The organism is Myxococcus eversor (assembly GCF_010894455.1).
Classification (GTDB): domain Bacteria; phylum Myxococcota; class Myxococcia; order Myxococcales; family Myxococcaceae; genus Myxococcus; species Myxococcus eversor.
Map to the genome: position 1 here is coordinate 1 of NZ_JAAIXY010000020.1, position 57,035 is coordinate 57,035.

At 67.2% G+C, this 57,035-nt stretch carries 42 protein-coding genes and 1 pseudogene; 17 read left to right on the forward strand and 26 right to left on the reverse strand.

Translation table 11 applies throughout. From position 1 onward, the window contains the following. A pseudogene (locus G4D83_RS33375) lies at positions 1-993 on the forward strand (hypothetical protein); the annotation flags it as partial. A 55-nt stretch (positions 994-1,048) separates the two neighbouring features. Here the strand turns inward: G4D83_RS33375 and G4D83_RS33380 are convergent. After that, on the reverse strand, positions 1,049-2,383 hold the full coding sequence (locus G4D83_RS33380; RefSeq protein WP_163868928.1) for a hypothetical protein: 1,335 nt from the start codon (positions 2,381-2,383) through the stop codon (positions 1,049-1,051). 246 nt (positions 2,384-2,629) lie between these two features. Between G4D83_RS33380 and G4D83_RS33385 the strand changes: the two genes are divergently transcribed. After that, the gene (locus tag G4D83_RS33385) at positions 2,630-3,688 is read left to right on the forward strand and encodes a hypothetical protein (protein ID WP_163868929.1); all 1,059 of its coding nucleotides are present in this window, start codon (positions 2,630-2,632) and stop codon (positions 3,686-3,688) included. Positions 3,689-3,697: 9 nt separating this feature from the next. Here the strand turns inward: G4D83_RS33385 and G4D83_RS33390 are convergent, their stop codons facing one another. Both G4D83_RS33390 and G4D83_RS33395 read right to left on the reverse strand, forming a co-directional pair. After that, positions 3,698-8,398 (reverse strand): translocation/assembly module TamB, encoded by a 4,701-nt coding sequence (locus G4D83_RS33390; RefSeq protein WP_163868930.1) that lies wholly within the window; start codon positions 8,396-8,398, stop codon positions 3,698-3,700. Further along, positions 8,395-10,524 carry a BamA/OMP85 family outer membrane protein gene (locus G4D83_RS33395; protein ID WP_240356886.1) on the reverse strand — a complete coding sequence of 710 codons (2,130 nt, stop codon included), beginning with the start codon at positions 10,522-10,524 and terminating at the stop codon, positions 8,395-8,397. The genes G4D83_RS33390 and G4D83_RS33395 overlap by 4 nt, the downstream gene beginning before the upstream one ends. Before the next feature lie 163 nt (positions 10,525-10,687). On the opposite strand from G4D83_RS33395, the gene G4D83_RS33400 reads away from it, so the two are divergent. Beyond that, positions 10,688-10,999: a hypothetical protein gene (locus G4D83_RS33400; protein ID WP_163868932.1), complete on the forward strand. Its 312-nt coding sequence runs from the start codon at positions 10,688-10,690 to the stop codon at positions 10,997-10,999. Positions 11,000-11,067: 68 nt separating this feature from the next. Here G4D83_RS33400 and G4D83_RS33405 read toward each other — a convergent pair whose 3' ends face one another. Continuing rightward, positions 11,068-12,618, reverse strand: coding sequence for a 4-alpha-glucanotransferase (locus tag G4D83_RS33405; protein WP_163868933.1), 1,551 nt, complete (start codon positions 12,616-12,618; stop codon positions 11,068-11,070). Positions 12,619-12,757: 139 nt separating this feature from the next. Here G4D83_RS33405 and G4D83_RS33410 point away from each other — a divergent pair, with 139 nt between their 5' ends. From G4D83_RS33410 to mscL, 5 genes are all read left to right on the forward strand, one after another. Further along, positions 12,758-13,345 (forward strand): DNA-3-methyladenine glycosylase, encoded by a 588-nt coding sequence (locus G4D83_RS33410; protein WP_163868934.1) that lies wholly within the window; start codon positions 12,758-12,760, stop codon positions 13,343-13,345. Positions 13,346-13,380: 35 nt separating this feature from the next. Then, positions 13,381-13,995, forward strand: coding sequence for an RNA polymerase sigma factor (locus G4D83_RS33415; protein WP_163868935.1), 615 nt, complete (start codon positions 13,381-13,383; stop codon positions 13,993-13,995). A 69-nt stretch (positions 13,996-14,064) separates the two neighbouring features. Further along, positions 14,065-14,304: an anti-sigma factor family protein gene (locus G4D83_RS33420; RefSeq protein WP_141640579.1), complete on the forward strand. Its 240-nt coding sequence runs from the start codon at positions 14,065-14,067 to the stop codon at positions 14,302-14,304. Next, positions 14,301-15,368 carry a radical SAM protein gene (locus G4D83_RS33425; protein ID WP_163868936.1) on the forward strand — a complete coding sequence of 356 codons (1,068 nt, stop codon included), beginning with the start codon at positions 14,301-14,303 and terminating at the stop codon, positions 15,366-15,368. The genes G4D83_RS33420 and G4D83_RS33425 overlap by 4 nt, the downstream gene beginning before the upstream one ends. A 128-nt stretch (positions 15,369-15,496) precedes the next feature. After that, positions 15,497-15,904 (forward strand): large conductance mechanosensitive channel protein MscL, encoded by a 408-nt coding sequence (mscL, locus tag G4D83_RS33430; protein WP_205522778.1) that lies wholly within the window; start codon positions 15,497-15,499, stop codon positions 15,902-15,904. Between the two features lie 64 nt (positions 15,905-15,968). Here mscL and G4D83_RS33435 read toward each other — a convergent pair whose 3' ends face one another. From G4D83_RS33435 to G4D83_RS33485, 9 genes are all read right to left on the reverse strand, one after another. Further along, positions 15,969-16,412: a hypothetical protein gene (locus tag G4D83_RS33435; RefSeq protein WP_163868937.1), complete on the reverse strand. Its 444-nt coding sequence runs from the start codon at positions 16,410-16,412 to the stop codon at positions 15,969-15,971. A gap of 517 nt (positions 16,413-16,929) precedes the next feature. Further along, positions 16,930-17,121, reverse strand: a complete 192-nt coding sequence (locus tag G4D83_RS45675; protein WP_205522779.1) for a hypothetical protein — start codon at positions 17,119-17,121, stop codon at positions 16,930-16,932. A gap of 7 nt (positions 17,122-17,128) precedes the next feature. After that, positions 17,129-23,950, reverse strand: a complete 6,822-nt coding sequence (locus tag G4D83_RS33440) for an RHS repeat-associated core domain-containing protein (protein ID WP_163868938.1) — start codon at positions 23,948-23,950, stop codon at positions 17,129-17,131. A 244-nt stretch (positions 23,951-24,194) separates the two neighbouring features. Beyond that, on the reverse strand, positions 24,195-25,640 hold the full coding sequence (locus G4D83_RS46490; RefSeq protein WP_240356909.1) for a putative metal-binding motif-containing protein: 1,446 nt from the start codon (positions 25,638-25,640) through the stop codon (positions 24,195-24,197). 1,969 nt (positions 25,641-27,609) lie between these two features. Further along, a complete protein-coding gene (locus G4D83_RS33465) occupies positions 27,610-27,999 on the reverse strand; it encodes an SMI1/KNR4 family protein (protein ID WP_163868939.1) in 390 nt (129 codons plus the stop codon). 275 nt (positions 28,000-28,274) lie between these two features. Next, entirely contained in the window at positions 28,275-28,466 is a 192-nt protein-coding gene (locus G4D83_RS33470; protein WP_163868940.1) for a hypothetical protein, read from the reverse strand. A 285-nt stretch (positions 28,467-28,751) separates the two neighbouring features. Then, on the reverse strand, positions 28,752-29,483 hold the full coding sequence (locus G4D83_RS33475) for a class I SAM-dependent methyltransferase (protein WP_163868941.1): 732 nt from the start codon (positions 29,481-29,483) through the stop codon (positions 28,752-28,754). A 237-nt stretch (positions 29,484-29,720) separates the two neighbouring features. Continuing rightward, the gene (locus tag G4D83_RS33480; RefSeq protein WP_163868942.1) at positions 29,721-30,527 is read right to left on the reverse strand and encodes a barstar family protein; all 807 of its coding nucleotides are present in this window, start codon (positions 30,525-30,527) and stop codon (positions 29,721-29,723) included. Between the two features lie 209 nt (positions 30,528-30,736). Then, the gene (locus G4D83_RS33485) at positions 30,737-32,098 is read right to left on the reverse strand and encodes an amino acid permease (protein ID WP_163868943.1); all 1,362 of its coding nucleotides are present in this window, start codon (positions 32,096-32,098) and stop codon (positions 30,737-30,739) included. A 252-nt stretch (positions 32,099-32,350) separates the two neighbouring features. Here G4D83_RS33485 and G4D83_RS33490 point away from each other — a divergent pair, with 252 nt between their 5' ends. Next, positions 32,351-33,538 (forward strand): DUF6183 family protein, encoded by a 1,188-nt coding sequence (locus tag G4D83_RS33490; protein ID WP_163868944.1) that lies wholly within the window; start codon positions 32,351-32,353, stop codon positions 33,536-33,538. Positions 33,539-33,569: 31 nt separating this feature from the next. Here G4D83_RS33490 and G4D83_RS33495 read toward each other — a convergent pair whose 3' ends face one another. Genes G4D83_RS33495 through G4D83_RS33530 form a run of 8 tightly spaced genes read right to left on the reverse strand, consistent with a single transcriptional unit; the run spans position 33,570 to position 39,611 of the window. Continuing rightward, positions 33,570-34,334, reverse strand: coding sequence for an Imm49 family immunity protein (locus G4D83_RS33495; RefSeq protein WP_163868945.1), 765 nt, complete (start codon positions 34,332-34,334; stop codon positions 33,570-33,572). Continuing rightward, complete coding sequence (locus G4D83_RS33500) at positions 34,331-35,452, reverse strand: hypothetical protein (RefSeq protein WP_163868946.1); 1,122 nt, start codon at positions 35,450-35,452, stop codon at positions 34,331-34,333. Before G4D83_RS33500 ends, G4D83_RS33495 begins: the two co-directional genes overlap by 4 nt. Further along, on the reverse strand, positions 35,428-36,762 hold the full coding sequence (locus tag G4D83_RS33505) for a hypothetical protein (RefSeq protein WP_163868947.1): 1,335 nt from the start codon (positions 36,760-36,762) through the stop codon (positions 35,428-35,430). The genes G4D83_RS33500 and G4D83_RS33505 overlap by 25 nt, the downstream gene beginning before the upstream one ends. Positions 36,763-36,796: 34 nt before the next feature. Then, complete coding sequence (locus tag G4D83_RS33510) at positions 36,797-37,429, reverse strand: imm11 family protein (RefSeq protein ID WP_163868948.1); 633 nt, start codon at positions 37,427-37,429, stop codon at positions 36,797-36,799. Beyond that, positions 37,422-38,249, reverse strand: coding sequence for an AHH domain-containing protein (locus tag G4D83_RS33515; protein ID WP_163868949.1), 828 nt, complete (start codon positions 38,247-38,249; stop codon positions 37,422-37,424). The genes G4D83_RS33510 and G4D83_RS33515 overlap by 8 nt, the downstream gene beginning before the upstream one ends. A gap of 9 nt (positions 38,250-38,258) precedes the next feature. Continuing rightward, positions 38,259-38,774, reverse strand: coding sequence for a DUF6484 domain-containing protein (locus G4D83_RS33520; protein ID WP_163868950.1), 516 nt, complete (start codon positions 38,772-38,774; stop codon positions 38,259-38,261). A gap of 15 nt (positions 38,775-38,789) precedes the next feature. After that, positions 38,790-39,254: a DUF4150 domain-containing protein gene (locus G4D83_RS33525; protein WP_163868951.1), complete on the reverse strand. Its 465-nt coding sequence runs from the start codon at positions 39,252-39,254 to the stop codon at positions 38,790-38,792. Between the two features lie 39 nt (positions 39,255-39,293). Next, entirely contained in the window at positions 39,294-39,611 is a 318-nt protein-coding gene (locus G4D83_RS33530; protein WP_163868952.1) for a hypothetical protein, read from the reverse strand. A 140-nt stretch (positions 39,612-39,751) separates the two neighbouring features. Between G4D83_RS33530 and G4D83_RS33535 the strand changes: the two genes are divergently transcribed. Next, complete coding sequence (locus G4D83_RS33535) at positions 39,752-40,372, forward strand: DedA family protein (protein ID WP_163868953.1); 621 nt, start codon at positions 39,752-39,754, stop codon at positions 40,370-40,372. 68 nt (positions 40,373-40,440) lie between these two features. Continuing rightward, positions 40,441-42,606 carry a hypothetical protein gene (locus G4D83_RS33540; protein WP_163868954.1) on the forward strand — a complete coding sequence of 722 codons (2,166 nt, stop codon included), beginning with the start codon at positions 40,441-40,443 and terminating at the stop codon, positions 42,604-42,606. Position 42,607: 1 nt separating this feature from the next. Here the strand turns inward: G4D83_RS33540 and G4D83_RS33545 are convergent, their stop codons facing one another. Beyond that, positions 42,608-45,751 carry an ABC transporter substrate-binding protein gene (locus G4D83_RS33545; protein ID WP_163868955.1) on the reverse strand — a complete coding sequence of 1,048 codons (3,144 nt, stop codon included), beginning with the start codon at positions 45,749-45,751 and terminating at the stop codon, positions 42,608-42,610. A 65-nt stretch (positions 45,752-45,816) separates the two neighbouring features. Between G4D83_RS33545 and G4D83_RS33550 the strand changes: the two genes are divergently transcribed. Continuing rightward, positions 45,817-46,842, forward strand: a complete 1,026-nt coding sequence (locus G4D83_RS33550) for a lasso peptide biosynthesis protein (protein WP_163868956.1) — start codon at positions 45,817-45,819, stop codon at positions 46,840-46,842. A gap of 16 nt (positions 46,843-46,858) precedes the next feature. Here the strand turns inward: G4D83_RS33550 and G4D83_RS33555 are convergent, their stop codons facing one another. After that, on the reverse strand, positions 46,859-47,884 hold the full coding sequence (locus G4D83_RS33555) for an arginine N-succinyltransferase (RefSeq protein WP_163868957.1): 1,026 nt from the start codon (positions 47,882-47,884) through the stop codon (positions 46,859-46,861). A gap of 354 nt (positions 47,885-48,238) precedes the next feature. Here G4D83_RS33555 and G4D83_RS33560 point away from each other — a divergent pair, with 354 nt between their 5' ends. After that, a complete protein-coding gene (locus G4D83_RS33560) occupies positions 48,239-49,225 on the forward strand; it encodes a polysaccharide lyase family 20 protein (protein ID WP_205522780.1) in 987 nt (328 codons plus the stop codon). A gap of 72 nt (positions 49,226-49,297) precedes the next feature. Here G4D83_RS33560 and G4D83_RS33565 read toward each other — a convergent pair whose 3' ends face one another. Next, a complete protein-coding gene (locus tag G4D83_RS33565) occupies positions 49,298-50,107 on the reverse strand; it encodes a hypothetical protein (protein WP_163868959.1) in 810 nt (269 codons plus the stop codon). Positions 50,108-50,260: 153 nt separating this feature from the next. Between G4D83_RS33565 and G4D83_RS33570 the strand changes: the two genes are divergently transcribed. Next, positions 50,261-50,731 (forward strand): MarR family winged helix-turn-helix transcriptional regulator, encoded by a 471-nt coding sequence (locus tag G4D83_RS33570; protein ID WP_163868960.1) that lies wholly within the window; start codon positions 50,261-50,263, stop codon positions 50,729-50,731. 31 nt (positions 50,732-50,762) lie between these two features. Then, entirely contained in the window at positions 50,763-51,989 is a 1,227-nt protein-coding gene (locus G4D83_RS33575) for a hypothetical protein (protein ID WP_163868961.1), read from the forward strand. A 38-nt stretch (positions 51,990-52,027) separates the two neighbouring features. Here the strand turns inward: G4D83_RS33575 and G4D83_RS33580 are convergent, their stop codons facing one another. Then, positions 52,028-52,972 (reverse strand): haloalkane dehalogenase, encoded by a 945-nt coding sequence (locus tag G4D83_RS33580; RefSeq protein WP_163868962.1) that lies wholly within the window; start codon positions 52,970-52,972, stop codon positions 52,028-52,030. Between the two features lie 67 nt (positions 52,973-53,039). Between G4D83_RS33580 and G4D83_RS33585 the strand changes: the two genes are divergently transcribed. Continuing rightward, the gene (locus G4D83_RS33585) at positions 53,040-53,951 is read left to right on the forward strand and encodes a LysR family transcriptional regulator (protein WP_163868963.1); all 912 of its coding nucleotides are present in this window, start codon (positions 53,040-53,042) and stop codon (positions 53,949-53,951) included. Between the two features lie 113 nt (positions 53,952-54,064). Here the strand turns inward: G4D83_RS33585 and G4D83_RS33590 are convergent, their stop codons facing one another. Next, positions 54,065-55,507, reverse strand: coding sequence for a hypothetical protein (locus G4D83_RS33590; RefSeq protein WP_240356887.1), 1,443 nt, complete (start codon positions 55,505-55,507; stop codon positions 54,065-54,067). A 153-nt stretch (positions 55,508-55,660) separates the two neighbouring features. Between G4D83_RS33590 and G4D83_RS33595 the strand changes: the two genes are divergently transcribed. Further along, positions 55,661-57,035, forward strand: a 1,375-nt coding sequence (locus tag G4D83_RS33595) for a pyridoxal-dependent decarboxylase (protein WP_163868965.1), incomplete at its 3' end; no start/stop codon positions are given.

Below are 57,035 nucleotides of genomic sequence, written 5' to 3' on the forward strand. Positions count from 1 at the left end.
TGGTGCTTCGTGTGGGGCGCGGAGCATCAGCGGCACTACCCGGGCTTCTCGTGGCGGGACTACCTGTTGCCGATGGTCCGTGAGCAGCCCTGGCTCTTCGCGGTGGCGGTGTTGGGGTTCCTCGTCTCGGTGCGTGCGTGGTGGCGCTCGGGAAGGGAGCGCTGGGAGCACGCGGACCTGCCGCTCTTGCTCGCGGTGCTGGCGACGTTCGGCTCGTATGCGCTCCAGCGCGCGCCATTCCCATACAGCCTGCTGCCGTTCCTGGGCGTGCTCGCGCCGTTCATGGCGCGCGGCGTGGTGGCGGCCTTCAGTGGTTGGAGCTCGCCTGGGGCCCGCGTCGTCGCGAGCCTGGCGCTGGGCGTGTTGCTCTGTCTTCAGCTCTGGAGGCTGGAGGCCTTGTTGGATGGAGGAGGCAATGCCAGACAGCAAGACGTGCTCGCGCGCATCGGCACGCTCACGGGGCCGGAGGATGTCGTCTATGACAACTCGGGGGGCTACGTGAGCCGGCCGCACGCGCACTTCTACTTCTACACGGATGCCTGGCTGCGGGGCTCCATCCCGGACGTGCTGGCGCGTGAAGTACCGAAGGCCTTGGTGGAGCGCGGCTGTGTGCTGCGCGTGGATGACCTGCGGACCTCGGGGTTGCCGCCGTCGCTGCGAGGTTTCCTCGACACGCATTACCAGCCCTATGACGGAGACCTGTTCCTGTGGGGGCGGCGGTACGACGTGTCACCCGAGAGGGTGCTGGAGGACCGTTTCCTGGCCGTGCGCGACGGGCGCTACTTCGTCGAGCCCGCGTCCGTGCTGGAGTCGGGCGCATTGTTCGTCGACGGAGTCCGCGTCACGGAGGTGGAGTTCACGCTGACGCGAGGTGAGCACACCGTGCGGTACGAAGGCCCGGTGGAGCGCCTCCACGTGCTGTGGCTCCCGCGAGACGGGCAGCGCTGGGTGCCGCGCCCCGAGGCGAAGCCCACCTACTCGCGCCTGTTCTGAGCGGCGCGGTGCCTTCGAGCGGAGTCCTCGAAGGCACCCAGGAGCAGGAGGCGCGCTACGGCGCGCAGGGAGCCTGACCACCCGCGCGCTTGTAGGCACTCACCCGGCTGGACAGATTGCCGTTGTCGGTCTCTGGCGAAGTCTGCCGGCCTTCACCCGCGCCGAACGAGAACCCGACGGAGTGCGCGGCGGCCAGCTCCGCCGTGTGCGAGAAGAAGTAGTCCACGCGGTTGTCCTTCCACTTCTGGTTCGTGTTCGGCAGGTTCATGTTGCCCACCGGGAGCTGCCACCAGAAGTTCGGCTTGTTGAGCCGCTCGGAGATGGCGCTGGCCCAGGTGAACGCCTGGCGGAAGTGGGGCAGGGTGGCGTTGTTCGCGTCCCACCACGTGTCCTCGCCGACGCTGTCGTAGAAGCCCGCGTCGCGGTCCGATGCCTCCACGACGATGAAGTCCGTGTCCGCCGCGCCCAGCTTCAGCAGGAAGTCGGCCACCTTTCGCGCCTCCCCCGCGATATCGAATGACGCGTTGGTGTTGAGGTACACGTCCGTGCGAGTCGACCAGGGGCTGGCGTGCAGGCTCACCTTCGCGTTGGGCGCGTACTTGCGAGCCATCGCAATCATGCACTTGCTCACACCCACGGCGTTGTTCGCCATCCCCGAGCAGTCCGTGGCATTGGCGCTCGCCACCTGCGCGGGCACCGTGGCCGGGTCTCCATTCCTGGCGAAGAACTGGAGATAGCCCCACAGGTCCGGCTCGATGTGGAGCAGGGCGCGCTCGCTGCCCACCTGCTGCAACGTGAAGCGCCAGTCCGCGAAGTAGCGCCGCATGATGGCCACGTCGTTGAGCGACTGGAGCTGCTGCTCACCCTCACGCGCGGGCCCGACTCCGCCCAGGAGTTGCTGGTAGTAGGTGATGAAGGGAAGCTGCTGGCGCCCCTTCGCTCCGGAGACGTGGCCGCGCACGTAGGCGCCGGGCGGCTGCGACACGTCCTGCCAGCATCCCCACCACGCGCACGACGCGCCCGCGCAGGACGTCCCGGACGTGGTGCATCCCGTCGTGCACGACGTGCAGATGTTCGTCGAGTCGACCAGCCCGCTGGCGACGTACAGGTAGTGCACGTCGAAGGGCGCACCGGCCGCCGTGCTGTCCTCCATCTGCGCGCCGACCAGGAGCCGGTTCTTCCCCACGGACGCGAGGAACGTCTCGCCCATGCACCCGGTGCCGACGGGGCCACCATCCGGAGGGTTGCCTCCGCCGTCGGGGATGTCCGTGCCCGCGTCTCCCGAGGGCGAACGTCCCTCGTCGTCCGAACTGGAGCAGCCTCCCGACACGAGCAGGCAGAGGGTGAGAGGAACGACTCGCTTCAGCCACGTCGAAGTGTGCATGCGCATGACGACAGTCACGCTACCCCGTCACGCCCTGCACGGCTCAAGGACCCGAGACTCCGGGACAGGGGGCCGTCCTGACCGCTTCCCCGCTCGACATCCAGCCTCGTGATAACAATCTGTTAATCTTTCAATTCAAGAAATTCTTGAATCGCGGCATTCGCGCCGACTACACGTGAGGGTTCCCCCCTGCCGAGCCCGCCGGGTGGTTTGGGTTTCCTCGCGGGCGCGGCACATCCCCTCGAGGCCGTGATGAAGACGCGACTGTGGTGGCTGGTGGTGCCCGCGTTGCTGGCGGTTGGCTGTGGTCCCGTCGTCGATGACGAAGAAGGCGAGGTCATCGACGAGCTGACCGGGCAGGTGCTCCAGCGGGCCACGGTGAAGTACGACATGCACCGGCTCCTGGAGGACACGCAGCTCCTGGGGCACCAGTGGATTACGACAGAGCAGGTGCAGGCGTTCCTCACGCAGCAGGGCTCGTATCTGGCGAACTACCGGGACCCGGCCTTCAGCAACAAGACGGCGGCGGCGCTCATCGTCGAGCGCTCCAAGGCGTTCGGCATCAGCCCGCTGTACATGCTGGCGCGCATCCAGGTGGAGTCGAGCCTGGTGCAGAGCGGCACCTCCACCAACCTGGCCAAGGCCACCGGCTGTGGCTGTCCGGACGGCAGCGGGTGTGACGCGCAATACACGGGCTTCGGCAAGCAGATTGACTGTTCGGCGAAGAAGCTGCGCGGCTACTTCACGGACCTGGACGCGGGGCGGCCCACCGTCTCCGGCTGGAAGGTGGGGACGACGAAGGCGACGTTGGACCCGTGCTCGGTGAAGCCGACCAACAAGGCCACCGCGGCGCTGTACACGTACACGCCCTGGGTGGGCGCCTACGCGACGCAGTGCGGCCGCACCACGGTGGGCGGCTCGTCGCTGGTGGCGAGCATCTACCACCGCTACGCGGATGGCGGCTTCAACTGGGACGCGCCGACGACGTCGGGCTGCGTGTCGGAGACGGCGGGCACGACGGTGCCGAACCTGGGCTGCGTGCAGAGCTCGTCGGACGCGGTGTGGCGGCAGTGCGTGTCCGGCGTCTTCACCGCGGGCACCACGACGAAGCCTGGCAACTGCACCCAGTCGTGGCCGTGGTGCTCCTCCGCCACGCTGGGCCGCGGCGTGCCCGCGCGCACGTGCGTCCAGTCCTCGTCGGACCAGCAGTGGAGCCAGTGCGGCGTGGGCGGCGCGTGGGTGAGCTCGCCCATGGCGCCCAACAGCGGCGCGGGCCCCGTGGGCGCCTGCTTCGAGATGTACTGGCTGTAGCGGCCAGCGTCAGTACTCGTTGGTCCAGATGAGGTCCAGGCCACCCGAGCGCGCGTCGCCGTACTGGCCTTCCAGGCTCCAGCGCGGTCCGAACTGGTATTCGAAGCGGACCGCGTTGGAGTTCTCTCCCTGCTGGATGTTGGCGCCCACGCGTCCGGTGTAGCCGACGTAGATTTTGTCGGTGACGTAGGTGCCCACCTCCAGCTTGGTGCCGGCCATGCCCGCGCCGCCGGCCTCAATCGAAAGCACGTCCAGCGGCAGCTTCGCGGCCAGGGCCTTGCGCGCCTCGTTGGCGACGAGCGAGCCCACCACGGAAGCCGCCTGGGCGCTGGCCGTCATCGACGCGCCAGAGCCTCGCTCCAGCGTGCGCCGGCCGGTGGCGAGCAGCGTGTAGATTTCGGACTCCGGCAGCGGCGGCTCGCTGGTGGGCTTCAGGGTGATGTCGCGGCCCTGGCCTCGGATGGTGACGAACACCGTGACGTTGGCGCTGTCGTTGCGGTGCTCCGCGGTGACGTTGATGTACGGGACGGTCGGCGGCCCGGTGAAGCTCACCATGCTGTCGCGCTGCACGTCGAAGCGCCGGCCCAGCACGTCCACCCGGCCGCGCAGCACGCGCACCTGACCGAAGAGGCGCGCCACGTCGGTGTATTCGACGCGGAAGTCCTCCGACAGCCCCAGCTCCACGTTGAGGTCGGAGCCCTTCACCCAGATGTTGCGCGGCGCATTCACGTTCACCCAGTACGCGCGCCCGGGGGGCGGCGTCTCGTCGCCCGACTCCAGGTCCTCCGCGGACTCTGGCGTGGGCGGAAGCTCGGTGGTGGGCTGCTGGTTCGGCTCGGGGTCTCCGGGCGAGGGCTGCTGCGTCTGCTTCCGCCTGCGTCGTTCGATGGGCGTGCCGTTGCGCACCAGCACCACGTCCCCGGGGCGCTCCAGGTCCTGGAGGTCCTTGCGCTTCACCTCGGGCAGCTCGATGGTGGCCTCGGGGATGGAGACGTTGCGCAGGTTGACGAGCCGCTCGGAAATCGTGCCCTCCACCTTCGCCTTCATGCTCAGCACGGCGATGAGCTGGTCGTCGAAGACGATGGGGAAGTCGCGAGCCATCAAGGGATACGGCTTGCCCGCGGGGCTGGTCAGCTCGTACTCGCCATTCGGGGCGCGCGTCGCCGTCAGCGGCGCGTCCAGCCACACCGTGCCGCCACCGGCCTTGGCGGACAGCGTCTTGATGGCGAGCGCCTCGCGGCTGGCCTCCAGCGCGAGCTGGATTTCGCGGTACTCCCCCAGGCCCATCAGCCCGAGCTTGCCGTCCTTCCACGCCAGCGAGCCCTGGAAGGTGGGCACGGCGGGAGTGCCCGCCAGCTTCGCGTCCGCCTGAATCAACCCGCCGATGCTGCGCAGCATCTCCACCGCGCCGGAGAGGAAGGACGGGTCGAAGTCGCGCGCCTTGAGCGTCACGTCCAGCGGCGCCTTCGAGGTGTTGAGTCCCTGCTGAATCGCGGGCAGCGACACGTCCAGCTCCACGCCGCCTTCCACCAGCAGGGTGCCGCCAGCGGGCGCGGTGAGCAGCAGGTCGAAGGCGGAGCGCGCGTTCTGGTAGCCGTAGTGCAGGCGCGCCTGTCCCAGGGCCAGCTCGCCCATGCCCAGCTTCTGCACGCCGGCGGTCAGCTCCATGCGCGGCGTGTCCAGCGTGCCGCGCGCGGTCAGCTCCACGGACAGCTCGCCCTGGATGCCCTTGGACGAAGCGCTCACCTTCTGCGCCGCGGCCCCCGTCGCGCGGGCCTTCGCCACGCCGGGCAGGTCCCGGAGCTCCACCGGGCCCAGGCGGCCCTTGAGCTGGAAGGGGATGTGTCCGTAGACCTCCTGGTCCTGCAGCGCGCCCAGGGGTGCATCCAGCGTCACGTCGAGCTGGGCCAGGGGCCCTTCGTCCCGCTGCGCCGCCAGCGTCACCTTCACGTCCTGGTCATCACCCACCACGCCGAGCTGCCCGTGCACCGGCGGCAGGCCATACGCGGTGAGGCCCGCGGCCTTCACGCTCAGCCGAGCCTGTGGCACCAGCGCGGAGCCGGAGAGGAGGAGCTGCGCGGACACGGTGCCCGCGGGCTTCTGCAGGCCGCCCACGCCCTCGAACTGGGCCAGGGGCAAGTCAGCGATGAGCGCCTCCATGTCCACCGAGGCGGAGAGGATGTCATCGGCCTTGGGAGGCCGCGCCATCATCCCGCCCAGCGTGAAGGGCGTGTGCAGCACCACGTACGTCTGGGAGGCCAGGCCCGTCACGTCCAGGCGCGCGTCCAGGGTGGCGTCCTGGGGGTCCGACGTCATGCGAAGCTGCAAATCCAGGGGCTGCTTCAGGGCGAAGCCGGGCGGAGGCGCGGTGTAGTTCAGCTTCCGGCCGCGCAGCACGAAGTCCAGCCGGGGCGCGCGCGCGGTGCCGTCGATGCGCAGCTCGCCCGCCACCACGCCGCTCACCGGCTCCGTGCGGCCCAACAGCTTCATCGCCCCGGCGAGGTCCAGGTCCTCCAGGTCGACCTTGAGGGAGAGCGCGTCCTTGCGCCGCTTCAGCACGCCCTGCACCGGCACGTCGAAGTCCGCCATGACTTTCGCCACCGGCAGTCCCGCCGCCAGCGTGCCCGTGGCGCGGTCCTTCACGTAGCGCGCGTCCAGCGCCAGCTGGAGGTTCTCGTAGCCCTTCACCGTTCCGTTCTGCCAACGCAGCTTCGTCTCCGCGTCCGGCCGGGGCAGCTTGCCCTTCGCGGTGACGAAGCCCGACACCGTGCCGCCCAGGCCCAGCTCCTCCGGGACGGCGATGCGCGGCAGCAGCGTGAGGTCCACGGCCTCCAGCTCCACGCGCGCTGTCACCTGCTGGTTGGCGAGCGAGCCGAGCACCGACAGCGACTGCCCGCCCGACGCGAGCTTCAGCGCGGGCTCCACCACCACGCCGCCACCGCCGAAGCCGACATGCGTGGGCGCCTGGAGCTTCCACGTCGCCTCCGGCCACGAGAGCACCAGCGATTGGATGGCCAGGCCCTGGTTGTCTTCATCCACCAGCCCGTTCAATCCCAGGCCCAGCGTCGCATCGCCCAGGGCTCGCACGCTGACCTCCAGGCGACGCTCCTGCGTGGTGATGGTGGCGGACACGTCCCGGAAGGAGCGCTCGCCGGAACGCAGCGAGCCCACCACCAGCGTGGCGTCCGTGGTGAGCGGACGGGTGACGTCCGGCACCTCGGCCTGGAGCGTGAGGTTCTTCACCGCGATATCTCCGTAGGAGAGCGCGGTGAAGTTGCCCTGCACCATCACCCCCGGCGTGCGCGCGGGGCCCTCCGCACGGAACTCCAGCGTGCCGCTGCCGGACAGCGGCGGCACGGTGCCGGGGAGCAGCTTCGTCAACGTGTCGGACAGCAGGGCGAGGTTGCCCGCCGTCAGGCTGCCGTCCACGCGAATCGAGTCGAGGGTGCCCGCGCCCTTGGCCTGGAGGGAGGCGCCCGGCACCAGCACCAGCAGGCGTGACAGCGTGTAGCTCCCGTCCTTGGCGCGGGCATGCAGCTCCACGGGCCCCAGCGGCTGGCCCCGGAAGCGCGAGGGCGACACCGTCAGGTCCACCTCGCCGTCGAGCGTCTCCAGGCTCGTGCCGCCACCCTTCGCGTCCAGGTTCGCGGAGAGGCTCGTCTTCGGCCCTTCCTTCACCAGCGCGGACAGGTCCACGTCGCGAGCCTTCACGGAGACGCCGGTGGAGCGCATCCGCTCCAGGTCCAGGTCGCCCTTCACGTCCAGCTTCGCGTCCGCGGCCGTCCCCCGCACGTCGACCTTCGCCAGGTCTCCGTCGATGCCCGCCTTGCCCACGAGACTCACTGGCACCAGCAGCGGCCACGTGGGCAGGAAGCCGCGCGTCAGCTCCGGCGGAACGGTGAGGCGGCGCACGTCCACGTCCGCCTTCAGCGCGCCCGCGAGCTGTCCCGGCGGCGGCTCGGGAGGAAGCTGGGCGGAGGCGCTCGCGTCGAGCAGCAGGCCCGCGAGGTCCAGGTCCACGTCGGCCTTCAGCGCGCCCTCTTCACCCTCGCCCTTCAACGACAGCCGCACGGGCCCCTTCGCGGGCAGCGCGAGTCCACCCGTGGCCTCCAGCGTCGCGCCGAAGCCCTGCGTCGCCGCCGCGAAGTGACCGGACGCCTCCGCGTCGAAGTCCTCCAGACGCACCTTTCGCTCGCCGCCCTCTTCAAGCTCCTGCTTGAAGTCGACGTAGCCGTCCTCGAGCAGCAGCTCTTGCAGCTCCACGCGCAGCTTGCCGCGAGGAGAGGGCGGCTCCTCGGGCTTGGGCACGCGGGGCGCGATGGCTCGACTGAGGTTCAGCCCGCGCTCGTCCTGGGCCAGGTAGAGGCGGGGCTGCACCACGCGCGCCTCGGTGACGTTGACGTGCTGACGGATGAGGCCGCCCAGGCGCACGCGCGCCTCGACGCGGGCAATCTCCGCCACCAGCTCGCCCTCCGGGTCATACAGCTTCACGCCGGTGAGGACGACGCCCGGAGGCGCCAGGTCCAGCCCCGCGACTTCCAGGCGGCCGGAGAACCGCTCGTTGGCCAACTGGAGGCCCTTGCGGACGAGCCAGCCTTCACCCGGGGATGACGTCGCCCAGACGAGCGCACCCAAGACGGCGAGCACCACCAGGCTCACCAGTCCGAGCAGGCCCAACAGCAGTCGTCGTGCCCAGCGTCGCCCCTTCAAAACGCCTCTCCAATCGACAGGTGCAGCGCGCACTGCCCGTCAGGCGCTCCCGCGAAGGTGGCCCCGCGAGAGGTGGGGCCGTCCGGCTTCCACTTGCTGCCAATTCCGAAGCAGCCTCCGGACGTCGGATAGATGTACCCCGGGGTGGCGACGGGCAATCCCTGGCCCAGATTCAGCCGCCGCGCGATGTCCAGGCGCACCGGGCCCACCACCGTGAGGTAGCGCAGACCGAAGCCCACGGCCTGGTAGTGGTCGGGACCGAACAGTTTCGGCGCGTTGCGCGACTCGAAGCCCTCCACGCCCACCAGGCCCGTGTCCCAGAAGGCCGCGAGCATGACGCTGGTGGATATCTGGTAGCGCAGCTCCAGCGACGTCTCGACGAGGCTGTTGCCGCCCACCGGCACCGTCTCCCACTCCTTTGTCTGCGTCGTCTCAGGCACGCCGTCGCCGTCCAGGTCCTCCTGCTTCGCCAGCGCCGCCAGCGGAGACAGGCGCTGGCCATTGAAGCCGCGCATGGAGGTGGCGCCACCGGAGAAGAAGCGCGTGACGATGGAGCTCTGCGAGCCGCCCGCGGGGTTGAGCGTGCCCGCGCGCACCTTGCCCGCCAGCACCAGGCGCTTGTCCTCGCCGAAGGAGTAGTAGAAGCGCAGGTCCGGCAGGATGCGGATGTAGTTGAAGTCGCCGAAGAAGATGCTGCCGCCCTTCTGCACGGACAGGCTCAGGAAGTAACCATCCCGAGGCTCCACCGGGTCATCCCGCCGGTCCCACGAGAAGGCCACCTCCAGGAAGCTCAGCGCCACGTCACACTGGAGGGCGTCCGAGCTGCAGCCCAGCACGACGGGCGGCACGCGCGAGTCCGCGCTCACCCGGCCCGACAGCCGATAGATTTGCAGATTGTAGGAGGGGAACACGGAGAAGCTGCGGTGCGGCTGCCAGATGACGCCCAGTTGCAGCCTGCCGCCGTAGAAGTCGTAGGCCTGCTCCAGGCCCTTCTCCAACGTGAGCGACGTCTGCTGACGCAAGTCGCGGAAGAGGAAGCGCGGCTGCTCGTACTCGCCCGTGATTTCGAAGACGGGCCCCTGCTTGGTCGGCGACAGGACGTGGGGGATGAACGCGTAGCCGGCGCGGCCTCGCACGGTGACGCGGCGCAGGCCGCCCAGGAAGTTGCGGTGGCTCCACTCCCCCAGCACGCGCGCTTCCTGACGGGCCGCGTCCACGCCGATACCACCGCCCAGCCTCACCGAGCGGAACGGCGCCTCCCGCACGTCCACGACGACGGGCACCGTGGCGGACTCCCGGTCCGGCGCTCCGCGGTTCACCTTCACCGCGCCGAACACGCCCATGCGGAACACGCGCGCCTGGGCCTCCGCCAGCGCCGTCTCGCTGTACCAGTCCCCCTTCTTCAGCGCGCCCTGCACCTGCTCGATGATGCGGCGCGGCGGTACCTGGGGATTGGCGTCCGTGGCGACGAACGTGTTGCCGAACCGGTAGCGCGGCCCTGGCTTCACGTCGAGCCGCACCTTCGCCTGGCGGGTGTCCACGTCCACCTGCACCTCGCCCGACACCTCCGCTTCCGCGTAGCCCAGCTCCCGGAGCTCCTCCTGCACCCGGGCCTTGGTCTCCTCCCAGGCCGCCTCGCGGAAGATGTCGCCTTTCTTGAGGGGCAGCTTGTCCAATACCCGCTCGTGATGCTCCTCGCGGTGCAAGTCCGGCAGCGCCTGGAGGCCCTCCACCTGGACTTCGCTGATGCGCGTGGGCTCGCCCTCGCTCACCTGCACCGCCAGCTTCACCTCGTTCTTGCCATGGGGCTCCACCGCGCTGTCCACCACCTCCGCCTGGTAGAAGCCCTGGGCCTGGTAGTAGCGCTCGATGCGGCGCAGGTCCGCCTGCCACGCGTTGGGGTCGAAGTAGTGAGGGCTGCCAAAGGGCCAGAACGCCCACCACGGAGTCCCCGAGGTGAGGATGCGGTCCTTGATGTCCCCTTCGCTCACGTGTTTCGTGCCCTCGATTTCCAGCTTGGAAACCTTGGGGCCCGGAGGCGGGGTGGACGTGGTGGCGCACGCCGCGACGCTCAGGAGCGAGGCGACAGTGGCGAGGCGGAGGAGTCGGAGCAGGTCAACGGCCACGGACTGTTCATACAAGGAAGGCAGGCGGCTGACGCGTCCTCTGGAGGACGCGCCCATCCCTTTGTCGCATTCCAACGTCTTGTCGACGGGTCCTGTCGGCTGGTCCTTGCTGGACGGACACGGAGACGTGCAAGCCGCGCCAAGGTGCGCCAGATTGGGGCCCATGCTCCTGTCCCGGCGAATCAAGGTCCTGGTGTTCTGCGTGGTGTCGGCGCTCGCCACCGCCGCCTGCGGCGTGGATGATGACGAGGTGGTGCGCGTGAAGGAGGGCGAGAGCCTGGCCGACGCGGACTACTGCGGCTCCTTCGGCTGCGCGGACTCCTTCGAGTTCTGCGCCGAGGTATTCCTGGAATTCGGCCGCTCGCCGCCCATCTGTGTCACCGAGGACGTCTGCGCGAGGCTGGAGTGCGCCAACGCGAATCGCCGCTGCGCCATCTTCGATGGCTTCCCCGGTCAGGTGAAGTGCATCAACTGACAACCGTGGGGCCAAGGTGACTCCGTCCGGGAGGACCTCCCCCCGGACGGTTCAGCGGTGCCTTCGGTTCAGCGGCGGGCGGAGGCGGTGAGCCAGGCCAGCTTCTCGGCCGCTTCGCGCGTCGACGGGTCCGTCATCAGCGTGCCCACGTCCTGGGAGATGCGGTAGGCCCAGTTCGAGTCGCTCATGGAGCCCGGCAGGTTGATGCGGTCCCGGGTGCCGAGCACGTCCTGCCAGGGCAGTACGCACAAGTCGCTGCTGGAGTTGAGCGCCGCGGCGAGCAGGCCCCGGTGTACCTCTGAAGTGAATTCGCGCGTCACCGTCACGCCCCGCAGCTCCGGCCAGGCGCGCGCGGCGGCCTGACGCTCGTCGTCGCGGGCGCCCTCCCACCACTCCGCCATCGTGTCGGTGTCGTGGGTGCCCGTGGTGACGAGGGACACGGGGGGGAACTGGTGCGGGTTCCGGTAGATGCTGTCGTCGCGCTCCCAGCGCATCACCCGGTAGCCGGGCAGCTTGAGCTCCGCGAGTATCTGCCGCACGAAGGGGGGAATCACACCCAGGTCCTCGGCGACGATGCCCGCGCCCTCGGAGAGCAGCTCGAAGTGCTTGCGGCCCTGCCGCTTGTGGCTCTCCTCGTCCGGGGGGATGAAGCGCCCGGTGGGCGTCTTCTCGTCGCGAATCCACTGCCGGAAGTAGCCCACCGCGTGGTCCACCCGGCGCAAGTCGTAGTAGCTGGCCGCCTTCTTCGCGCGGGCGCGCAGCCACGCGTAGTCGTCCTTCTGCATGGCGGCGAAGTCGAAGTAGGGCAGGCCCCAGTCCTGGCCGGTGGCGGAGAAGTCATCCGGCGGCACGCCCAGCCGCGCGTCGCGGCGGAGGATGGTGGGGTTGGCCCAGCAGTCCGCGCTGTCCTGGCCGATGATGAAGGGCTCGTCGCCGCACAGGAGCACGTCCTGCGTCTTCGCCCTGGCGCGCGCCGCGTCCCATTGCTGCTCGGCCACCCACTGGAGCCAGGCGTGATAGCGCACCCGGCGCTCCAGCTCCGTCGCCTTGGCGCGCAGCGCCTCGGGCTGGCGCGTACGCAGGCCCTCCGGCCACTCCCACCATGCGCGGCGCTGCTCCTGCTCGCTGATGGCGGTGAAGAGGGCGTAGGTCTCCAGCCAGCCCGCCTGGGCCTCGCGCCACTGGCCGAAGGCCCGGGCGCGCTCCGTCTGCTGGGACCAGTGCCGCGCCTCGAAGGTGTCGAAGGCGCGCGCGAAGGCGGCGTCCTTGAGGGGGAAGATCAGGTCGTAGCGGACGCGGGGGGCGGCGCGGGCCTCGGCGAGCTGCTTGCGCTGCTCCTCGGAGAAGGCGCCCTCGCCGCCGGAGGCGATGAACTCCGGCAGGGCGTGCAGGTCGATGAAGAGCGGGTTGAGGCCGAACGCCGACCGGGTGGCGTAGGGGCTCGAGTCGCCGGGCGCGGTGGGCAACAGCGGCAGCAGCATCAAGAGCTTCTGACGCGCGGCCTTCATCCAGGAGAACATCCCCTCCAGCGCGCCGAAGTCGCCGATGCCGAAATCCGTCGGGGCGCGGAGAGAGAACAGCGGAAGCAGGAGACCGGAGAGCCGGCCGGGGGTGGACATGGTGCGGCGCAATCTGCACCACCCCTGCCCCGGAGTGAACTGGTCCGGTGGCGAGAAATGCGCGGCGGGTTTTCGCTGGAGGACGGAAGCACCTTCCCCGGCGCACCGGTGTGTTGGCCGGTACAATCCCGGGGTGCCCGTGACCGCCTTGCCCACTTCCTTCTATGCGCGGCCAGCCCTGGTGGTGGCTCGGGACCTTCTGGGAACCCTCCTCGTGGTGGTGGATGCCGCCGGCCAGCGCCGGGTGGGTCGCATCGTCGAGACGGAGGCGTACATCGGGGAGCACGACCTGGCCTGCCACGCCGCCAAGGGGCTCACCCCGCGCACGGAGGTCATGTTCGGTCCCCCGGGGCGGGCATACATGTACCTCATCTACGGCATGCACCACTGCTTCAACGTCGTCACGGACGCGCCGGGAGTCGCGGCGGCGGTGCTGGTGCGCGCGGTGGAGCCGGTGGAGGGACTGGAAGCCAAGGAGCGCACGGATGGGCCGGGAAAGCTGTGCAAGGCGCTGGGGCTGACGCTGGCGCACAACCGGCAGGAGCTGAGCTCACCGGGGCTGCACCTGCTGCCGGGGGTGGAGGTGGCGGAGGCGCGGGTGGAGCGGGGGCCGCGCATCGGCGTGGACTACGCGGGGGCGTGGGCGCACGAGCCCTTCCGGCTCTGGGTCCGGGACAGTCAACACGTCAGCAAGCGGCCTTCGACGAGAGCTCGCAACCGGCCTTGACGAAGGCGCTTCCGGCTGGTTGGGTGCGCCCCGCCATGTCCGACGAGGTCGCCACGGAAGATGATCGCCAGCTCCTCGCCCGCGCGCAGGATGGGGACATGTCCGCCTTCGAGGCCCTGGTGGAGTCGCACCAGGACAAGGTGTACGGTCTCGCCCTGCGGATGACCCGCTCCGAGGCGGACGCCGCCGAAATCACCCAGGACACCTTCCTGTCGGCCTACCAACATCTCAAGGATTTCCGCGGGGATGCGGCCTTCGGCTCCTGGGTGCACCGGATAGCGGCCAACCATGCGCTCATGCGCTTGCGCCACCGGCGGGTGACGCAGGCCGCCGAGGTGGAGCTCCAGGGGCCGGAGTTCACCCCCCGGGGTACGCTCGCGGACTACCCGGTGTCGGACTGGAGCCGGGACGCCGAGGAGAAGGCCCTGGACGCCGAGCTGGGGCAGGCCATCCGACAATCGGCGGATCGGCTGCCCGAGGGGTATCGTGAGGTCTTCCTCTTGAAAGACGTGGATGGCCTCAGTTACGAACAGATTGCAGAGGTGACGGGGGATTCCATTCCCGCCATCAAGAGCCGCCTGCACCGGGCTCGTCTCGCGCTTCGGGAGGCCATTGACGCCTTCTACAACCGGGACAATCGCGGGCCGTGAAACGCAACTGGGGGGCTCCGCATCTTCCGAAGCGAGGACGAGGGCGTGCCGCAGCCAGCCGAGGTTCGGATGTACACCTGTAAAGACTCAATCAACCTCCTGCTGGAATACCTCGAGGGCGAGATGTCGCCCGAGGAGTCGCGCCACCTCCAGGAGCACCTGTCGGGGTGCTCGCCCTGTGAGGAGTTCTTGAACACGTACCGGGCGACGCCCAGTCTGTGCAAGCGCGCGCTGGCGGCGAGGATGCCGAAGGAGGTCAGCTCCAAGCTGACGGAGTTCCTTCGCACCAAAATCAAGTCCGCCTCGTGAACCTGAAGCAACTGTCGCTGCCGGAGCTGGCCGAGGCGCTCGCGCCCTTCTCCCCGTCCCCCACCGCGGTCCGCAAGGTGTTCGCCGCCGTCTTCGCCCACGGGCTCGGCTCGGTGGAGGAAGTCGCGCGCTCGCCCCAGGTGCCCCGGCGGGTGTCGGACTACCTGAAGGCCCACGCCGAGATGCCCAGCCTCCAGGTGGTGGAGCGGCGGCGGGCGGACGACGGCTTCGTGAAGTACCTCTTCGACTCGCCCCTGGGCGGGCGGATTGAAGCCGTCCGGATTCCCATCTTCGACGAGAAGTACGTCGTCTGCGTGTCCAGCCAGGTGGGCTGCGCGCTGGCGTGCGACTTCTGCATGACGGGGAAGTTGGGTTTCAAACGGAACCTCCAGACTTGGGAGATTCTGGACCAGGTGCTTCAGGTGCGGGCGGAGGCGGACCGGCCGGTGCGGGGTGTGGTGTTCATGGGGATGGGGGAGCCGCTGCTCAACTACAAGGAGACGCTGCGGGCCGCGGGAATCCTCTCGAATCCGGCGGGCTTTTCGATTTCGGGGCAGTCCATCACCTTCTCCACGGCGGGGCATGTGCCGGCGATTCGGCGCTACACGAAGGAGGGGCATCCGTACCGGCTGGCCTTCTCGGTGACGAGCGCCATTCCGGAGAAGCGGATGAAGGTGCTTCCGATTGAGAAGACGCATCCGTTGCCGGAGCTGATTGAGGCGATTCGCGAGTACAGCCAGGTGCGGCGAGAGCGGGCGATGATTGCCTATGTGGCGATATCGGGCTTCAACCTGGAGCGGGAGGACGCAGAGGCGCTGAAGGTGGCCTTCGAGGGGATTCCCATCAAGGTGGACCTCATCGACGTGACGGACCCGACGGGGAAGTACCTGCCGCCGTCGGCGGAGGAGCTGAGCGCGTTCCGCGACTACTTGCAGGTCCTGAAGGCGCCGGTGGCGCGGCGGTATTCAGGGGGCAAGGAGATTGGGGCGGCGTGCGGCACGTTGGCGGCGACGCAGTACGGGGGCACGGTGATGCCGGTGCCCGTGCCTTCGCCCACCACGTGACAGTGTGCCCTGTCGGGCGAGCCGAGGGTGCGGGGTGGGGCGGATAGGGTTCCGTCCGTTTCCGGGGCCCTCCGGCTGGTGCCAAGGCATACGGGGAGCAGGCGATCCGGTGACGGAGGGGTGCACCCATGTCCCTGCTCTCGGAGTTCAAGCAGTTCGCCCTGAAGGGCAATGTCGTGGACCTGGCGGTGGCGGTGGTGCTGGGGAACGCTTTCTCCGCCATCGTGACGGCGGTGGTGGCGGACCTGGTGATGCCCGTGGTCGGCGCGGTGCTGCCGGGAGGTGACTGGCGCAACGCGACGGCGACGTCGCTGAACCTGCGGTGGGGGCACCTGCTGGGCGCGGTGCTGGATTTCCTCATCATCGCGTCGGTGCTGTTCATCGTGGTGGCGAAGGTGGGGCAGGTGTGGGCGAAGCACGGGAAGAAGGGTGAGCCCGCGCCGGCCACGACGAAGGTGTGCCCGGAATGCCGTGAGACGATTCCGGTGGAGGCACGGCGGTGCAGGGCGTGTACTTCGGTGCTGGTGATGGTGTGAGGGATTGCAGACGCTTCACACCGGACGAAGGCACGGTGGGAATCTCTCCGATGCGGTGAAGGCGCTACTCCGCTGGAGGGTCCCGATGCTTGCGCACGAGATACGCAGTGCCTTCGTCAACCCCGAGCGCAAGTGCCTTGTTGATGGGCTCGTCGAAGGAGCGTTCATCGTAGCCTTCGATTCGTTCTGCTGGGGAGGCTCTTGTCTGCTTGAGCCACAAGACAAGGATGCGGAGTGCCGTGGTCCGCACCTTGATGTCTTCGTGCTCGCAGAGATTGGGTAGCGTGAGTGTAAAACGCGCTCTTCCCCAGCCCCGCATCTTCGAGGCCATCAAGAGTGCGTTCCTGAGTTGTCGAGAAGTGCCGTCGCGCCGCTCGATGATGTTCATCAAGAAGTCGAAGGACTCCTGTTTCAGAGCCGTGAACTCGTCTCGGACAGAAGAGGGGATGAGGTTCGCCCTGGCCAGTTCCGCTTTGAGTCGTCGCCAGGGGCTCTTGGGAGTGTTCATGGTGAAGCCTGGATGCACCTGTCGGGCTATTTCTCGGTTGCGCTCAACCCCTATCAGCGCAGCAGGAGTTGCTCAAGTATCGCCCCCAGCGCGTCGTCCTTCGATACCGACAGCGTGAAGCAACGGCGCTGTCGACCCTGCTGATAACACTCGGCTGGCAACGCCTGCTGCGTCAATTGGCGTCGCGGAGGTGACCCCGAGCCAAACGCGCGCGCGGCCAAAGCGACCAAATTCAGGAGTCCTCATGGATTCTCCCAGAGCGTGGGCCATGCTGAGTTGCTGCTCGGCGCGAACTCTTCGAATCCCGCAAGGTGTCGTCCGGAAGTTGCTTCAGTCAAGCGAGCGGCTGTCTGGGCCGGACCCGTAGCAGTCCCTCGCTGCTCCTGATTTTGGAGAGGGCACAGGCCTGATCTGGAACCATGGCCCGTGCCCTCCCCGCAGAGGAGGGGGCCCCGCAGCCTGGAAGACCGCGAGCCCATCCTCACCTACCCCGGAGACAATCTTTCAGCCGGCATGATTATCGAATCGTGTTCGCCTCCTCTTCATTGTGCAAGTCGAAGACGGTGCCCTTGCCATGCTTCTCCTCAAGCATCATGTAGGCCTCTTCACCGTCGGTTGCCATCACGGTTACCCGGAAACCAGGCTCAGTCTGAGCGTGGCCCCCGATTTGGATGATTGCTCGGTACTCTTTCAAGTTCTTTTCGGTCATGTCGTGTCTATCTGAAGGGTGCGAGGCAGACATCACTATAGCAGAGGCCTTCGACGATGGTTCCCTTACCTCGCAGGATGCTCCTAATCTGGTCGGCCTCCAGCCTGCTGACATCATGGATTCTCACGTTGGGGGCAGCTCTCCATCGAAGCATGTCCTCCCTGAGGAAATTTGGCGCCGGAGTGATCTGGCCCCCGCGTGAGCCGTGAGCCCCCGAGAGAATGTGTACATCGCCCCGCTGGCGGGCGCTTTCCACAAGGTGAGCGAAGTCAAACTGGATGATCTTCCCGTTGGAGGTCCAGACCTCTCCACCTGCTGCATTCGTGGTCATGGAGAAAGACCCATGGGGCGGGGGGGCTTGAGTCGTGATGGCTCGAGCCATCTTGTCCAGCGCGCCACGAGCACTCTTGACGGGGGTTCTGAGCGCGGATGCAAAGCTACCTCCCGATTCGAGGGCGGAAAAGATGCTGGCGCCAGAGGCGAGTGTGTAGAAGGCTGTCTTCCCTGCGCCGACGACGCAGCGGCCGGTTTCCCCGTTGCCGCAGGCTGACTTTGTTTCGAGATAGCTCTCACCCGCTGACACGAATGGAACGAACTCGTTGATAGCGAAGCTGGCTGCGGCGAGTTTGCTGACAGGGGCGTACCTGTCATACGCCGCCGACGCATTCAACATGCTGTCGAGTTGCGAACCAACGAAGGCTTTGCTCGCGCGGCATCCCAGGTGTGGTCCACAGGGGACCATCTCCGCGCCTTCGTTAAAGCTCGCAGAAGCCTTGGTCAGCAGTGACGTCAGGGCTGACTTGGAGGAACCGGAACTCTGCCCGATGTCGTTCGTGTGGCGGGCATCGGGCTGGGCCTTGGCATCGTCGAGGGTCTCGACGCTGGGGACCCTGAGGTCGATGCGGGGCAGATACAGGGGCGGCTCCGCAGCATAGAAGGTCCGCTCCATCATGCTCTGGTTGAGTTGAGGAGCCCCCGTCCAGCCGCCGTCCCATCTGCTCACCAGTGTTCCACCATGAGGTGTGAAGCCACTCGGGTCTGTGTAGCGCGTGGGATTGTTCAGCACGTAGGCGTAGGCATTGTGTGCCTGCGCCGAACCCGGCTCGGCGATGACCGGGTCCACGCTGAGGAATTTCATCAGTCGTGGGTCATAGACACGCCCCCGCATGTTGATGAGGCTCAGTTCGTCGTCGTGCTCATGCCCCGTGAACCCCCTTCGCGCCCCAAAGTGGCCCGAGGTGAATGCTTGAGCCAGGTTGCTCGACTGCCTCCTGGCGCCGAAGGGCTCGTACTTGATGCGCTCCAGCACGGTGCCTGAAGCGTCGGTGACGGTGTCGGGGCTGCCCTGTGGGTCATTGAGGAAGTAGCGCGTGGACTCCGTGGAGGAGCCTTCGTCCCAGGAGACCTCGGCGATGACGCCCTCGGGACTGGGGATGCTGAGGATGTGGGTGGTGGTCAGTCCCTGCTTGCGACGCTGGTAGAGGCCCCCGAGATAGACGGTCTCATCGAGACCGTCTGCGGAACGCTTGCGGACGCGGGTGCCGGAGGCGTCGTAGTCGAAGAGGACGGTGCCACTCGACGAGGTGACGCTCTCGGGGAGGTTGAAGGAGGTGTACTGCACCGCGCGAACCAGGGCTCCCTGGGCATCGCGCGAGGCAATCTGGTTGCCACGGTGGTCGTACTCGTAGGTGAAGGACTCGGCGCCGAACTGGGCTTGTTTGACAGCGTGAGGGCCACCTGTGGTGCCTGACGTGTAGTCGAGCGTGGTGGAGGGCTCCGAGCCGGCGACGGGAGCGCGGCTGAGCATGTTGCCGAGCTTGTCGTACTGGAACTGGACGTCGAGGTTTTGGCAGTTCTGCTGCACCTTCCATCTCTCGAGGCGATCGAGCGCGTCGTAGGTATACTTCTGGGTAACGCCGAGCTCGAGGTCATGACGAGCCGAGAGATTGTTGTTCTCGGTGTGCTCGTAGGCGAGTCGCTGGACGCTGGTGCCTCCTTGCGTGGCCTCGGTGAAGCGCAGGCGGCCTTGGGTGTCATAGCGGAAGAGGCGTGCGACACCGTTGCCATAATGGGCTGTCTTCAGCCGGCCCATGCTGTCCTGCTCGTAGGCCCGCCAATAATTGGTGATGGAGTTGCTCCGGTAGATGCTCGAGAGGTCTCCTCGGTCCGAATACGAGCGGTTGATCGAGAAGGGCACTCCATTGAGCGCCACCGGATAGGTGAGGCGGCTCGTGCGGCCGTAGTCGTCATACTGACGGCTCATCACGAGCGCCTCGCCGTCAACGCGCTGCGCGACGTCCGTCTCGCGCCCGAAGGCATCAAAGATGTAGTCCGTGATGACGACCCCACCGGGGTTGCCGACTGGGGTCCGGGTCGCGCGCGTCAGGCGGCGCATGGCGCCCGGCCCGTCGTCGTACACGTAATCCAGATTCTCCTTCTGGTTGGCGGAGGAGAGGACGCGGCCGAGGAGGTCTCGCTGGTATTCGGTGGTGATGCGCCCGGCCGCGCCGGCGGAGGCGTCGGACTCGCTCTTGAGTTCGCCGAAGGCGTTGTAGAGGAAGAATCGGGTTCCCGCGTTGGGGTCGACGGTGTGCTCCAGGCGTCCCTTGGCGTCGTAGAAAAGGGAGTTCCGGTTGCCAGCCGGGTCGTCCATGAAGTCCAGGCGGCCGAACGGGCCGTAGGAGTACGTCATGGTCGCTTCCTTGGAGGTTCCCGCGGCCTCGGTGGCCTGTGTCATGAGCCCACGGAAGTCGACGAGCGTCTTCTTCACCTGGCCGAGTGCATCCGTGGCCATCGCCTGCGAGGAGTAGGGCGCAGGCGAGGAGTAGCTGAAGCTCTCGAGCAGCTTGCCGGAGAGGCCCGTGGTGCCATCGCCGAAGCGGCGAGCGGTGATTCGGTTGAGTGCGTCGTACTCGTAGCCTTCCCACGTGGACTGCTCGCTACCGGTCCTGGGCATCTCCCGCTTCACCAAGCGCCCGAGGGCGTCGTAGGTGGCGGTGGAGCTCACCATTTGTCCGTCGAAGCGCGCGGACTGATTCACCACCGGACGCCCCATCGCGTCGAAGCGGGTGAGGGACTCATCCTTCATGGCGGCGCTCGTGGCCACCTGGGTTCGGTGCTGCGGCAGGGGCCCGTTCCATTCGTAGTGTGTCTCGACGATGGACTTGTTCGCGGGTGCCTCGGAGGGGCCGCGGTACATTGGCGTGACAATGCGCTGGCGACCGAAGCCGTCGTATTGGAAGCGCACGTGGACGCCATTGGGGTCGGCCGTTTGAGCGAGGACCCCCAGGCCCGGATGGAAGAGATACCGCCAGGTGGCGCCTTCGGCATCCGTGGTGGTGGAGAGTTGCGTCTGGTCGAGGCCGTCGTACTCCACTGACTCGGAACGCGTGACACCACTGCCTTGCTGAGACACCCGCTCGACGAGGCCCTTGGTGTTTCGGGTGAAGATCGTCTTGAGGTACGTCTCCGAGGTGGTGGGAGTCACGGCCTCGCCAATGAGCGACGGCTCGTTCTCCGCGCTCTCGACCTGACCGTGCGAACCAAAGGTCACCTGCTGCGTGCGAACGTTGGCGGCGTCGGGTTGTCCCGAGCAGCCGATCGCAGGGGCCCTGGGGCAGGACATCCAGGACGTGCTGACGGTCCAGGTGCCTTGGGGTAGCCAGGTGCTGGTGTTGAAGTCCGGCACGGTGAGCGTCTTCACCTGCTCGGTCGTGTTCGCCCCGTGGATGAGCACGGTCTGCGCGAGCGGGGTGCCGTATACATCCAGCGAGGTGAGCGTCTCCGACTCGGAGACGACCGTCGAGGAGCCGTTCCTGATTTCGCGAACCGTCTCGACGATGCGGCTGGGGTACTGCTGGTACGTCGAAGCATAGGCCGCGGGCGTGCGGGTATAGAACCACTGGCGCTGCGTCTGGAGGCGGGTGTTCGCATCCGTCGGTACTTCGACGGTCTCCTCCCTGGGCAGGTGTGCCAGGGGAGCCATCGCCTGGCGGTTCGCGACCTCGACCGTCGTTCTGTTGTCGTAGGTGGTGGTGGTGCGAGTCCCCGTCACCTCGTCGATGACGATGCGCTGCCCGAAACCCAACCAGCCCAGTCCTCGCGTATCAGAGAGCCCATCTCGATAGAGATGGCGCCAGCTCTGCACTCGCTGGTCATTGGAGTTGATGGACATGCGCGACACGACCCGCATCGTTTCGGGCGGCAGTCGCAGCCATGGCGGCATCGTCGGCGCCGCCGTGTAGCTCTTGGTATAGAAAGGCTCGCTCGGTGCGACGGCACCGTGCGGATTGTTCTGGGAGAGCGGTGCGTACTCGAACGAGTAGTTCAGGCCGGAGTAGCCTTGGTGGTTGGCTCGCTGGATGTTGCCGTGCACCCGCTTGAGTTCGTCCACCGGCTTCAGGCGACGCGCGATGCGCAACTCGTTTCCTGAGCGGTAGGTGAAGTCCAGGATGCCATCGTTGTTGACGTCGATGACCTGGGACCACTCCTTGTTGTCCCCGCTGGGAAGAGAAAGGTCCTCGTATCGGCTGAACTCTCCTTGTGCACCCGCGAGCAAAAGCCGAACCGGGCTGCCCGGCCTGAAAATCGCGAAGTCGATCCGTCCGTCGCCATCGAAGTCGCCGTGTTCCGTCTTGGCGAAATGAAGCCGGCTTGCGAAGTCGCCGTTCACACTGGTCTCATGAATCTCCGTGAAACCCGCGCCCGTGTTGAGCTGCACTCGGAGTTTCAAGGGTTCAGTCAGAGGGCCCCTCTGGTGCAGGGTCACGGCGTCCTGCAAACCATCCCCATTGACGTCCACGAGGTGGAACGAATCGAAGATCACTCCCGATCCAGATGGCACCTCTGGAGCAATTCGTACGGTGGTCTTGATTGGCTTCAGTGCAGCGAAATCTGGCGTGCTCGCTGCGTTCTCTCGATAGACAAGTGCATCGAGGAACGTGCTGCTCACAGGGCCTCTACCCAACAGGCTCATCTTTCCGCTTCCATCAAGGTCGATGGCGCGCACGCCGGTGCTGGACTGTTGGAAGTATCCGACTGGAGATTTCGCGGTCTTCCTTCCCCGGGCAGTCTCCGTGACAGCCACACTGCGCTTGGCTGGAACAATGTTGTCGGAGTCTCCCGTCAAGTCGATTTCGTGTTGCCCCATCCACACGCGCTCGTTGCGGCCATCTCCATCGACGTCGAGCCAGTACTGGGAGTTCGGCTCCGAGCCACTGACTTGCTGCTTGGGGTCACCGGCACGGGCATAGCCATACCTGGGGACAGGGTGCCCACCGGAATCGGATTTGTCCCAGTCGCAGGAAAGCGGCGTGACGGTGGAGCGACCAGCGCCGTCCCAATCCGTCACGACAGGGTACAGGTTGCGCTCATGGCGCTCCCCGCAGAAGTCGCCTGGATCGTTGTCTCCGAAGACGAAGTCCCAGACGTCCTCGAGCCAACTGGTTCCTTCGATATTGAAGTAGGGAAACCAGATTGAGCCACCCGTGACATCCGAGGCCACGAGCGATGGCGACTCCGCGTCCGGAAACTGCAACAGCCGCATTGTGTCCTGCCAGAGTTGCGCCTTGAAGTCTGTGGTCACCCCGGAAACGTCATCAGTCCAGACGCCGTCGTCCTCGCTCTTCTTGTCGGACCGGACGAAGTACGCGAGACCCTGGCGTCCAGCGCCCAGGCCAAAGGCATTCAGGCCCGCGCCCGCAGCGGCATCGCTGACGTTCTGAGCTGGCGAGTATTGGAAATCCCAGGAACCCTGTTCCCAGTCGAAGCGCACGGGCGTCTTGCAGATGTCTTTACCGTCGCACTCTTGGAATTCCGTCAGGAGGCTTCGCTTGCTGATGGAGCCCAACAGGTACTTCAGCTTGTACGAGCGCAGCAGCACGGTGGACAGGTTGCTGGCGCCCGCTGCGAGACCAGGGGCCTTCATGTCGATTCGAGAGAGTCGAAAGTCGCGGCCGACCTTGACGCCCGCCAGATAGCCGGTGAAGACATCAGGCCGGGATTCGTAGTGGAAGCTGACCTCTCGCTGCCCCGGTTCAATGGTGCCAGACGCGTCGCGGAACTGCGTGTAGGTGATGCGCATGGGGCGATGCCAGGCGCCCGAGGCGGCACCAAGGGGAGCCTGCTCGTAGAACACGTCCATCCGGTTGCCGAAGCGGTCCTCGACGGCGGCGAGCGCCCAGGCGAGGGTCACCGAGTCAGTCCAGCCGACTTGGATGCTCCCTCCTGGACCCTGGTCGAGCCGCTCGTACCTCCCCTGGATGAGGGCGTCGTCGCGATGACCTCCATGCCCTGTCGAAGTGCGCCCGTAGGTCCGGATGAGTCCATCACGCCCGCGCACCTCGAACGTCGCTGGCGCCATGCCGTGCCTGTCAAGCTCACGGATGGATGAATAGGTATCTTGCTCCGTCTTGAATGAGGGATAGCCCGTGGCGACGAGCCGAGTGCCATCCAAACAATACACGGGGCTGTATTCGTCGATATCGTCCAGGCCCGCGCCTGGGAAGAAGTCGATGGCTTGGAGCTTGCCGTCCCTTGCGAAGGAGTTGGGGCACAGGGTGATCTGCGACAGCCCTGCGAGGTTGAACCCGGGCCCAATCGGCCCATCGCTTCCCTGGCTGCCGTAGACAACCGAGAGCGAGGGTTGAATGCCCGCGCGCCCCGGTGGAACCCAGAGGGGAAGTGAAACGACCGCGGAGCCGCTCGTGGTCACATCCGCCGTGAAGGGGGTTATCCCGGGGACCTGTTCGTTGGCCGGACCCGTGTCGAGAATCGTGTCCGAGCGCAGTTCAAAGGGAATGCCTTGCTGCGCCCCAAGGGCCTTATCCATCTGGATGCGTGTTGTGTCCTCCGCTTCAGAGGACGGGGATGCTCCTGGCATGCAACTGATGAGCTGCGCTCCATAAAAGAGCAAGGTGAGGTGTGCAGTCAGGAAGCGAAAGATTGAAGATGGAGGTCTTGAGTCTGGGCTCATGTCGAGTCGCCGTTCATGAAGATGTGGCTGTGGCCGCGCCTGGACGCCAGGACGTCATCTCCCGGTGCCAGCCATGGCGGGGTCGAAAGAAAAGCGGCTACTAGCAGCGGGACTGTTCGCAGACACCGGACTCATCCGGTGCTCCCGAGCAGTTGTTGTCGATACCGTCGCAGACTTCGACTGCCCCTGGTCTTATGTCGGCCCGGTTGTCGTCACAGTCCCCCGGAGTCCGGGATGTATTCGCGGGCTGTCGACAGGCGCTCTGGGGCTCCCAGTTGGCGCCATGGCCATCGTGGTCCTGGTCTGCGAAGAACTGGACCCAGGTGGAGGTGTCGCTGGCGTCATCAGGCAGGCCACTGCAATCTTCGTCGAGGCCGTTGGCACAGACCTCCGTACGAGGTTGACCTGGAACGCAGACGCCATGGTCCCCCCATTCGCACATCTGCCTTGGAGGCTTGCCGTCCTCGGTCTCTTCCTCCCAGCAGCCCATTGCGCATGCGGCAACGCTGCGAATGCAGGCACCGACACCACACGTCTTGGGCGGAACGTCGTCCACCTGCCCATTGCAGTCGTTGTCGACCTGGTCGCAGGACTCCGTCGCGGGAGGACGCGGCGTACAGGTCTGCTCCATGCCGTTGACACAGGACTGGATGCTGGCCGCGCAGGCTCCCACGCCACAGTGCTTCAGGGCACCTGGGCGCACCGCTGCGTTGGCATCGTTGCAATCCAGGCCACTGGATGACGTCCCGGCAGGCAGGCTGCAACTGGTTCCAATTGGGGCCCCCGCTCCATGCCCATCGCCGTCCCCGTCGCGATAGAGCGTCAGCAGGACGCCTTCGTCGGCGGTCCCATTACAGTTGTCGTCCGCTCCGTTGCAGACTTCGGCTCGAGGCGTGCCCGGCTTGCAGATATTCGCCCCCCAGGTGCACACCTCAACGGGTGGTTTCCCATCGCGGGGCTCTTCCCACTCGCAGTGGTTGGCGCAGGCCGCCACGGTTCGCTGGCAGAGGCCCACACCACAGGAGACCGGCGGCAGGTCATCCACCAGTCCATTGCAGTTGTTGTCGACCTGGTCGCACACTTCCGTGGTCGCGGGCTTGGGGATGCAAGCTGACTCGGCACCGTTGACGCATGCCGGGATGCTGTTGGTGCATGCTCCAATCCCGCAGGACTTGAAGGCTCCGGGTTTGATGGATGTCGAGCCATCGTTACAGTCGGTGGCATCCGTGACGTAGCCGGCAGGCTTTCCACACGCATCCTTCCAGTTGCCCGGGGCTCCGAAGCCGTCGCCGTCCGCGTCGCGGTAGTACCTCACCCATTGCCATAGGGAGGCATTGTTGTCGTCACAATCACTGTTGTTGGTGACCCACCCTTGGGCCAGGCAGCCTTGTCGTCCAGGGCCGGCGCCTTTATGGTCTCCATCCGTATCTCGATAGAGGGTGAGGGTGACTCCCTCGTCGATGAGGTCGTCACAATCGTTGTCGAGCCCATCACAACGTTCGGGCTCGCAGACATCCGGCGGCGGTTCGCAGCCGTTGCAGCCCATGGGAGCCACGCTCGTTCCCGCATCCAGTGATAGCGATGTGACTACCGGCTGCGCTGCCAGCGTCGGGAGAGCCATGGTGATGGCGAGGAGTGCGAACCGACGGGCATGGCGGTGCCACTGCCGCGTGTCGGCACGGGAGGTTCGAGGCATGGTGAGCTTTCAGAGCTGGCGAGGTAGTCGTCTCGCGAGACGTCTGGCTGTAGGCCGAACCCGCCCGGCTCCCGCCGGTGGAGGACTCAGCGGTCGCCAGATGCGCTCGCGGTGTCCACGTGTTCTGCAATGGACGCGCCGCGAGCTTTGGGAGGCGCATGTCCACGTCGCGGGCGAGCAGTCCGTCCATGGGGCGGGACGTGCATCCAGCCGGCGCTGGGTGGGCAAAGACCTACGCTGAGATCAGCGTGGCTTCTCTGGGCGCGAATTGCTCATGACGGTCGGTGCGATGATGCCAGCGGGCTTTCAGGGGAGCGGCTGCTCGGGCCGGACCCGTAGCTGGTCCTCGCTGATGGACTTGAGCTCCGAGACGCGGAGTCTCCTGTAGACGATCTGCCTCGCGACCCGTGCTACCGCCTCGGGGAGGTCGCTGAGTCGCACGGGGACTGTTGGTGCGGCGGTGCGCTGATAGGGGGCCCCCGTGGAACGAGGAGTCGAAGGCATAGAGCCCCCTCGCCGCCATCTGTTGCCATGGGTCCCCCGGTTCGGAGAGCTGCCCGGGTTCGGGTATCGACTCCGTGCCTGGCGCCATGGACCGGATGGCGGAAATCGCCTGGTCGTGTGCGTCGACATCTTGGAGGAACTCGTCTGGCGCATAACCACCGCCCGCGGTGCTGAAGAAACCTACGAATCCGTCCTGGTCGCAGGCCAGCCAGTCGTACTCAAACCCCTGAATGGAATCTTGGGTCTCTTGGGCCATGGGGCCTTGTCGGCTGGCGTCGGGTTGGATTGGAGGGACTCAGCGTGACGAACTGGACCGTAGCTTGTCCTCGTGCAGGATTTTCTGGTGCCATTCCAGGGTCTGACGCAAGTGCCACGCTTCATTCTCCTCCAAGGTCAGGCCCTTCGGGATTGATGCATCAATCCGCTGAGCCTCGCTGTAGAGCTGCAGGAATGTCGCGCGCCACTCCCACCCATCGAAGCACGTCAGGTGGAAGCATCCATCGGAATAGGACCACGGGGAGTGCCCGCGCGGAAGGAAGGCCGGGAACATTCTCAAGTCCTCGGTAGACTCGATGATGCGCTCACAGATGAGACACCTGCTGTGTCCCGAAAAGAAGTGTGCCATGGCGGAAGAGGATTCCTGAAAAGCGGCCATGCCACAACTTGAGGGACGCCCGTTCATTCGATCATGAGCCCGTTGACGAAGACTCAGCTCTTTCCTCGAAGAGGCGCCAGGGTCGTCGGCTCGTGTGGGATTCATCTGCGAGGGGATTGAAGCGAGGACTCCTTGGCGCAGATGGGAGGGCCTTCGTATCTCCCCGCGTGTTCGAGTTCCTCCATCAACGTGCGGAGTTGCTCGAAGCGTGGCCAGGCTGCCAGGTGGGTCGAATGGAAGTGGAGGAAGTTGAACTCGTACAACGGAGATGTGGAGTCGCTCGTGAGCAGTTCCGTGTTGCACCAGTTCTCATGAATCTCTTCTCCACAGGTCGTGCAGATGCCCTTGGCACGCTTGACTCGCCGGAGTCTTTCATTGCTGAGCGTGAGTGCCAGGGTCGTCAAGGGATGAGCCTCGAAGCACTCCATGTGAAAGGAGCGACCGGAAAGCGCGAAGAGTGGGTCTTGTCGATTCCTCACGAAGTGGGGCAGTGAGGCGCCAGGTGTCTCATTGATGGGTTCCTCGCAGATGCCGCACCTGTTTCCGCGAATGAATGCCATGGCTGCACCAGATGCTACTTGAAGAAGAGAGCGGCGCACTCGCTCGCTCGCGTTGAGTTGATGGGGCCCTTTGCTTTTCGAGTGCTTGCATGCGGGATGCTCAGAGACCGTATCGGTCCGCGTACTCGTGACGCAGCGTGCCTCGATACCAGCCATCAAACGAGTCGAAGACCTGCGTCGGCTCTCCCGGATGCTTGTCGAACCAGGCAAAGCGCCCATCAATCGGGTGAAAAGCGGAGAGGCCGAGGCCGACATGGAAGACGACCCAGTCGGGCGGAAGTCCGGCCCTCCGATAACTGGAGGTGATGCCGTCGATGTCGTCCCCGGTTGTTGGATCTCCAGCGGGGGAAAGAAACGTCTCCGTCTCAAACGCCTCTCCGCCTCCCGTCGACGACCAGAATCGTAGCAGGTCCGTGGGGACACTTCCGTGTCCCATCGCCCAGCGGCGGAGCGTGTCTTCGGGTAGGGGACTCCTCCAGCAGAACAGCATGGGCCGCTTCACCGCATCTGTTTCTATGGAGCTGGTGGACTGCAAGGAACTCCTCCCGAAGACTGACCTGTAGCCCCTGTGACCAGCATACGCCCACGTGAGTCCAGGGCAGGGACTTTCTGACACCACCCGCATGCGCGGAGGCCGACATCGATGGGGCCGCGGGCGCGACTTGCGACGCGCACCTGCCCCCTGCTCACCGAGGAGGCCCCGCGACCTGGAAGACCGCGAGCCCATCCTCATCTACCCCGGAGCCGATCTTTCATCCGGCATGGTTATCGAATCGTGTTCGCATCCTCTTCATTGTGCAGGTCGAAGACGGTGCCCTTGCCATGCTTCTCCGCAAGAAGCATGTAGGCCTCTTCAACGTCGGTTGCCATCACGGTGACTCGCAGACCAGGCTCAGTCTGAGCGTTGCCCCCGATCTGGATGATTGCTCGGTACTCTCTCAAGTTCTTTTCGGTCATGTCGTGTCTATTCCGTGGCTCATGGCCCAGTGGCGGAGCGTGTCTTCGGGTAGGTGATTCCTCCAGCGGAACAGCATGGGCCGCCTCACGGCGTCTTTTTCGAGGGTGCTGGTGGGGTGCAAGGAACTCCTCCCGAACCCGTGACCAGCATACGCCCACGTGAGTCCAGGGCAGGGACGTTCTTCGACCTTGGCCCCCCCTACGTGGAGGTCGACACCGAGGCGGCGGCAGGCGTGGCTTGCGGCGCACGCCTGCGCTTCACGCACGGCCGCCATCGATGGGGCTTCAGCGGTTTGCTCCAGGCTCGAAGCGGGCGAGGAAGACCTTGAACTGCAATGAGACGAAGAGGGGGCGCGGCGTCACCAGTGAGGCCTGTGCGAGCAGCGCGAACATGGCTGCGTCGGACCCGATGGGGCGAATCTCCGCCATTCGCTTGCGCCGATGCTCCAGTGCCTCGGCCGGGACTCCATGGGCCCGCAGCCGTCGGAATTCCACGTCCATCAGCTCGGGGTCATTGCCGACACGGCAACCCACGACGAAGGGCGCTCCGGGCTTGAGTCGCCGCGTCGCCTCTCGCAGCAGCTCGAGGCGGGCTTCCTCGCCCTCTACATGGTGCAGCACGCCCATCATCTGAGCGCCGTCGAAGGGTGGCCCGGGAGGCAGGGTCTTCAGCTCGCCCACGTGCAGGTGCGTCCGAGAAAGCAGGCCCTCGGTCTCCAGTCGCTTCCGGGCAACATCGAGCATGGCCTCGGACGGGTCCACGCCCGTGAAGCGCCAGCCGGGAACATCGAAGCGCAAATAGGGCAGCAGCTCCGCGCCCGTGCCCATGCCCACGAAGAGGATGGAGGCGGCCTCCCGGCCGTCGAGCTGGGCTGTCAGCGCGCTGACGCCGAGCTCATACACGGCCGGGGCGCCGGCGAGGTTGATGGCGGCCTGGGCGTCATAGTGGGCGGCGCGGTCGGCGCCGAAGCCCGGCACGATGTGGTGGGCGGAGTGTGTCGGGTGTTCATGGGCCATGACGTGTCCTCGATGGACCCGCTGAAGGCGGGCGATTATTCGAGGATGGGCGTCGGGAGGCCGCACCGGTAGAGCGGGGATTCAGGCCGCATCGGCGGATTGTCTGGCGAGTTCGGGCTCGCCGCCTTCATCCAAGGTTGGCTCCGGACCGGCAGGCAGAGCGGCAGGAGAGGGGTGGCAGGCCGAGTCGGAAGACGATGGCCACCCACGAGTGAGGGGCCACTGGAGGCGCGATGGTCAGGACATTCGCGCGAGGTGCTTGCGCGCGACCGCCTCTGTATTCTCCTGGACGCCCAAGGCGAGGGCCTCGCGAAGGAGCGCCGCGCACAAACGAGCATCGTCGTAAGGGATTCGTTCACCGGGGGCCATCCTGTTCAAGTCGAGCAGGATGAGGAGGATGCGTACGGCCGTCTCCCTCAGTCCGGGCTCTTCGTGGATGCAGAGGCTGGGGAGTGCTCTCGCAAGACGTGTCCGGTCCCAATGTCGCATCGTGAATGCCGTCGAGAGCGCATTTACAAGCTGACGCGTTGACCCGTCACGCTGCTCGACGATGCTCATCACGAAGTCGAAGCCCTCGGCCTTCAGTGAAGTGAACTCACGCTCGACTGGATAAGGAAGGCTGCCAGCCCTGGCCAGTTCTGCCTTGAGCCGTCGCCAAGGGGACTTGGGCCGGAGGTCGGCGAGTGGCGCCAGGACCCGGTGACGACAGCTCCGCGGAAACACCACGTCCAGCGAGTAGGCATCCCCGGGCTGCCAGCTCCGGGAGGACTCCTCCAACACGCGCACGTAGGCACCAAGGTCTTCGGCGGAGAGAGTGGGAAGTTCGTCATGAAGGAGGCTGATTCTTCCAGCGGGAAGCCAGGAGAGGTCTCCGAGGACTTCCGAGAGCGCATCCCAATTCTGGCCCAAGTGGGCTGGCAACCGGAGCGCTGCTTCGAGCGCGTTCATCAACTGCTGCTTGCTCGAGACTCCGGAGGGGATGCGTGCGACGTGCGTCCCGGCGGGCTGAAGCTCTCCCGGATTCTTGTCGAAGCGAAGTGGCATGGTGCGCTGGCGGCTAGCGTAGGTGAGGTGCGGGGAATCATGCCATTGAAGGTGCTTGAGATGTTCGCGTCTGCCAGCAACCGTGCCGTCGGTGCGGACCTCGGCGCGCCTGGGCTCTGAGCCTCGGGATGGGGCGTGCGCCCGCTCGCCATGCGCGTGAATGCGCGGCGCGAGGGGCGACCAGGCAGGCGTCTTGTTTCAGCGAGGGACTACGCGGACGGCTGTCGCCACTCCGGCCGTCGCCGCGCGTAGAGCACGAAGGGCACGGCGGCCAGGGTGAACACCAATCCCCCCAGCCGCGCGACATAGGCGAGGGGGTTCTTCACCCCGAGCTGCTCGGGCGGCACGAAGCCCACGATGAAGGCCAGGGCGCAGGACACGATTCCCACCCAGGCGAGAAATGGCAGGGCGGGCGCCCGGTACCCCCGCGGGATGTCTGGACGCGAGCGGCGCAGCTTAAACGCCGACACGAACATGAACCCATACATCGGGATGTAGAGCTGCGTCGTCATCGCATCGAGCGCCCAGTAGACCTGATTGACGTCCTTCGCGACGAAGAACACCAGCGTGAGCAACGTCACCAGCACCGCCTGCGTGCCCAGGAGCGCCGTCGGGGTGCCATGGAGGTTGGTGCGCTGGAAGAACGGTGGCAGCAATCCCTTGCGCCCCACCAACAACAGGCTGTGATTGGGGCCGAGCATCCACGTCAGCACCGAGCCCAGCGTGGCGAGCACGAACAGCAGCGCGATGACCGGCGTCAGCCACCGCAAGCCATACGCGGCCAGGTAGGTCTCGAACGCCTGGGTGAGCCCCGCGCTCAAATCCAGCTTCTCGCGCCGGACGGCCACGGCGACCCCCAGGGTAGCAAACACGAAGATGAGCGTCGCGAGTAACGCCATCACCGCCATGGCTTTCGGATATCCGTGGCGCGCATCACGCATCTCCCGGACGTGCACCGCGCTCACCTCCACGCCGCCGTAGGCCAGGATGTTGCCCACCACCAGCACCAGCCCTCCGATGCCGGACCACCGCGGTAGGACGTGACGCGCATCCAGCGGCGTGGCCGACGCATGGCCTCCGAGGAGGTATCCCCCCATCAGCACCGTCAGCAGCACCGTGGGGAACACGATGCCGAGCACCACGCTCCACACGGAGAAGCGCGAGGCGTGACGGACGCCGTGCATGGCCACCGCCGCGCACAGCCCGAAGCCCGCCAGCACGAAGGCGCCATTGAACGGGCCGCTGCGCGCCAGCTCCGGCGACACGACGAACGCGAGGTTGCCCGCCGCGAACGACAGCAGCAGCGGATAGAAGATGACGTTCTGCACCCACTGCTGCCATGCGGCGCAGAACGCCCACTTCTCACCCAGCGCCTCGTGCACCCACGTGAAGACACCTCCGGGCCAGGTGCTTCCCAGCTCGGCGGCGACGAAGGCCGCGGGCAGCAGGAACACCAGCGTGGGGATGAGGTACAGCACCACCGAGCCCAGGCCGTACTCAGCCATCGCCGCGACATTGGTCAGGTCGATGACGGCCGAGGCCGACAGCAGCCCCATCGCCGGCCAGCGCATCCCCTGACCAGGGCGCCTCTCGGGGGGATGGGGAGACGGCCCTGTCATGTCGGTCAACCTCTGGACAGGGAGTTCCCAATGACGCTGCCGTGCGTCAAGGGTGCCACCTCGCACGACGTGCTCGATTGAATGTCCGACCCACCGCGATGGGGTGTGCAGCGCGTTGCCTCGCACCCCGGGCCGTCCCGAGCGTTGGCTGTCATTCCTTTTTCCGCGCCACCCTCGACGCGTGTTCCTCTAGGCTGCCCGGCCATGCATTCGACGGTGAGCGCGCTCCTCGACGAAGTCAGCACCTCCTCCGGCGTGAAAGGGGTGCTCGCGCGCGTCGAGCGTCTGGGCGAGCAGGGTGACTTCGAGACGCTGGTGGCGCTCGCCGCTGGACTGGAGGCGCGCCAGGAGTCCACGCCCTCCGAAGAGCGCTGGCGTCTGCATTCCGTCTCCGACCGGGTGGAAGAAGTGCTTGCCCGGAACACGCGTCTCGAGAGCGCCCTGGCCTTGCTGGAGCTCGCACGCCAGCCTCGCGACTCGAGCTTCCAGGGACGGCACTCCTCCTCGCGGCGGGCGAGGGACTTCGCCCACCTGCTGGCTTCCCATCGTTCCGCCGCGACGTTCGTCGAACTGCTCGCGCGACGTCAGGGCCACGAGGACCTCACGGAGTTGTTCGCGTGCACGGTGCAGGAGCTCGTCCTTCGCGGCGTGGCATTGGACAAGGAGCCCTTGGTGCGCGAGCTGTGGGCGACGCTCGCCGACCAGGAGCATCCGCTGGCGGTCCTTCCCTTGACGCGCATGCCCTGGGAAGCCGCGCTGGGGCGGGAGCCGGGCGTCGACGACCTCGCCTCCGCGGTGGGCTCCCTCTCCGCGGCCATGTCCCGCGCGTCGGGCGAGGACGACGAGGACGAGATGACCACGCCCAACGTCAAGCTGGTGGTGCGTGACGAGCCCGTGCCTCACGCGCTCGCCGCCGTCATCTCCGGACGGGGTGATGATGGCTTTCCCAGCCAGGTCGAGCAGCGCGTGTTGAAGCTGCGCCCCGCGCTTCCCCTGGCCCCACCCGACAGCATCACCTCGCTGCTCGTCGACCTGGACCTGGAGCTGCTGCGCGGCGATTCGCCCGTGGACTGTGAGCGGACGAATCCCGATGAACTGGTGCCGGAGCTGTTCTCGCTGGCGGCCCTGGGCGCGCGCGGATGGCAGGGCGCGGAGGGCGCGGCGTACGGCCGGCTCGCGCTGTGGCGCACGCTGGCGGGGCTCAGTGGCTTCGACGCACCGCTGGAGGCCGCGGCGCTGTCGGCCCGACTGAAGCTCTGCAGGTGGTACCGGTTCCAGGTGCCACCGCATCAGTCCATGGGCGGAGCCACGCGCCTGGGTGTCGCCTGTCTGCGTCCCGGGGGCACGTCGCTCGCGCTGCTCGCGGTGCGTGACGAACCCGAGGCCCCGTAGGGTCGCGTGCCGTGAAGTCCGGCGCCTCCCATCAGAGGTCCATCCATGAGTCAGGTTTGAAGGTGATGGACACGGCCTCGCGGGCTACGGACGGGACGAGCAAGTAGTCCTCTTCGGTCTCCAGACCCATGCGCTCCGCGAGTCGGGCCAGCGCAACCCCTTCGACACAGAGTCGCCCCGCTGTTGCCAGGACCTCGGGGGCCACGCCCCCTTCTTCCTCGAGTTGGTCCTGCTGGTCCTTCCATTCCGAGAGATAGCTCGCGAGGGCGTCGTTGAAGCGCTCCGAACTCGACTCTTGGAGGGCGATGCAGACCTCCAGCCTCAGGTCCTCGGAGCCCTTCAGGACCGTCCTGTAGCGCTTCAGCAGGGACTCACCCGTCTCGGGGGAGGCATCGAGGAAGAACCGCTGCATGAGGAACTCGACGAAGAGGAAGTCCTCCTCGTATTCCACTCCGCGTGCCCAGATGCGTTTCGAGAGGCGCGCGATGTCCAAGGCCCCCTGAAAGTCTCCAGCGGCGATGGCGTCGAAGAACGGTGGTGATTGCCCGGTCCGTTTCTCCTTCTCGCTGGCGTGACGGAGCCACGCGGCATATGCGCGCCCGCTCTGGTGCAACCGCAGCACGAACTCGTCCGCGAGCCCCGTCATCAACAGCTCCCCGATTCCCGCGATGCGGAAGTTCTGACAGAAGCCGAGGATGCGATGGCGCCCCACCGGGTCCGACGTCATTTCCGGAAGCAGGTCGAGGTTCTCGTTGAGCGCATTTCCGACGTAGATGAGAAGGTACCGCGAACTCATGGCTGTCCCCCTTCCGGGGTTCGCAGGACGATGCCGCCCACGTCACCGGAGTCGGAGCTGGAGAGCACGAGGGAGAGGGGCTCGGCGCCCTGGAGTGAATCCCGAGAACGGAGCGCGAGACAGATACCCAGCGCTCCGCTGGCCGCGCCGACATCACCGACCGAGTTGCAGGGCAGATGCCATTGGGACAGGTCCATGCGTTGGCCCAGGTTCACTCGAACGTGTCCCCACTCTTGCGCCCTCCAGGTCTCACCATTGAGGTCGTTGTAGAGGTCTCCACGGAAGGTCGCTGATGGCGCCGTCTCGTCCAGGAGCCGCTGGGTGCATCGGGTGAGGGCGCGTCCTCGCTGGATGCGTGGAAGCTGCTCCGGCTCCTGGTCCGTGGCCACGGTGAGGACCTGGCCCAGGGGGCGGGCGGTCCTTCGCCGCGCGCTGGGCTCCGTCTCGAACAGGAGGGCCACCCCCGCCTCTCCTGGGGCGAATCCCACGGACTGCTCCTCCGTTTTCAGGCGGCCGTTCTCCAGAAGCCCCTCGAGCCGTAGCCCGTCGATATAGGAGTCCACCGCGATGAGCAGCAGTCGCTCCAGCTCTCGCGCCGCGAATTGCCGCATGCCCGACTGCAGCGCCAGGGCGGTTCCCGCGTGTCCTCGGGCGAGCAACCGCACGTTGCTCGAGGGGATGGCGACTCCCAGCGTCGAAACGAACGGTTCAAGGAACTCGTCCTGGATGCGAGCCAGGGCCTGTCCGTCCTCCGTGAGGAGGGTCTGGTCATCCAGCTCCCCGACAACGAGCACCAATCCCGTCGACTCCCAGAAGCGCGGGCTCGCTCCCTCGGAGGTCAGGCCCGAAGACATCAAGTCCTGGACGCTGCCTCGCGCCAGTCGCATCCATCGTCCCAGCAGGCTGAAGCCCTCCGTATAGCCATGGACGGGATGGGACTGGATGCCGATGAGTTCCTGGGTCTCTGGTTCGACGATGTTGAGCGCGTTGACTCGACGAGGGCGTGCGATGCCCGCGTGGATGGCCGCGCAGGTGGCCGCGACACCGCGTCCCACGGAGGTGATGGCACCCGCGCCTGTAATCACGGTGGGCGTCAATGCGCGTTGCCCCCGGCCCATACCTCGAACGAACTGGACCCAAAGCCCATGGGGCGAGGAAGGAAGGCTCTGACCTGCTGTCGTTGTGTCCTGGCCCACGCCTGGGTCTCAATCCAGCACGTGCCGCCGCTGCGCACGGCCAGCTCCCACGCCAGGCCGGGTCTGCGCGTCATGGGCACTTCCAGCAGCGCCTGAAGCGCGGTTGTTGGAGTCCAAGGTCTCCCCCAGATGTAGCGGCCGCCCGATGCGAATCGTGAGCGCTCCTGGTGCCACCACCGGTCGACGGCATCGGCGCGGACCTGCCCCTCGGGGAGTACGGGGCCAGGAAGGAAGGAGGCGTCCGGGAGGCCCTCGTCCTTCGGCTCGAGGGGTGCCTCGGGCTCCGCTGCGTCTTCCTCCTCGAGGGGCGTCAGGTAGGTCTCCAGGGGGATGCCTGTCATGAGGCGGAAGGCCTCGGCCGCCAGCGCATCCGCGCTGGCGCGCACGTGACCAAGAGCCGCCTCTATCGCCTCGCTTCGTCCACTGTGCGCCAGGGCCCACAGTGCTTCTGAACGAGTCGCTGGCTCCCGGGCCCGCACGAGCAACCGCTCCACGCTCTTCTTGTCCCCGCACATCGCGAGGGCGGTGAGCGGAGTGCGCCCAGGCGTGCCGTCAAGGGCGCGCGCGGTGGGCGGGATGCACCCACGGACGAGGCCGACCTCGAGGGCGGCATTTCGACAGCGAGCGTTCGACGCGCGGAGACCGTGGCCGACCCAGGTCGCCACCACGGCGTCTGGCGAATGCCGCGCGGCCCGAATGGCCGCTGCGAGCAGCTCGGGAGACTCCGGCGGTGGCAGCCGCGCCAGAAAGAAGGAGACGTCGTTGCGCCGAAGGCGCAGGGTTTCAAGCAGGACCGCCTGGAACTCCGGTTCGGCACCGGGCAGCGCCTCGCGCAGCAGCCCGTCGATTTCCGTGCTGGCACAGAGGGTGAGGGCCTGGGCCTGAAGAAGTTGTTCTTCGGCGGGTGCCTGTTCGAGATGCTGAAGCACGCGATGCCCCCACCGGGCGACATCCAGGGTCAGCAGCGCGTAGGTCGCCACGGTACGAACCCAGACATCCTCTGCTTCGAGCTGGGGCACCAGGAGCCGCTCGGCGACCATCGTGCCTCCCGCATGCAGACCCGCGATGTGTGCGAGCAAGCGGCGCTCTTCGCCATCGGCGAGCTCGGAGAGGTCATGGTCCGGGGCTCGCAACGTGCGCTGTCTCTGCCGCCAGAAGAACGCCGCTTCGTCCAGGTGTTCCTGGACGACACTCCAGACGATGGGGGGACGGCGCGGATGGCTGGGGGACATGGGGAAGAGGGTGGGCCGCGTTCAGTGGGCGTGCTCAACGGCTGTCGCTGAACTCAAGCTCCTCCACGATGACGTTCGTAAGGGCCCGTTTCTTCATCTCACGAATCAGCTCCACTCCCAGGACGTAGGAGGTGATGTCCCTGTCAATGCGGAAGAATTGGGGGGCCTCCTTCATCTTCGCGCGGTCCAGGACATGCTCTTCGACATCGAGGATTTCGTCGGGTGTGTCATCGCTCCAGCCGATGTCACTGGCCTTGAAGTCCAGGCAGTCGAAAGTGCCCAGGGGATTGATGAGGAAGTAGTCGTCGCTGTGGGGCCGGCCGCGGTGGTCGATCAGCGTGAAGGGAAGGAACTCGACGGTGTCCTTGGGACAATGTGCTTCGACGGCTTCCTTGAAGGCGGTTGAGCCCACGATGCAGTTGAAGGAGTTGGCCAGGAAGTCCGTCAACTCGATGCCCTTGTATTTCTTGCTCAGGGCGATGAGCGGCTTCTTGGGATACACAGGTGAAAGGCGCTCTCCTCCAGCGGGCCGCCAGCGCTCATCCTCGATGCCTTTGACAAAGGTATCGAGGAAACAGAGGTCCTTGTTGTCTGCGCCCAGCAGGTCCAGCAGGAAGAATCGCTGAGAGTTGGTGGCGGCCTTGGCGCCGCGGGCGGTCTTAGACATCGAGCGCCCCTATGTCATTGTTGGGATTGATGTCGTTCAAAGAGACGTCGTCCTGGGTCCCCCAGAGGCTCTTGCCCAGTTGCTTGATTTTGGTGCGCAGACTCTTGGAGAGGTACTCAAGCTTCTGCTTGACGGGCTTGTATTTGATCTTCTGCTGGTGCTTGCTCTTGGACTTAAGAACGGGGTCGAAGAACTTGCTGAGCTTGCCTTCGACGTGCTGGCTGTAGCGGGGGTGGTCCCGGTGGCTGGGGGACCCCAGGTGCTTGGGAAGCCGCAGCGCCTTGGCGACCTCGGCGGCCATGGGGAGGATGAACATGTTGACCTTGTGGTTGAGGTTGTAGCCTTCACCCAGGAGCCCTCTTCGGACGACCAGCTGCATCTTGTAACCGTTGGGTTTACCCGCGCCCACGCTGGCGACAGCCGTCTTGAGCTGGCTGTGGGGGATGATGTGGTGCGCCTCGAACCAGTACGGCGCGTTGCAGCTTCGCTGGAAGTTGGCGGAGGTCTCCGATACGTCCCAGGCTCCCTTCGTGGGAACACGCACCTTCTGCTTCTCCCAGCGCTTCTCGCCCTTGGCCGCCTTTCGCTGGCGAATCAAGACGAGGTTCTTCTTCCCTGCGCCAACGGACTTGTACTTGTCCCAGTTGTAGACCGTGCGCTCATCCAGCGCTTGTTTGTAGGCCTGGAACCGATAGCTGCACGATTGCTGGGCGTAGGAGCTATAGGGCGCGAGGCAACGCCCGCCCTCGGTGGTCTTCTTGGCCCGGACGTGCTTGTCCTCCAGGTTCAGGTCGTTCGATTCGTGCTTCGACGTGGGCATAAAGGCCCCTCAGTTGATCTGCACCTTGCCACCACGGATGCGCTGGACCTCTTCGGCATCGGTGCGGATGTTGACGCCCTTGAGCAGCACCTCTCCGTTGCGTTTGAGGACCAGGGTCGCCTTGCCACAACGCAGAACGACCTCGTCACGGCCCTCGATGACCACCCGTCGACCGTCGACCCTGGCCTCGGTGGGAAGCTCCTCGAGGGGCTCGGCCAGAAGGGCATCCGTCAGAGGGGTCTCACTGGAGGACTGCAACAGCCCGATGAGCAACGGTCGCGCCGGGTCTCCACCTTCGAACAGGAGGACGGCTTCCTGCCGGAGCGCCACGGCTTGTTTCTGGGCCGCGTCATCCAGGGAAACGGTGGTGCGAGCGGCGAGCGGCCCCAGGGGGTTGTCTGGAAAGTCCACCAGCAGCCTCCCTCGCCCTGCTTCTCCCACCACCCAGCCAAGTCTGCTCTCGCGGATGGGATTCTCCACCGGGAGAGGTGGGCGTGGCGCGGGCTTCTTCTTGCCGTTGTCCATGGCGGGCCCGTGCTCCTAGATTTCTTCCTCGCAGACCACACACTCTGGAGGCTCTTCACGACCGCCCAGGGCGACGACGGGGCCCTGCATCAGGGGGACAGGAGGCGTGTTCTTGTCGTTGTGGAGCATCAAGTCGAAGGCACGCGCCACGTTCTTCCCCTCGAATTGGACATCGAAAGAGAAGTTGACGAACTCCGCCTTGCCCTTGGTCTTGCTGGAGGCCACGCCGCCACCGGCTGTCCCCGCTTCGTCGCCGGTGCTTGTCTTGAAGTTGGAGTCCTTCACACAAACGGGGTTTCCACCCACTGACACCTTTTTGGTGCCCTTGTCCGTGTCCGAGGACTGGGCAACATTGGGGTAGGGAATGGGAACGGGCCCGGCGGGACCGGGGGTCTTGCATACATCAGGGAAGGCCACCGTGACACCGCCACTGTCCTTGGTCACTACGCTCAGCTTGTTGACCCCGGTATTGACAGGCATGGCACTCCTCCTGAAATGAAAGCCTACCCGATTTGGACGTCACACGGGCGTGTTCCTGCGCTTCCACAGGAGGAAGGCGCGCTTCGACAAGCGCCCCTCCGGGTCCTTGGAATGGATGGGCTGCACGAATTGCTCGCGCATCAGCTCCCCGGAGATGAAACCCACCGGACCGCTGCCCGTCGGGTGGTCCATGTCCCGGTTCCTGTCGACGACGTCCTCGAAGAACCGCAGGCCGTCCTCCGAGTCCTCGGCGAACCCCTGGTAGACGAGGAACCTCCACGCCTCCTCGGGATTCCCGTTGAAGTCGACGGCGTGCAGGGCAGCGGTGAGCCTGTCCCAATGGCGCGGAAGAATCATGGTGATGGGGGCGAAGCATAGCCGACGTCCTGGCGCCCGCGCTCACGTGACTCTGTTCACCATCCAGCAGCGACGCTTTCCCCTCCGCCGGGGCTGCCTTATGACGGGTGTCTGGCACCCGGAGGAGGTTGTTCGCGCGGATGGTGGAATACATCGACCAGCTCATTGGAGCGCTCGGCCCGCTGGGGCTGCTGGTGCTGGGGCTGGCGGCGGCGCTGGAGTACGTCGTTCCACCCTTCCCCGGGGACACCATCACCTTGCTGGGGGGCGTGTACGCGGTGCGCGGCTCGCAACCGTGGCTGCTCGTGTTCCTCGTCGTGACGGCGGGCAGCGTGGTGGGCGCGGCCATCAACTACATGGTGGGCCACTGGCTGGCGGGGCGCTTCGATGCGCACCCGGGCCGCAGCTACTTCGGCATCACCCACGCGCGCCTGGAGGAGGTGCAGTCCCGGATGCGGCGCAACGGGCCGTGGCTTCTCCTGGCCAATCGCTTCCTGCCGGGCATCCGAGGCCTCATCTTCGTCGCCGCGGGCGCCGCGCGCATGCCTCGCGTCAACGTCCTGGGCCTGGGCGCGGTGTCGGCCATGGCGCACACGGGCCTGGTGCTCGCGCTGGGTGTGGCGGTGGGCGGCAACCTCGAGAAGCTGACGGCGCTGATGAGCCGCTACCAGTACGCGGTGGTGGGCCTGGTGGTGGTGGGAGTCGTGGCGGTGCTGGTGCGCATGTTCGCTCGGCGACGGGCGCCCGCCCCCGGGCCGTGAGTCCATGGGCGGACTGCCTTCCACGCCGACATTGCGTGGCCCCGGTCCGGCGCGGTTGAGTCACCTCCATGGCCTCGCGCATCCACCCAGGGACTTCGTTGCTCGTCGCGCTCGTGCTGTCCGTGGCGGGTTGCCGCTGTGGAGATGACCCGGGCGTGGGCGGCGCGCGCCAGGGCTTCCGTCCCCAGGAGGAGGCCGTCGACTTCGGTCGCGCGCTGGAGGGCTCGCTGACGCGTCGTCAGGTGACGTTGGTGGCGACCGGGCGCGCCAGCGTCGCGGTGAAGGCCTCCTCGGACTCGCCCTTCACGGTGGACGTCGCCGAGGTGACGGTGCCGGGCAGTGGCACCATCGCGGTCGACGTGGACTTCTTCGCGGGCAACGGCGCGGCGGAGGGCACACTGACGCTGACGGGCGCGGGACGCACGGAGACCGTGCGCCTCACGGGGCTCGGCGTGAGGCCGCTCAACTGCGTCCCCTCTGGACCCTGTTTCGAATCGAGTTTCGACCTGGCCACCGGCACCTGCGTGGAGCGGGCGCTCGGAGACGGCGCCACCTGCATCCCCACCAGTCGCTGCCAGACGAACGGCCGCTGCGAGTCGGGCGCGTGCGTGGGCGCCCAGCGCTCGTGTGACGATGACAATCCGTGCACGGTGGATGGGTGCTCGCCCACGCTGGGGTGTGTGACGTCGCCCGTCGCGTGTCCGGTGCCGAAGAACCCGTGCAAGGTGGGCGTGTGCGACCGCGATGACGGCTGCGAGGAGGTGGACGCGCAGGACTTCATTCCGTGCGGGCCGGTGGACTGCAAGCAGTCCAACCTGTGCTTCAGGGGCTCGTGTCAGGAGTTGCCCACGCCGGATGGCATGGTCTGCGCGCCCGCCACCGCGTGCCAGGGTGAAGGCACCTGTCAGGATGGCAGGTGCGAGAAGCCCGACGCGGGAGACCTTCCGGTCGACTTCAGCCAGGACCTGGGCGGCGAGCCCGTGGGCCAGCCCGCGTTGCTCGTCCAGGAGGGCGCGCTGTTCACCTCGGTGTGCGGTGGTGACGCGGGCTGCCGGCTCGTCTCCTTCACGCAGGGCGGCCTCTTGCGCTACGAGTCGCCCTATCCCGACGGAGGCTCCCGCACCCTGCTGGCCGCGTCGGATGCGGGCGTGGTGGTGCTCGCTCCGGAAGGGCTGGAGTCCTATGCCCCTCGCGGGCCCGGCGCTCGACAGTGGGAGGCCTCGTGGGAGTCCATGGGCGCTGACGCGGACGCGGGCGCGTGGGTGGGGCATGTCGCGGCGGGGCAGGTCGCGCTGAACTCGAGCGGAGAGGTCATCGCGCACGTGGCCTGGGGAGGCATGCCGGAGGTGGACCCGGACGGCGGCGTGGGGCCTCTTCCGGCGCCCAGCCGCGAGCGCTGGGTCTGGCTCTCCGGACGTGGTGAGGACGCGGGCTCCCTCGTGCGCGCGGGGCCCGTCGAGCCGTGGAGTGGGGAGGCTCGCGTCGTCGTCGACATGGAGGACACCGCGTTCCGCTTCACGGGGAGCCAGCGATTGGAGCGCGCGGACCTGTCGCCGGACGGAGGTACGGAGGTGTCCATCACCTCGCTCGGGAAGGATGGCGGCGTGGCGCAAGGCCTCGCGTCGCTCGCGGTGGCGGGAGGCCGACTGATGGTGGGCGCGCGCGAGTTCTACGTGGCGGATGGCGGCTCCCAACAGGCCGTGGATTGGGACGCGGGCACGCGCGCGTTGACGCCGCTGGCCGAGCCCGCGCTGCTCACGGCGGGGGGAACCCCGGGCTATCTGTTCGCTCAATCGTGCGACCGCGCGGATGGCCTGCCGTGTACGCCCGAGGAGCAGCGCACGGTGCTGCGCGCGGTGGACTCGGAGACGGGGCAGGTGTCGTGGGAGGTGGATGTGCTGCCCTTCGCGACGGAGCCCGGAGCGCTGCATGACGCGGCGCTGATTCACGGCGGCGCGGTGGGCGTGCTCTCGGACACGGAGCGGCCGGATGGGCGGCAGGTGTGGCTCCAGCTCTTCGCGCAGGGACAGAAGTTGATGATGTGTCCGCTGCCGGGCCGCCCGACGGTGGTGGCGGGCGCGTCCTTCTTCGAGGACAAGCTGCTCGTCGTGCTGGAGCGCGACGGGGTGTGGAAGCTGGAGTCCTACGGAATGGGACCCGGCATCCAGGTGGAGCCGCGCGGCTGGCCCCAGCGACACGGCACGCCGGGAGCGACGCGGCGCGAGTCGCCGTGAGTCACTCGGAGCTGTTCGGGTCCACCCACAGGTCCTCGTAGCGGACCTGCGGTGGCGTCTGGTGCAGGCGCAGGCCCTGCACCGTGGAGCTGGCCGCCGCGTGGACTCGCTCGTGGTACAGCGGGATGAGCGGACAGTCGTCGCGGAAGAGGTGCTCGGCGCGCACGTAGAGCTGCTGACGCAACCCCGGGTCGATGGACACGCGCGCCTCGGCGGTGATGCGGTCCAGCTCCGGGTTGCGGTAGCCCAGCGGGTACACCGTCTGCGCGCTGGAGTGCAGCAGGAAGTAGAGGAACGTGTCGGGGTCCGGGAAGTCCGCCAGCCACAGCGTGCGGAAGGCCGGCACCCGTCCCTCGCGCAGCCGCGCCGAGTACTCCTCCGGCGCCATCTCCACGTGCTTCAACTCCAACAGGCCCGCCTGCAACAAGGGGCGGAAGAGCACCGCGTCCTCGGCCGACGTGTCCCGGCCCGCCGGGTGGTGCAGCGTGAGCCGCAGCCGGCGCAGGCCCGCGTCGCGCAACAACTGCTCGGCCAGCGCCACGTCGGGCGCGGGCGCGGGCCCCACCTCCGTGCCGCCCATCAGCTCCGGCGGAGTCAACGTGCGCGCCACTCGGGCGCCCGGGTGGAACTGCTCCACCGCGCCGACGATGTCCATGCCCGCGCGCAGCGCGCGTCGCACCCGCACGTCGTCATAGGGCGGCTCGCGCAGGTTGAGGGCCACGAAGGCGGTGGAGGGCGTGGTGCTGGCCAGCACCTGGAAGGACTCCAGGCCCGGCACCTCCACGTGCTCGGCGGAGAGGAAGGACACCAGGTCCGCGGCGCCCTCGCGCAGCCGCGTCATCGCCTCCTGCCGCGAATTCACCAACTGGAACTCCAGCCGGTCCAACAGCGGCGTGCCGGTGCGCCAGTAGGATGGATTGCGCTCCATCACCACGCGCTCCGGCTCCAGCGACATGACGCGGAAGGGTCCGGTGCCCACCAGCCTGCCATTCGAGTCCACGCGCGCCACCGCCGTGGGCGTCAGCGCCATCAGGTGCAGGAAGAACGCCTTGGGCTCGCGCAGCCGGATTTCCAGCGTGGCGTCGTCCAGCGCCTCGATTCCAGACACCTCGCGCGCAAGGCCCGACGTGTACTCGGGCGCGCCCTCCACGTCCTCCAGCAGGCTGCGGTCCGGAGAGCGCACCGCCGGGTCCAGGAGCCGCTCCAGGTGGCGCTTCACGTCGCCCGCCGTCAGCAACGCGCCGTCGTGGAAGGTGACGCCCCGGCGCAGATAGAAGCGGTAGCGGCGCGCGGAGGGGTCCGCGTCCCAGCGCTCGGCCAGGTCCGGCTCCAGCCCGCCGTCCTCCAGGCGCACCAGTCCGGAGAACGCGCACGCGGTCAGCTCCGAGAGCTGGTTCTCCACGCTGAACAGCGGGTCCACCGCCTGGCGATTTCGCAGCGAGGCCGCCTGGTGCAGCACCACGCGCAGCATGCCGCCCGTGCGCGGCTCTGGCAGCCGGAAGCGGAACACCTCCGTCTCCAGACCCAGCGCCTCGTGGCCCAACTGGTCCACCGTGCGCGTCAGTCCATCGCCGATGCGGATGACCCGGCGCGCATCCTCGCGCACCTGCGCCACCTCCTCGCGAATGGACGAGTCCGCCTTGGTGAGCACCACGTTGGCGGTGCGCAGCTCTTCAATCGCCGCGCTCAGGCGCACCACCGACTCCGACAAGTCGCGGCCCGTGCGCGCCTGGTCCTCCGCCTTCTGCGAGGCGCCATGGCCCACGCGGGCCATCTCCTGCGTCTGCCGCACCAGCTCGCGCGCGTGGCCGGACTGCTCAATCGCCATGCGCGTGACGTCTTCCACTCGGCGGGCCACGCGGCGGCTGGCTTCCACCACCGTGGCGCCCTGGGCCTCCAGGCGCTGCGTCTCCATCACCGTGGCCTCCACGGCGCTGAAGGTGCGCTGGGTAATCGAGCGAATCTCCACCAGCGCCTCGGACGCGCGGTCTCCCAGGGCCACGCCCGCGGTGGCCTGCTCGCGGCCCTCGTGCACCAGCGTCACCGCCGTCACCACCGCGTCGCGCACACCGGTCACCATGGCCGCGATTTCGCGTGTGGAGCGCGTGGTGCGCTCGGCCAGGTTGCGAATCTCGTTGGCCACCACGCCGAAGGGCCGGCCGTGCACACCCGCCTGCGCGGCGATGATGGCGGCGTTGAGGGCGAGCAGGTTCGTCTGGTCGGCAATCTCCTGGATGACGTCGACGATGCGGCCAATCTCCGCCGAGCGCGAGCCCAGCGTGCCCATCAGCTCCGCGGCCTTCCGGACGGTCTCCTCCACCCGGTACATGCCCTTCACGCTGTCGGCCACCAGCACTTCGCCGCGCTCGGCCGTCGCCGTCACCGCGAGCGCCAATTGGTTCGTCTCGCTGGCGCGGCGGCGCACGGAGTCGATGCCGCCCTCCACCAGCGCCACGAAGTTCTCGGCCTCGCCCGCGAAGCGCGCCAGCTCGTCACCGGACGAGGCGATGTTGGCCAGCCGCTCGCTCATCGCCTGCATCAGCGCCGTGGTGTGATTGGCGAAGTCGTTCACCTGCGACAGCGACTCCACCACCTGCTCCAGCCGCTCGGTCATCTCCAGGAGCGCGCCCGTCGTGTCGACTGCGAACACCTCCAACTGGTGCACGCGCTTGCCCACCACCTGGAGGCTGCCGCCCATGCCGCTGACGGAGTGCAGCGTGCGCTCCACCGCGCCGCCCTGACGCCGAGCCGCCTCCAGCAGCATGCGGGCCTGCTCGCTCACGTCCGTGCTGGTGCGGTGCAGGTTCGCCGTCACCCGCTGCACCTGGGACAGGGCGCGGCGCAGCGAAAGCACCAGGCGGCGCACGTCCTCGTGTCCCTCGTACTTGTGCCCGCCCGTGGTGGTGAGGTCGCCCTCCGCCAGCCGGGCCATGACGCGCCGACGCGCCAGCCGCCGCAGCGCCGCCCAGCGGAACCACGCCAGATATCCGCCCGTCAGGTACAGCACGGGAGTGGCCACCAGGAGCGCCAGCCAGGAGGACGCCACCATCCGCTGGCCGCTCAACTGGAGGACGCCCCCCAACACGAGCGCGGACAGCAGGCCGGCCGCGAGGCCGAACGCGAAGAGGTACCGTTTGGCGCCCATGGAACGACCGAGGCTACCCCGCCTTCTCGCGCCGGTCCGCAAAACGCCGCAGACTGCGAAGCCCCGTGTCCGTCCTGCTCGCCCTCCTTGTCCTCGCGCTCCCCGTCAATCCAGCCAGCCCAGAAAATGAGGGCGGCTCCCGTCCTCCTCGGGGCGAAGAGACGCGCTTCGTCTTCTCCTGGCGCGGGGTGCCGGTGGGCACGGTGACGTTGACGCGAGCCGCCGGGCGTTTCACGTATCAGAGCCGTCACCTGCACACGCGAGGAGGCGAGTACGGGGAGCGTCGGCGCGAGGTGACGGTGGAGGTGGACGCGGCGGGTCGGCTGGCCGGCCGGGCGGTGGTGCCCCAGGCGCTGTGGTTGTGGCGAGGGCCTCCCGCGCCGGGCTGCGTGACGGGGCGCGAGGAGCTGTCCGGCCGTGAGGGCCCTCACTGCGTCACGGGCGGCGCGGCGCCGTGGGTGGAGGGCACGCTGCTCGGGGCCCCCTTCCGGGCGCGCTACGACTCGGGCGGGCGCATGGACGTGCTGGAGGTGGGCGAGTCGCGCTTCACCGTGGCGGCGCCGGGCGAGCGGCTGCGCGCCCCGCCGGACCTCTTCGCCCAGGGGCTGCCCGTGGAGGGCGAGACGGGGGCGCTGGCCCTGGTGCCGCCACTGGAGGTGCCCTCACGACTGGAGGGCATGACGCCCTGGACGGTGGGGGCGGCGCGGGCCCTGGCGGCGCGGGTGCACGCGGCGTTTCCCGAGAAGGGGCCCGGCGCGGCCGACTGGAGCGAGGACGGTGCGGGCGAGGCGGGAGGCTGCCTGGCGCACGCGCTGCGCTTCGCGGCCTGGGCTCGGGAGAAGGGCGTGAAGGTGGCCCTGGTGCACGGGCTGCTCGTGGTGGACGGCGAGCCGGCGCGGCCTCACGCGTGGGTGCGCGTGGCGCTGGTGGGCGGGGGCACGCTGGAATTGGACCCCACGTCGTTGGATGACGTCCGAGCGGACACGCACCTGCCGGTGGCGCTGGAGGACGCGCGCGGCCCGGCGCTGGAGGCCGGGGCGCGGTGGCTGTCGCTCCTGCGCGGGACGCACCGGGTGGTGCGCCGACGGTGAGGCTCGCGGGGCCGAGCTACTCGAAGGGGATGATGGACAGCTTCGCGCCCGCGTCGGCGCCGAGGATTTCCTTGGCGCGGGCGGGCAGGTAGGCCACCTGGTTGTCGAGCCGCGCCTGGCAGCGCACCGAGCGGAATCGGTTGCGACCGGACTCACGCTCGAAGGCGACGAGGATGTCGTCTCCCTCCAGCTCGAAGTCCTCGTCCGCCAGCTTCACGGTGCGGTACTTGCGCACCAGCGACACGTCCGCGGTGTTGGCCTCGAAGTGCGGTCCGCCGTCGAAGGGGTCGATGCGCTCCACGTACCGGAAGCCGATGCGCTCCAGCATGCGCTGCACACCGCGCGTCTGCGGCCCCACCTCGCCGAGCACCTTCTGCACCCGGTCCGGGAAGAGCGACGCGTAGATGTCCGACGCGGGGAACAGCTCCTTGATGAACTCCTTGTTCTGCCGGCTGAGGCGGTCCGCCTCCAGGTACGTCAGGCCGGTGAACTTCTTGCCGCACGCCTCCCACAAGAGGCTTCGTCCGTCGGGGAGCAGGGGCGGCAGGAGCTCCGCCAGCACGCGCGGGCGGAAGAGCCGCCGGTGCATGGCGAGGAAGAGGAAGCGCACGTAGGACAGCTGCTTGCCGGGCTTGTCCGGCGTGGCCCGGTAGGGCGGGTCCACCACGAGGCCACCGATTTCGGTGGGGCCCTCGTAGTTGTAGGCGATGGACAGCACCTTGTGCCGCAGGTGCCGCTCCAGGGAGGCGGAGTAGTGCTCCCGCTCGCTCACCTCGTAATAGATGTGCGGCGCCTCGTACGTCCCGTGCTGGGCGATGATCATCGACGTGCCGATGATGAGCCCGTTGCGCACGTCCTCCAGGACGAAGAGGTACTCCCGCTCGAAGGGGTTCTTCACCTTCCCGGCGAAGCTCTTCACCGACTTGTCGATGATGTTCTCGAGCGTCTCCTCGTTGTTCGGCAGGTTCACCGTGTTGAGCACGGCGGCGAGCCGCTTGAGGCCGGCCAGGTCGGTCTTCTGGACGTCACGCAGGACAAGCATGGGTGCACCCGGGACGCCCCTGAATGGGCGCCGGAAGGGGTGGGGACCATACACCACACCACCTCACCGCGGTCAGCTCACGCTCGCTTGTTTCCTTGTATGACGCGTTGAGTCATTAGGTGAACTGTCCGCCCTGGCAGGCGCGCGTGGCCCTCTGGAGGGGCTCGCGGGGTGAAACATTTATCAAACGTCCAACCCCTTGTCTGGAAGCTCGCCCTGTTGTCAGGCGAGTGGGAACAACCCGAGGGGGGAATGAAGCCTGGAAGGGTTTCGGCTACGGTGCGTCGACCGTTTGGCTTCAAACCTTCGCAAGGACGCGTGCCATTGAGAGTCTTTGTTCCTGGATTGCTTGCGATGTGGATGGTTCCCAGCCTGGCGTTCGCTGGAGTCGTCTGGCGCGGCGACTTCGAGACGGGCAACCGCTCACAGTACTCAGGCGAGCAGGTGGTCAGCTCCGACCGCCTGCTGGTGGTGACGAACCCGGTGGCGGAGGGCAAGTACGCGCTCAAGGTCACGGTGAAGCAGGGCGACGACCCCATCAACTCCAGCGGCAATCGCAATGAGCTCGTGTACCAGGGGCGGGAGAAGGAGGGCTCCGAGTACTACTACCGCTGGAAGGTGATGTTCGCGACGGACTTCCCCAGCGTGGACACGTGGCAGCTCTTCACGCAGTGGCACCACGACGGGTGCTGCGGCTCACCGCCGCTGGAGTTCTACGTGCGCGGGGAGGAGCTGCGCATGGCGCTCAACTCCGACTCCACCATTCCGTGGCGCGGCAAGCTCCAGCGTGGCGTGTGGCACGAGTTCATCCTGCACGTGAAGTGGTCCGCCAAGGCGAGCACGGGCTTCGTGGAGCTGTGGCACAACAAGGAGAAGGTGCTGGCGAAGCGGAGCGCCGCGACGATGTACGCGGGCCAGAACAACTACCTGAAGCTGGGCCTGTATCGCAGCGACACGGTGAAGCCGGTGGGCGTGCTGTACCACGATGGTTTCATCCAGGCGACGACGCTGGCGGACGTGCTGGACACGACGCCCACTCCCACGCCGGACGCGGGCACGCCGACGGATGCGGGCGCCCCGACGACGGATGCGGGGACGCCTGCCGTGGACGCGGGGTCGAACCCGGAGCCGGAGGAGCCCACGGACGCGGGAACCCAGCCAGGGCGCGATGCGGGCACGTTGCCGGAGGAAGGCCCCGGTGGCGTGCTGCCTCCCTCGGGCGTGTCACCCGACAGCTCGGACGCGGAGGCCGCGGGCTGCAACAGCGCTGGCGGACCCCTCATGGGGCTCGCGCTCCTGGGATTGATGGGACTGGCGCTCGTGCGTCGTCGTCGCTCCTGAGCGCCCCTCGTCACCGCGCGGTCTGGAAGGGACTCGTGCCCTCGAAGTGCTCGAGGGCGCGAGCCTTTCTCCTCACAGCTCCTGGGCCAGCTCACGCTTGAGCTGGAGCTGGGCCTCCTGACGCCGAGCCTCCTGGTCCCGCGCCTCCTGGCTTTGCGAGGCCTCCTGGAGGTAGGGCTTCAGCCGGCGGCTTTCGTACTGGAGGCCGAGCGCGCGGCTGTGGGGGTGCTGTCGTGCCATCAACTGGAGCGCGGTCTCCGAGTTCTTCCACGCCATCTCAATCACGAAGTCATGCTGGGCCTCGAAGACATCCTCGCGAGCGCTCGCCAGGACTCTCTGGCGCTCGGCTTCGGCCTCCCAGTCCATGCCGCTCCCGTGCTTCAGGGTGCTGGCAAGCTCGACGACCGCGGTGGTGAGGTGGAGGACTTCGAGCGTCTGGACGAATCGGGTCGCGGTGATGGCCGTGTCCTCATGGGAGATGGGGGCGCCGTACTTCAACTCCAGCAGCTCCGAGAGCCACTCGACGTGCCCGCGCACGTGCGTCATGGGTTCGAACTGGATGTTCACGCCCGCCAGCTTTTCGCGGGCGAAGAGGAACTCCACGGCGGCGGGCGCCTCGGTGACGTGGGTGCGGACCTGGAGGCTTCCCTGGGGCGTCACCCAGGCCTCGGGATAGAGGGCGCGCACCTCATCGGGCGACATGCCCCACCGCGTCTCCTGGAACCCGTCCTGACTGCGGTAGGTCTCCACTTCCTTCAACTCGAACGCCTCGTTCGAGGCCCGGATGGCGTCGCGGCGTTCGAGCAGCGCCTGGTGACGCGCGCCTCCGCAGGCGGTGGTGAAGAGGCTCAAGAGGAGAAGGCCGGAGACATGACGCGACATGGTGGGCTCCCACGGCAGAGAACTCCTCCTCGACCGTCCCGGGGGTTCGGATATTCAATGCCTCGTTCACTTCGCGTGGCGGCTCGTGGAGGCCCCGTGGCGGGCCCGTCGTGTTTATTGACAGGTATCTGTCACAATGACAACTTGTTGCGCATGGCGAAACACACGGCGGCGGGGTCGGCCTTCACGGACCTGGTGCTCGAAATCTTCCGGAGCAACGGTTTGCTGCTGGCCGCGGGCGAGCGGCTCTCCGCGCCGTCCGGGCTCACGAGCGCGCGCTGGCAGGTGCTGGGCGTGGTGGACCATGAGCCGACGCCGGTGGCGAACGTGGCGCGCACCATTGGATTGACGCGGCAGAGCGTGCAGCAGACAGCGGATGCGCTGGAGGCCGAGGGGCTGGTCGAGTACCAGGAGAACCCGCACCATCGCCGGGCCAAGTTGATTGCCCTGACGACGAAGGGGCGCGAGCGGCTGCGCGAGGTGGAGGCGCGCCAGCTGGCGTGGGCGAACAAGGTGGGAGGCCGGGTGTCCATGGCATCGCTGAAGACCGCGCTGACGACGCTCCAGGAGGTTCGCGAGGCACTGGAGCAGGACGCTGACGTGGAACAATCACACGCACGGTGAATACCGCATGGGTGCGTGCGTCATCAGGCGCATGCCCGACATCTTGCGCAGCACGGTGCTGACCGCACTGCTGGCCACGTCCGCGACGGCGTGGGCCGAAACCCCTGTGTCTCCCAAGACGACGGTGTCCCCGGCGCCGTTGATTGCCCTCGCCCCTGGAAAGGTCCTCTACATCGACACGGAGGGCTCTCGAACGCTCGCGGACTGCGAACAGGTGCGGGAGCACCGGATGCTGGGGGGACCCGACAAGGGCAAGTTGTTTCGGGAGACAGAGCCGTGCTCGATCTGGTTCCTCGCCGTGCATCCGCCCACGGGGCGCTGGGCGATGACTGTCTCCATCATGGGTGACATCTCGTCGACCCGTCTGGTGAGCGTGACGCTGTCGGGCCGGAAGGTCGACGTGCCCACCGACAAGGCGGGGCGCGCCAAGGGAGGACACATGCTCGTGATGGGGGACCTGGAGGGCGTCGTGGCCATCACCCCGGGAGTTCCGGCGCAATGGACCAGCAACCATGTCCAGCACTCGCAGCGTCCCGAGCAGTTCACAGCCGACGGTTCTCGCGTGCTCGTCGCCAATGGGACGGTGACCACGGCGGACTGGTGGAGCTGGAGCTTCGGGCCCAGGCCCGAGGGCCTTCACGTGTTGCCCACGCAGGTGACGGACACCGCGAGCAACGACCTGGTCCTGGGAGAGTCGCGCACGGTGATGAGGCACGAGCGCGGGGGCGTGCGCGTCGCCACGCTGGACCCCACGGGCACGAAGCCCTGGAAGCTCGGGCCACCTCTGAAGCAGAAGCGGAAGGGACTCCTGTCGCCCATGGTGCTGGGGGACTCGATGGTGTTCTACCGCGAAGGGGTGTTCGATGAGGGAGGCTGCGACGAGTCGAATCCCGCCACCTATCGTCGCCTCGACCTGCGCACCGGTCAGGAAAAGGTCTGGGGGACCCACGACACCTATTGCAGCGGCGGCGAACTCCTGGAGGCGAGCGCGCGGCGCAAGACGGCGTACTTCATCCAGAGCAATTACTTCTCCACGGGCGTCTCCAAACTGTACGAGTACTCGCTCGACCGGGATGAGGTCCGTGAGTTGAAGGCTGACGGCATGGAGGGGGTGCACGACATCAGCGAGGATGGGAGAAGGCTCGTCCTGCGCGCGAGGGGTGGGGTCATCGGCGTGTACGACAACGACACGGACGAGTTCGCCTGGTTGACGGGCCTTGAGAAGGTCACGGACGCGGGGCTGCTCGACCTGCGCTGATGCAGCGTGCAAGTCGAGCCACACGTCGCGACGGAGGCTTACCAGCCGTGGCGGTCGAGCCAGCCCTGGAGGGCGCGGGCGATGTCGTCCGGTGCGTCCTCCGGCGCGTGGTGTCCCGCCGGGCGGAGCGGAACGATTTCGAGGCCTGGGAGGGATTTGCGTGCCCACTCGATGACCGCGGGTGCGCTGAGACCGGCGTCGCCGAAGGTCAGCAGGAGTGCCGGCTTCGCGGACGGCTGCGCGAGCCACGCGTCATAGCGCTCGACGACGGCGACGACGTCGGCCGGCTCGCCGTCGATGGGAATCTCTCGCGGCCACTGAAGCATGGGGCGCCGTGACGCGGCGTCGGGGTAGGGCGCGTAATAGGCCTCGCGGGCGCTCTCGGTGAGGCCCGTCTTGATGCCATGGCCGAGCGAGCGCACGAGGAACTGGTTCTGCTCGAGCACCAGCTTCTCTCCGACGCCGGGCGTGCGCAGCGCGCGGAACATCTGCTCACCCTCGGGCGACCAGTCGCTCCAGTGCATCGGTCGGAGGAACGTCTCGAAGACCACGACGCCTCGCACGCGGTCCGGATGTCGTGAAGCCCAGTCGAGGGCGAGCACGCCACCCCAGTCGTAGCCGACGAGCACGACGTCGCGCAGGTCGAGCGCGTCGAACCAGGCGTCGAGATACCGCGCGTGGTCCCCGAAGCGATAGGCGATGTCGGGCTTGCCGGAGCTCCCCATCCCGATGAGGTCGGGCGCGAGGCAGCGGCTCCGGCCAGCGAGCTGTGGAATCACGTTGCGCCACACGTACGAGGACGTGGGGTTTCCGTGCAGGAACACGATGGGCGAGCCGGCTCCTTCCTCACGGTAGGAGATGAAGGAGTCGAGGACAGGAACCTGGTGGGTGGAGGACATGGGCGTACGTTGGGGAGCGATGGGTGGAGAGGCGTGGCACGCGATGAGCGCACCGGTGAGGAGCCAGCCGAGCAGTCTGTGCATGCGCCCAATATGCGGCTGGGGACACCTCCCTGGTCGTGATGATTCGTGAGCAGTAACCTCACGTTTCATGAGCATTCAGATAGGGGCCATCGACCTCAATCTCCTCCTGGTCCTCCACACCGTGCTCTCCGAGCGCAGCGTGGTCCGCGCGTCCGAGCGGCTCCATGTCACCCCGTCGGCCATCAGCAACAGCCTGGCCCGGCTCCGCGTCCTGCTCGGAGACCCGCTCGTGACTCGCAAGGGGCGGGGCATCGTCCCCACGCCGAGAGCGCTCGCGCTGGCTCCCGCGATTGGACGCGGGCTTCGGGAGATGGAGCTCGCGCTCCATGAAGTCCCTTTCGAGCCGCTGCGGTGCAAGCAGACCTTCACCCTGGCCGCCGCGGATGCGGGACAGCTCACGTGGGTGCCACGCATCGCGGCGCTGGTGAGGAAGGAACTGCCGAATGCGCACCTGCGCGTGGTCGGTATCGATTCCCTCGTCTCACTGGGCGACCTGGGGTCGGGGCAGGTGGATCTCCACCTGGGCGTCGCGGGACAGGGGACGGGCCTGCATACCGAGCCGTTGTTGATGGAGCGCACCGTGCTCGTGGCGCGCCGGGGGCACCCCGTGCTGGGCAAGCGACTGTCTGCGCGGGCGCTGGGCGGACTGCGGCATGTCCGCGTGGAGATGGTGCCGGGAAAGAGCTTCCGTGACGCCGTCGGTGCCGCCTATGCGCGCGCGGGCATCCCACGAGAGGTCGTCATGACGGTGCCCTCGTTCACGGCCGCGGCGGCGGTCGTCTCCTCGACCGAGCTGGTCGCGACGGTGCCAGAGTCACTCGTGGTGGAGCAGGGGGCGCGCTTCACGGTGCAGACGGTCGACGCACCCTATCCCTCGCACTCCGTCAGAATCTCGATGTGCTGGCACGAGCGCACCCAATTGGACCCAGCGGCGCGCTCCTTCCGCGAGCTGGTGCGAAAGGGGGTCCTGGCCAGGTGAAGAGGACCGCGCGGGAGCAGGATGCCGACCCGAGGCTGCTCGACCTGCGCTGAATCGGCCCGTGCACGCCAGCGTTCGAGATGCTGGCGTGCGGGCGGACAGTGCGCGGTGCTCTATCGCTGTCCCGACTCCAGGCCCGGGCGGTCATCGAAGAGCTGGACCCAGCGCCCGTCGAAGCCACCGTTCGTCGGCGAGTACCACGCGCCCGGCAGCCAGAAGCCGTGCTCCACGCCGTCCTTCGAGTCCGTGAAGCCCGTGTGCACGAAGTAGTCGTGCTGCCACCAGAAGGCCCCTGGCGACGTGCCGTAGCCACTCGCGCTCGCCCGCGTCCGGCCGCGTGAGTCCGCCACGCTGCTGGCGTAGGCGTTGTCGTGGAACTCGCTGGAGCCACCGCCGCCGAAGTCGGAGGCGCTGTCGTTCAGCTCGAAGGTGCCGAGCAGCCACTTCTTCGCGATGTAGCCCTCACGGTCATCCTCGTTCTCGATGTCGCGCGTCTGCGGGAAGAAGCGCTGCATCCCCGCGCTCACCTCCGCCTGGCCCGCTTCGTTGACGATGGGGCTCTCCAGCCAGAAGTCGATGGGGGACGTGTCCTTCCAGTGCGTCGCGTAGCCACCGTATTGCCAGTGCGTGGGCAGGATGTCCGCCAGGTCCTGGAGCTCGTAGGTGATGCGCTTCACGTTGGGCCAGGTGATGGTCTTCCCGTTGTCGTAGCGGCTGGCCAGCGCGTCCGCCGTCGCATACGTGAGCGCTTGCGCGCCGAACGCCGCCACCGCGTCCGCCGAGCCCTCCGGCACGAAGGCATAGTGCACGTTCTTCTTGCCGTCGTTGTTGACCCCGGCCTCCGCCTTGCCCGCGCTCGCCATGCGGCCCGCGAAGAACGAGTAGGGGTCCGTGCAGAACCGCAGCTCCTGCCCGTGCGCCGCCGCCAGCTTGTCGGACCACTCCGCCTGCCAGATGAGCAGGTGCTTGCCCGTGGCCGTCTGCATGAAGTTGAGGTCCACGTGCCCCGCGCGGCGCACGACGTTGCGCTTGTGCTGCGTCACCACCGCGTAGGCCACGGTCTCTCCGCTGCCCGGATTGCCGACGACGTTCTGGACGAGCATCTCCACCCGCTCCCAGTCGTGGAGCTGGTAGTCCCCGGCCGCGTTCTTATCGAGCGCGTGATACACGTGGTAGATGAGGACGAGGTTCTTTCCTCCGTCCATGAACTCGATGAGCGACGTGTACAGCGTCGGGCGGACGCGCCAGCCGGACCAGGCGCTGGGTCCCGTGCGAGACGCGTCGATGTACTGGGGGATTTGCTTCCAGTTCAGCTTGTTGTTCGAGAAGTTCCCATCCCGGTCGAAGTCGAAGTTCGTCACCCAGTCGTAGCCGTGCCGGCCGTCGTTCCCGTTGCCTCGCTTGAGGACGACGGGCGCGTAGTACTGGAGGAACGCCTGTCGCTGCGCGGTCGTCAGCGACCAGGCCTGCGCCTGGGCCTGTGAGGGCCAGCACAGCGCGGCGAAGGTCAGCGCGAGCACTCCGTACAGGCCGAGCCCTCGATTCAATCGACACATCGGTGCACGTCTCGTGGTGTCTGGGGTCATGCCCCCGAGCAAACCATGACTCTTTCCATAACAATGTGAGGAAAACGTGAATAAGTCTTTTTCCTGAAAAGAGGGTGACCTGCGTCGCTTGAAGCTTCACGAGGCCCATGCCAGGAACCGCGCATGCGCGACGACTCGACGGGTAGTGATGGAGGCGTGCCCCACTTGAGCCCGGAGGAGTTCCGGAAGCTCGGTCACCGGATGGTGGACTGGATTGCCGACTATCAGGCGCGGCTGGAGTCCTTCCCCGTGCGCTCGCAGGTGGCGCCCGGTGGCGTCGCGTCGAAGCTGCCCGCGCATCCCCCCGAGGAGGGGCTCGCCGGTGAGTCCGGCTGGGAGGACATCTTCAAGGACCTGGAGGACATCATCCTGCCGGGGCTCACGCATTGGCAGTCACCGTCCTTCTTCGCGTACTTCCCCGCGAATGCCTCCGGGCCCGCCGTGCTCGGAGAGCTGCTGTCCGCGGGTCTGGGTGTGCAGGGCATGCTCTGGTCCACCAGTCCCGCGGCGACGGAGCTGGAGACGCGGGTGCTCGACTGGCTCGCGGAGCTGACGGGCCTGCCCGACGACTTCCGCTCCACCTCCGCCACCGGAGGCAGCGTCATCCAGGGAACCGCGAGCGAGGCCACGCTCGTCGCCATGGTGGCCGCGCGTGAGCGAGCCCGTCGTCACGGCGCACCGGCTGACTCCGAGTGGGTGGCCTATGCGTCCACGCAGGCGCACTCCTCCGTGCTCAAGGCGGCCATGTTGTGTGGAGTGGCGCATGGCGCCGAGGACACGACGCATGTGCGGCTCATCGAGACGGACTCGCGCCATGCGCTGCGTGTCGATGTGCTGGAGCGCGCCATCCATGAGGACCTGTCCGCCGGGCGCCAGCCGTTCTTCGTGTGCGCCACGGTGGGGAGCACGTCTTCCGGCGCGGTGGACCCCGTGCGCGCGGTGGGTGAGGTGTTGTCCCGCACGGGTGTGAGCGCAGCGGGCGGCTGGTTGCATGTCGATGCCGCATGGGCGGGCTCGGCGATGGTGTGTCCGGAGCATCGCGGCTTGCTCGATGGCGTGGAGGTCGTCGACTCGCTCGCCTTCAATCCGCACAAGTGGCTGCTCACCAACTTCGACTGCAATGCCTTCTACATGCGGGACAGGAAGGCGCTGCTCGATGCGCTCAGCGTGACGCCGGAGTACCTGCGCAACGCCGCGAGCGCGAGCGGCGCCGTCGTCGACTACCGAGACTGGCAGGTGCCACTGGGTCGCCGCTTCCGCGCGCTGAAGCTCTGGTTCGTGCTGCGTCACTATGGCGCGCGAGGACTGCGGGCCCACATCCGTGAGCACGTGCGGCTGGGCGAGTGCTTCGAGTCCTGGGTGTCCGAGGACGCGCGCTTCGAGGTGGCCGTGCCTCGTTCCTTGTCGCTGGTGTGCTTCCGCTTGAAGCCTCTTTCTGGAGAGACACCCCAGGCCACCGACGCGCGCAATCGGGAGCTGCTGGAGCGGGTGAATGCCT

Coding starts and splice junctions, on each gene's coding strand:
- G4D83_RS33380 (WP_163868928.1), bottom strand. CDS start 2,383: ATGCGCATGCACACTTCGACGTGGCTGAAGCGAGTCGTTCCTCTCACC.
- G4D83_RS33385 (WP_163868929.1), top strand. CDS start 2,630: ATGAAGACGCGACTGTGGTGGCTGGTGGTGCCCGCGTTGCTGGCGGTT.
- G4D83_RS33400 (WP_163868932.1), top strand. CDS start 10,688: ATGCTCCTGTCCCGGCGAATCAAGGTCCTGGTGTTCTGCGTGGTGTCG.
- G4D83_RS33405 (WP_163868933.1), bottom strand. CDS start 12,618: ATGTCCACCCCCGGCCGGCTCTCCGGTCTCCTGCTTCCGCTGTTCTCT.
- G4D83_RS33415 (WP_163868935.1), top strand. CDS start 13,381: ATGTCCGACGAGGTCGCCACGGAAGATGATCGCCAGCTCCTCGCCCGC.
- G4D83_RS33420 (WP_141640579.1), top strand. CDS start 14,065: ATGTACACCTGTAAAGACTCAATCAACCTCCTGCTGGAATACCTCGAG.
- mscL (WP_205522778.1), top strand. CDS start 15,497: ATGTCCCTGCTCTCGGAGTTCAAGCAGTTCGCCCTGAAGGGCAATGTC.
- G4D83_RS33435 (WP_163868937.1), bottom strand. CDS start 16,412: ATGAACACTCCCAAGAGCCCCTGGCGACGACTCAAAGCGGAACTGGCC.
- G4D83_RS45675 (WP_205522779.1), bottom strand. CDS start 17,121: ATGACCGAAAAGAACTTGAAAGAGTACCGAGCAATCATCCAAATCGGG.
- G4D83_RS33440 (WP_163868938.1), bottom strand. CDS start 23,950: ATGGATAAGGCCCTTGGGGCGCAGCAAGGCATTCCCTTTGAACTGCGC.
- G4D83_RS46490 (WP_240356909.1), bottom strand. CDS start 25,640: ATGGGCTGCAACGGCTGCGAACCGCCGCCGGATGTCTGCGAGCCCGAA.
- G4D83_RS33465 (WP_163868939.1), bottom strand. CDS start 27,999: ATGCTGTTCTGCTGGAGGAGTCCCCTACCCGAAGACACGCTCCGCCGC.
- G4D83_RS33470 (WP_163868940.1), bottom strand. CDS start 28,466: ATGACCGAAAAGAACTTGAGAGAGTACCGAGCAATCATCCAGATCGGG.
- G4D83_RS33475 (WP_163868941.1), bottom strand. CDS start 29,483: ATGGCCCATGAACACCCGACACACTCCGCCCACCACATCGTGCCGGGC.
- G4D83_RS33480 (WP_163868942.1), bottom strand. CDS start 30,527: ATGCCACTTCGCTTCGACAAGAATCCGGGAGAGCTTCAGCCCGCCGGG.
- G4D83_RS33485 (WP_163868943.1), bottom strand. CDS start 32,098: ATGCGCTGGCCGGCGATGGGGCTGCTGTCGGCCTCGGCCGTCATCGAC.
- G4D83_RS33490 (WP_163868944.1), top strand. CDS start 32,351: ATGCATTCGACGGTGAGCGCGCTCCTCGACGAAGTCAGCACCTCCTCC.
- G4D83_RS33495 (WP_163868945.1), bottom strand. CDS start 34,334: ATGAGTTCGCGGTACCTTCTCATCTACGTCGGAAATGCGCTCAACGAG.
- G4D83_RS33500 (WP_163868946.1), bottom strand. CDS start 35,452: ATGGGCCGGGGGCAACGCGCATTGACGCCCACCGTGATTACAGGCGCG.
- G4D83_RS33505 (WP_163868947.1), bottom strand. CDS start 36,762: ATGTCCCCCAGCCATCCGCGCCGTCCCCCCATCGTCTGGAGTGTCGTC.
- G4D83_RS33510 (WP_163868948.1), bottom strand. CDS start 37,429: ATGTCTAAGACCGCCCGCGGCGCCAAGGCCGCCACCAACTCTCAGCGA.
- G4D83_RS33515 (WP_163868949.1), bottom strand. CDS start 38,249: ATGCCCACGTCGAAGCACGAATCGAACGACCTGAACCTGGAGGACAAG.
- G4D83_RS33520 (WP_163868950.1), bottom strand. CDS start 38,774: ATGGACAACGGCAAGAAGAAGCCCGCGCCACGCCCACCTCTCCCGGTG.
- G4D83_RS33525 (WP_163868951.1), bottom strand. CDS start 39,254: ATGCCTGTCAATACCGGGGTCAACAAGCTGAGCGTAGTGACCAAGGAC.
- G4D83_RS33530 (WP_163868952.1), bottom strand. CDS start 39,611: ATGATTCTTCCGCGCCATTGGGACAGGCTCACCGCTGCCCTGCACGCC.
- G4D83_RS33535 (WP_163868953.1), top strand. CDS start 39,752: ATGGTGGAATACATCGACCAGCTCATTGGAGCGCTCGGCCCGCTGGGG.
- G4D83_RS33540 (WP_163868954.1), top strand. CDS start 40,441: ATGGCCTCGCGCATCCACCCAGGGACTTCGTTGCTCGTCGCGCTCGTG.
- G4D83_RS33545 (WP_163868955.1), bottom strand. CDS start 45,751: ATGGGCGCCAAACGGTACCTCTTCGCGTTCGGCCTCGCGGCCGGCCTG.
- G4D83_RS33555 (WP_163868957.1), bottom strand. CDS start 47,884: ATGCTTGTCCTGCGTGACGTCCAGAAGACCGACCTGGCCGGCCTCAAG.
- G4D83_RS33560 (WP_205522780.1), top strand. CDS start 48,239: ATGTGGATGGTTCCCAGCCTGGCGTTCGCTGGAGTCGTCTGGCGCGGC.
- G4D83_RS33565 (WP_163868959.1), bottom strand. CDS start 50,107: ATGTCGCGTCATGTCTCCGGCCTTCTCCTCTTGAGCCTCTTCACCACC.
- G4D83_RS33570 (WP_163868960.1), top strand. CDS start 50,261: ATGGCGAAACACACGGCGGCGGGGTCGGCCTTCACGGACCTGGTGCTC.
- G4D83_RS33575 (WP_163868961.1), top strand. CDS start 50,763: ATGCCCGACATCTTGCGCAGCACGGTGCTGACCGCACTGCTGGCCACG.
- G4D83_RS33580 (WP_163868962.1), bottom strand. CDS start 52,972: ATGCACAGACTGCTCGGCTGGCTCCTCACCGGTGCGCTCATCGCGTGC.
- G4D83_RS33585 (WP_163868963.1), top strand. CDS start 53,040: ATGAGCATTCAGATAGGGGCCATCGACCTCAATCTCCTCCTGGTCCTC.
- G4D83_RS33590 (WP_240356887.1), bottom strand. CDS start 55,507: ATGTGTCGATTGAATCGAGGGCTCGGCCTGTACGGAGTGCTCGCGCTG.